Source organism: Streptomyces fulvoviolaceus (assembly GCF_000718165.1).
GTDB lineage: Bacteria > Actinomycetota > Actinomycetes > Streptomycetales > Streptomycetaceae > Streptomyces > Streptomyces fulvoviolaceus.
This window is the reverse complement of sequence record NZ_JOEY01000018.1, coordinates 1-55,539: the sequence shown is the minus strand read 5'-3', so window position 1 is coordinate 55,539 and position 55,539 is coordinate 1. Positions and strand designations below refer to the sequence as shown.

The window sequence follows — 55,539 nt, the reverse complement described above, 5'->3', positions numbered from 1 at the left end:
GACACGTCAACGACGCCTCGTTCTGGATGTTCAAGGAGTACTTCGGCCTCACAGTCGGCGGAACACTCCGCACCTGGACGGCATCCCACACACTGTTGTCCCTCACATCACTCGGCGCCATACTCGCGCTCAGCGCATTGGCCGGCTGACGCGCGACACGGTCGTCATGACTGATGAACCGGTGGTGGAACGCCGTACGGCTGCTGTGGGCCTCGAGCGGCGAATCAGGAGCCCACGAGGAGGGACAAGCGCACCTTTCGCTCGAAATTATCCCTGTTCGTATCCACCAGACACACCGACTGCCAAGTCCCCAGCTCCAGCCTCCCGCCCAGCACCGGAACCGTCGCATGCGGCGGGACGATCGCCGGGAGGACGTGGTCGCGGCCGTGGCCGGGGCTGCCGTGGCGGTGCTGCCAGCGGTCGTCGGCGGGGAGGAGGGTGTGCAGGGCGGTGAGGAGGTCGTCGTCGCTGCCGGCACCCGTTTCGATGATCGCGATGCCGGCGGTGGCGTGCGGGACGAAGATGTTGAGGAGGCCGTCGCGGCCGGCGGCGACCTCCCGCAGGAAGGCCTCGCAGTCGCCGGTGAGGTCGACGATCCGCTCCGTCGAGCCGGAGGCGACGTTCAGAACTCGGGTGGTGAACGCATCTGACATGCCCCCATCCTCACCCATACGCCGGGATTCACACGCGCCCCATCGCTCGCCCCCTGATACAGCGGGTCCACTCCGCGAGACGCCATTGACCGTGCCCACGTCATCTGGCTACTTTCGGCGGCATGTTGCGTTCAGTTCTGCTCACCACGCGCGGTCACATCGACCTGCTGCGGGTGGCCTCCGCCGCGTGTCGTCGCGGCCACTGACGCCTTCCTCCTCCCCTCGCGCCTGCGCTCCGCCTCACCCGCACGTCTGATCCGCGCGGATCTCCGATCCCTGCCGCGCGGCTGACGCGGCGGCGCCTGGCCGTATCCCCTCACCGGCCGCTCTCCCCTCCGTGGAGCATCCATGAGCATCAGCCATGCCCCGCCCGGCTCTCCCGAACCCGATATTTCGGATATCTCCAAGGCGGATGCCTCCCGTCACGCCTCACCCGACTCCGCATCCTCCGCATCCCCCGACCTCGTACCCATCGTCCCCACCTCCTCCCGGCGCACCCGCGTCCCCCGCTGGCTGCGCCGCACCACCGGCCCGGTCCTGCTCCTGGTGCTGTGGCAACTCCTCAGCGCCACCGGAGTGTTGACCGCCGACGTGCTCGCCTCGCCCGGCCGTATCGCGCAGGTCGCGGGTGATCTGATCGCCGACGGTTCACTGGCCGACGCCATGACCACCTCGCTGCAACGCGTGGCTTTCGGGCTGCTGTTCGGCACCCTCATCGGCACCGGACTCGCCCTCGTCTCGGGGCTGTTCCGGATCGGCGAGGACGTCGTGGACGCTCCCGTCCAGATGCTGCGGACCGTGCCGTTCGTGGGTCTGATCCCGCTGTTCATCATCTGGTTCGGCATCGGCGAGACCCCGAAGATCGCCATCATCACGCTCGGCGTGACCTTCCCGCTCTACCTCAACGTGTACGCCGGTATCCGCGGCGTGGACTCCCAGCTGATCGAGGCCGGGGAGTCCCTCGGGCTCTCACGGTGGGGACTCGTGCGGCACGTCATCCTGCCGGGTGCGCTGCCCGGCGCGATGACCGGTCTGCGCTACTCCCTCGGCATCTCCTGGCTCGCGCTGGTCTTCGCCGAGCAGGTCAACGCGGACTCCGGCATCGGCTTCCTCATGGTGCAGGCGCGGGACTTCCTGCGAACCGACGTGATCGTGGTCTGCCTGATCGTCTACGCCTTCCTCGGCCTGCTGGCCGACTTCATCGTCCGCTCCCTCGAAAGGCTGCTGCTGCAATGGCGACCGACGTTCACCGGCCGGTGACCACGCAGGCGGTGCGTGTCGAGGGGCTGACCCGCTCCTTCGACGACCGCGCCGTCATCGACAACCTCCAACTGGACGTCCAGCCGGGCGAGTTCGTCGCTCTGCTCGGCCGCAGCGGCTGCGGCAAGTCCACCCTGCTGCGCATCCTCGCCGGCCTCGACCGCGACATCGAGGGCACGGTCCTGGTGCCGCGCCGCAAGGCCGTCGCCTTCCAGGCACCCCGGCTGATGCCGTGGAAGAAGGTGTGGCGCAACGTCCTGCTCGGTCTGCCGGGCAAGCCCGAGCGCACCGTCGCCGACCAGGCCCTGGAGGAGGTCGGCCTGACCCACCGCTCGGACGCCTGGCCCAAGACCCTCTCCGGCGGTGAGGCCCAACGCGCCTCGCTGGCCCGGGCGTTGGTCCGCGAACCCGATCTCCTGCTGCTCGACGAGCCGTTCGGCGCGCTCGACGCGCTCACCCGCATCAAGGCCCAGCGTCTGGTGGGCGAGTTGTGGCAGCGCCGTGGCTGCGCCGTCCTGCTCGTCACGCACGACGTCGAGGAGGCCGTCCTGCTCGCCGACCGCGTCCTCGTGATGGACGACGGGATCATCGCGCACGAGGAGCACATCGACCTCGACCGCCCGCGCGACATCACCGACCCCCGGTTCGCCGAACTGCGTGCCGGTCTCCTGGAACGCCTGGGCGTCGACACCGCCGCCGAAGCCGCCTGAACCTCCCCGACAGCAACAGCAACAGCACAGAACGGAAACGGACCCACCATGCGACGACGCCTCGTCCCCGCCGCACTGCTCCTCCCCTTCGCCCTCCTGCTCACCGCCTGCGGCGGGAACTCGTCCGCGAGCACGGGGACCGACACCGATGGCAAGGGCTCTCTCACCCTCAACGTCGGTGACCAGAAGGGTGGTTCGGAGGCGGTCCTGCGTGCCGCCGGCGAACTCGACAACCTCGACTACAAGATCAAGTGGTCGACGTTCACCTCCGGCCCACCGCTCCTCGAGGCCGTCAACGCCAAGGCCGTCGACATCGGCGGCGTCGGCAACACCCCGCCGGTGTTCGCGGCGGGCGCGGGCTCGAAGATCACAGTCGTGGCCGCCTTCCACGGCACGTCCAAGGGCGACGCCATCCTCGTGCCGAACGACTCGAAGCTGACCGATCCCGAGCAGCTCAAGGGCAAGTCGGTCGCCGTGGCGCAGGGTTCCTCCGCGAACTACCAGCTCGTCGCCTCCCTCAAGGCGGCCGGGCTGAGCCTGAGCGACGTGAAGGTCAAGTACCTCCAGCCGGCCGACGCGCTGGCCGCCTTCACCTCCGGCAAGGTCGACGCGTGGGCGGTGTGGGACCCGTACACCTCGCAGATCCTCCAGGGCAAGCAGGGCCGCGTCCTCACCACCGGCGACGGCGTGACCAACGGCCTCACCTTCCAGGTGGCGGCGCCGAGCGCACTGCAGGACAAGAAGAAGGCCGCCGCGATCAAGGACTATCTGGAGCGGCTGCGGCGGGCCACCGCATGGGTCTACAAGCACCAGGACGAGTGGGCCAAGGTCTGGGCGAAGGACACGGGACTGCCGTACGAGGTGGCGCTGGCCTCGGTGAAGCGCACCAACGCCACCCGGATCTCGGTCGCCGTGGACAAGCCCCTCATCGCCTCCGAGCAGGAGATCGCCGACACCTTCACCGAGTTGAAGCTCATCCCGGAGAAGGTGGACTTCGCCGACTTCGTGGACACGCGCTACAACGGCGACCTGCCCGCCTCGACCACACCGGCCCGCACCTCCGAGGGCTGAGGACATGACCGTACGTCTCCACTGGTTCCTGCCCACGGGCGGCGACGGCCGCACCCTCGTGGACCGGCACGCCTACGCGCCGGGCCAGGACCGGCAGCTGCGCGGGGTCCGGGCGCCCGACATCGAGTACCTCGCCCAAATAGCCAAGGCCGCCGAGCAGTTGGGCTTCGAGGCGGTGCTCACCCCGACCGGCACCTGGTGCGAGGACGCCTGGCTGACGACCGTGGCGCTCGCCCAGCACACGGAGCGGCTGAAGTTCCTGGTGGCGTTCCGGCCGGGACTGATCTCACCGACGCTCGCGGCGCAGATGGCGGCGACCTATCAGCGCGTCACGCGCGGGCGGCTGCTCCTCAACGTCGTCACCGGCGGCGACTCGGCCGAGCAGCGGCGCTTCGGGGACCGTCTCGACCACGATCAGCGCTATGCCCGTACGGACGAGTTCCTGTCGGTCGTACGCGGGGTGTGGCGCGGTGAGCCGTACGACTTCCACGGCAGCCACTACCAGGTCGACGGCGGGCTGACCGCGCTGCCGCCGGATCCATTGCCGCAGCTGTTCTTCGGCGGCTCGTCCCCGGCGGCCGGTCCTGTCGCGGCGCGGCACGCGGATGTGTATCTGACCTGGGGCGAGCCGCCCGCGCAGGTCAAGGAGAAGATCGACTGGATCCGGTCGCTGGCCGAGCGGGAGGGCCGCGAGGTCCGCTTCGGGGTCCGGCTGCACACGATCTCGCGCGACTCGTCGGCCGAGGCCTGGGCAACCGCGAACCGGCTGCTCGACGACCTCGACGCGGACACGGTCGCGGCCGCGCAGACGGCCCTCGGGCGCAGTGAGTCGGTGGGCCAGCAGCGGATGCTGGCCCTGCACGGCGGCTCCCGCGCCGAGCTGGAGATCCATCCGGGCCTCTGGGCGGGCGTCGGTCTGGTCCGCGGCGGCGCGGGCACCGCGATGGTCGGCAGCCATTCCGAGGTAGCCGATCTGATCGAGGAGTACCACGCGCTGGGTGTCGAGCACTTCGTGCTCTCCGGGTATCCGCACCTGGAGGAGGCGTACTGGTTCGGGGAGGGCGTGATTCCGGAGCTGGCCGCTCGTGGGCTGGTCGAGGGCCGGACGACCGGCGCGCCGATCCTCGTGGGGAGCGGTCGCTGACCGCTCGGGAAGATCCACGGCCTCGGTGTGGTTAGTAGAAACGTGAACAACACAGCCGAAGTCGAGGTTGTCGTCATAGGCGCTGGGCAGGCAGGTCTGTCCAGCGCCTATCACCTGCGCCGCACCGGTTTCGAGCCGGAGCGCGACTTCGTGGTGCTGGACCACTCCCCCGGGCCGGGCGGCGCCTGGCAGTTCCGGTGGCCGTCGCTGACGTACGGCAAGGTCCACGGCATGCACGCGTTGCCCGGCATGGAGCTCACGGACGCCGATCCGGCGCGACCGTCGTCGTCGGTGATCGCCGAGTACTTCGCGACGTACGAGCGCACCTTCGACCTGCGGGTACGGCGACCTGTCGACGTCCGCGCGGTACGCGAGGGTGACGGCGGCCGGCTGCTCGTCGAGACCTCGGACGGCACTTGGTCGACGCGGGCGCTGATCAACGCGACCGGCACCTGGGACCGGCCGTTCTGGCCGCGCTATCCCGGCCAGGAGACCTTCCGGGGGCGGCAGTTGCACACCGCGCAGTACCCCGGGCCCGAGGCGTTCGCCGGGCAGCGGGTGATCGTGGTGGGCGGGGGTGCGTCCGGCACCCAGCACCTCATGGAGATCGCCCCGTACGCGGCCGCCACCACGTGGGTGACCAGGCGGCCGCCGGTGTTCCGCGAGGGGCCCTTCACCGAGGACGTGGGCCGGGAGGCCGTGGCGCTCGTCGAGGAGCGGGTGCGGCAGGGGCTGCCGCCGCGGAGCGTCGTCTCGGTGACCGGGCTGCCGCTCAACGACGCGATCCGGCAGGGGCTCGACGACGGGGTCCTGGACCGGCTGCCGATGTTCGACCGGATCACGCCCGAGGGTGTGGAGTGGAACGACGGACGGCGTGTCGAAGCCGACGTCATCCTGTGGGCCACCGGATTCCGCCCCGTCATCGACCACCTGACACCGCTGAGGCTGCGCGAACCGGGCGGCGGGATCCGCGTCGACGGCACGCGCGCGGTCACCGATCCGCGGATCCATCTCGTGGGCTACGGCCCGTCGGCGAGCACCATCGGCGCCAACCGCGCGGGCCGTGCGGCCGTGCGGGACATCAGGCGACTGCTGCGGCAGGAGCCGGTCGCCGCCTGAGGCCCCGTCGGGTCATCCGGACTTCTTCGCGCTCTGCTGATTGCGGTTGAACTCGGCCACGTTGCGCTGGTGTTCCTCGTAGTTGGCCGTGAAGCGGGTGTCGCCGGGCTTCACGGTCACGAAGTACAGCCAGTCGCCCGGAGTCGGGGAGATCGCCGCGCGCACGGCCTCCACGCCCGGGTTGTCGATCGGGGTGGGCGGCAGGCCCATGCGCTGGTACGAGTTGTAGGGGCTGTCGATCCGGGTGTCCGCGCTGGTCGTCTTCAGCGTGGAGCGGTTCAGGGCGTAGTTGAGGGTGGAGTCCATCTGCAGCGGCATGCCGCGCTCCAGACGGTTGAAGACGACCCGGGCCACCTTCCCCATGTCGGCCTTGGTGGCCGCCTCGGCCTGGATGATGCTCGCGATGGTGACCGCCTGGTAGACGTTCATCGCGTTGCGCTGCGCACCGGCCGCGATCGGGGCGCCGTTGAACTTCTGGTTCGCGGTGTTGACCATGAACGACAGCAGCGACTCGGGCGTCGCCTTCTTCCCGTTCCGCTCCAGCGGATACGTCGCCGGGAAGAGGTAGCCCTCCGGGTTGCCCTCCGCGTCGTTCGGCAGCTTCAGATTGGCTTTGGGCAGCGACTTCTTGGCAGTGCCGACGGGCAGGGCGAGGGCCTTGTCGACGGCGTCGTAGACCTGCCCGGCGCGCCAGCCCTCCGGGATCACCAGGGTGGTGGGCTTCTTCTCGGCGTCACTGTCGAGGCTCAGCAGCGGCACCGCCACGGCGGTGGCGGCCACGACGGCCCCGGTCGCGATGAGGACGAGACGGCCCCGGCGCGTCAGTCGAATCGTGCTCCGTGGCGGAGTGTTCATTGGCATGCGGGCACGTTAACCCGCATATCGTCACAAACCCGGCATATCTTCAGTTTGTCGGTTTCGGTTCAGCTGGTCGGTTCCCGTTGGATCAGCTGCTCGGTTCCAGCTGGGCGTCCCGGCGCAGGAGGGCCGCGTACCGCCCCTCCTGTTCCAGCAGTTCCTCGTGGGTGCCGCGTTCAGCCACGCGCCCGGAGTCGAGGACCACGATCTGGTCGGCGCTCCGAATGGTGGACAGGCGGTGCGCGATGGTGAGCGTGGTGCGGTTGGCCGAGAGCGCGTCGATGGCTTCCTGGACGGCGTGTTCGGTGCGGGTGTCCAGGGCACTGGTCGCCTCGTCCAGGATGAGGACGGGCGGGTCCCGCAGGATGGTCCGGGCGATGGCCAGGCGCTGCTTCTCGCCGCCGGAGAAGCGGTGGCCGCGCTCCCCCACCACCGTCTCGTAGCCGTCGGGCAGCGACGCGATGTGGTCGTGGATCTGAGCCGCCTTCGCCGCCTGCTCGATCTCCTCGTCGGTCGCGTCCGGCTTGGCGAAACGGAGGTTCTCGGCGACCGAGGCGTGGAAGAGGTACGTCTCCTGGGAGACGACGCCGATGCCCCGCGCGAGGGTGTCGAAGTCGAGGTCGCGGACGTCGACCCCGTCGAGGGTGACGCGGCCGCCGGTCACGTCGTAGAGCCGGGGCACCAGATAGCCGAGCGTGGACTTGCCTGCGCCGGTCGGGCCGACGACCGCGAGACTCCCGCCCGCGGGGACGGTGACGTCGATGCCGTCGATGATCGGGCCGCTCTTGTCGTCGTAGCGGAACTCGACCCGTTCGAAGCGGACCTCGCCCTTGATGCGGTCCAGGTGGACCGGTTGATCCCGTTCGGTGATGTCGATCGGCAGGTCGAGGTACTCGAAGATGCGCTGGAAGAGCGCGAGCGAGGTCTGGATCTGGACGCCGGTCGACAGCAGGCTCACGGCCGGGCGGAACAGGCCCTGCTGGAGCGAGACGAAGGCGACGATGGTGCCGATCGAGATGTCGGGGCCGCCCGTCTGAAGGGCGAGACCGGCGGTCCAGTAGATGAACGCGGGCATCGCGGACATGACGATCCCGATGACGGCCATGCGCCAGCGGCCGGCCATGTTCGAGCGCACTTCGAGGTCGACCAGACTCTCGGACTCGTCGGCGAAGGACCGGGTGAGCGAGTCGGAGCGGCCCATCGTGCGGCCGAGCAGGATGCCGCTGACGGAGAGCGACTCGGTGACGGTCGCGGCCATCGCGGCCATCTGCTTCTGGCGCTGGGTGGTGATCTTCTTGCGTTCGTTGCCGACGCGGCGGCTGATCCACACGAACACCGGCAGCAGGAGCAGCGAGACGACGGTCAGACGCCAGTCGAGGGCGACCATCGCGATGATCGTGGCGACGACGCTGGTCAGGTTGGAGACCAGGGAGGTGGCCGTCGAGGTGACGGTGACCTGCATGCCGCCGATGTCGTTGGCGATGCGGGACTGCACCTCGCCGGTGCGGGTGCGGGTGAAGAAGGCGAGCGACATGCGCTGCAGACGGCCGTAGACCGCGGTGCGCAGGTCGTGCATGACGCGCTGGCCGACCGTTGTGGAGATCAGGGTCTGCAGAACGCCGAAGATGCCGGTGAGGACGGCGCTGACGATCATGCCGAGCGCGAGCAGGCTCAGCAGGCCGGTGCGGCCCTCGGGGATGGCGACGTCCAGCGTTTCCTTGAGCAGGAACGGGGTGGCCACGGTGACCAGGGACGAGGCGCCGACCAGCAGGCCGACGACCGCGAGCCGGGCCCGGTAGGGCTTGAAGAGTCGGAGGATACGGCGCACCTGCCGGGGTTCGTCGGTCGAGGTGCCGGGGGTGGGGGTCCACTTGATGTCGTCGCGGGGCATGGTCTCCTACGGAGGGTGAGACGGCGGATGGTCGGGGTGCCGGGCCTGACAGTGGCCCGGCGGCGGACTGACGGAGCTTAGCTCATTGTTACCTATGCTCACAATGAACTGCATCCTGATATTGTTCCCGCATGACCACCCCCGATTCCGGCGGTCAGCTCGCCGAGCAGCTGCTGCGGCTGACCCGCCGTGTGCACCGCATCCAGAAACACCAGCTGCACCAGCGCGGCCTCGGCGTCACCCCGGCCCAGTCCCGGCTGCTGCGCACCCTCGCGCACTACGACTCGCCGCCCCGCATGGCCGACCTCGCGGAGCGCCTGGAGGTGGTGCCGCGGGCGGTGACGACGCTCGTCGACGGGCTGGAGGCGAGCAGCATGGTGCGCCGGGTGCCGGACCCGACCAATCGCCGGGTGATCCGCATCGAGCTGACCGACGACGGGCACAAGGCCCTGCGGGAGCTGCACGGCGTCCGCAGGTCCGCGGCCGAGGAGATCCTGGCTCCGCTGACGGACGAGCAGCGTGCGGTGCTAGGCGGACTGCTGGACACGCTGGTGGACGGGATGCCTCCGCGCGGGCGGAGCTGCTGAGCACGTGAAACGGGCCGCGGTCACCGCTCCGTACTGCTGGAGCGGTGACCGCGGCCCGTCGTGCTGTGGTCGTCGACCGGCCTCGTGGCCTGATCGTCAACTGGCCTCGGGGGCCGGTTCCTTGGCCGACTGAGCCGGTACGGTGGCGGGCTCGCCGTCAGGGTCGGACGCGACCGGCTCGGACTTATCGGGGGACTCCTCCTCCGTGGGCACGATCTCGCCGTCCAGCACCTTCTTCGCCTTCTCCGTGTCCAGCGCGCCCTCCCACCGGGAGACCGCGAAGACCGCGACACAGTTGCCGAGCAGGTTGGTCACGACGCGCATCGAGTCCATGATGCGGTCCACGCCGAGGAGCAGGGCGACGGCGCCGGCCGGGATGGCACCCAGCGAGGAGGCGGTCGCGGCCAGGGCGAGGAAGGCGGAGCCGGGGATGCCCGCCATGCCCTTGCTGGTCAGCATGAGCACCAGGACCACGGTGATCTGCTGGCTCAGGCTGAGGTCCACGCCGACGGCCTGGGCGATGAACAGCGTGCCGATGGACAGGTAGAGCGAGGCACCGTCGAGGTTGAACGAGTAGCCGGTCGGCAGCACCAGGCCCACGGCGTCGTCGCGGGCGCCGGCCTTGCGCAGCTTCTGCATGACGCGCGGCATGACGGACTCGGTGGAGGCGGTGCCGAGCGCGAGGAGCATCTCCTCACGGATGTAGCGCAGGAACTTCCAGAGGCTGAGCCCGGTGACGATCTTGAGGGCGACCGCGAGGAGCGCGATGAAGAGCGCGGCGGCCACGTAGCACAGGATGATCAGCTTGGCGTACGTCTCGATGACACCGAGGCCGTACTGGCCGATCAGGACGGCCATCGCGCCGAACACCGCGATCGGGGCGAGTCGCATCACGAAGCCGACGATCGCGAAGATGATCTCCTGGGCCTGCTCGATGGCGGGCAGGACCTGCGGGACCTTGGTGTGGCCGAGGTGCAGCAGGGCGGCGCCCACCAGGCAGGCCAGGATGAGCACCTGGAGCAGGGAGTTCTCGGCGAAGGCGCCGATGAAGCTGGTGGGCAGCGCGTTCACGATGAACTCGGTCGTCGAGGGCAGCGAGCCGCCGCCCGTCTTCGCGTCGACCGCCGAGGTGTTGAGCGTGGACGGGTCGACGTTCATGCCCGAACCGGGCTGGACGACGTTGGCGGCGATGAGACCGATGATCAGCGCCAGCGTGCTCGCGACCTCGAACCAGATGAGGGCCTTGAGCCCGATCCGGCCGAACGCCTTCAGGTCACCGGCCTTGGCGATACCGACGACGACCACACAGAACACGAGCGGCGAGATGATCGTCTTGATGAGCCGGGTGAAACCGTCGCCGAGCGGCTGGAGATCCGCGGCGAAGTCGGGCCACAGCTTCCCGACGACGATTCCGATCACGAGCGCGCAGGCGACCTGCGCGAAGAGAGAGGTACGCAGTATGCGTGCGACGCGTCGCGGCAGGGACGGGACGACGGACGGCGGCACGGGCACTCCTAGCGGGGGACGTTGGCACGCAGAAGCCTGAACGGGGACTTCTGCGATACGGAAAGCGGATTCCGTGTCGATCACTTTGAATGCGCCGTCGATCTCAGACAAGACCGCCGTGTTTCAGCCGCGTAAATCACGCCGCGTGTGACACATCGCACACAACTGGCCTCAGCAGTCGCTGCGTTCCTCGGTGAGCACTCCCTGGACGGTGGTGAGGGAGCGGTCGTAGCAGCCGTCCGAGCCGTACAGCCGGTAGCGCTCGCTCGTCGTCCCGACCGCGTGCCGCTGGTCGCGCGGGACGTTGATCGTGTACGTGGCGTCGCCCGTGTAGGTGTCGTCGAGCCGGGACCAGGCGGTCCGGCGGCCTTGGCTCGACTCGGTCACCGCGGCACGGTCACCGAGGGTCAGTACGGTGCGCAGCCGGTCGCCGGCGCCGATGGTGGTCGTGCCGTCCATCGTGTACGTCCGGTGGGTGCGCGTGGTGTGTGCCGGTCCGCGGCCGTCGACGGTGACCGACTCGTCGTCCGTCCAGGTGGCGTCGAGCGCGTCGGGGTTCTCGCCGTCGGCCCAGCGGTGCACGGAGGTGTGGGCGAGCGAGCGGGTGACCGTGGTCGTGACCCGGCCCCGCGAGGTGTCGACGTATCCGGCGACGGTCAGCCGGTGGTCACCCTCGGTGTCCACGTGGTGTTCCGAACCGGGCGTGTACGTCGAGGAGTTGGAGAGCTCGCCGACCTTGTGCGTGGTGAGCTTCCCGGTGACCTGTGTGCTCTTCGCGTCCTGCCAGACGAGGACGTTGACGGGCGTGCTCCAGCCGCTCTGCCCCTCGGGCACCCCGACGACAGAGACCTCGACTTGGTGCGGGCGCCCGTCGTTGAGGATGCCGGCGAAGGGTGTCAGGTCGTATTCGATCGGCTTGATGTCGAAGGCACGCGGTCCTGGAATGACGTACCAGAGGAACGGATTGGACCAGCCACCGGTCCACACGGTCGGGAACGGGGCGGCGATGCCCGCGAGTTGACCGTCGACCTTGATCTGCACCTCGCGGTAGGGGCCGCCGTCGGCCTGGCAGGAGTACGGGGCCTCGCTGGGCACCGTCAGGTACCAGTACTCCTCGCAGCCGCCTCCGGAGCCGGTGGCGTACACCTCGGCGACGATGCGTTCGCTGTTGCGCGGGGTGGTGATGCCTCCGTCGTCCGCGAGGGTCAACACCCGGTCCGGGGCGGCGGCTTGCCGTCCCGCGTAGAACGTCAGCGTGACCTTGACGTCGAGGATGCCGGTGTACGTGTCGTCGACGACGTTCCCGATCAGCATCTCGACGTCCTGGCTCTCGCGGAGCGTGTCGCTGTAGCGCGTGACGTCCTTCTCGACGGACCACTCGATGCCGTCGGGCGAGGGCTGGGGCGTCGACGTACGGAAGACCTCGACCCCGCCGATGTGCAGGTACCCGAGCCGGTCGAACTGCCGCCCCTTGACCTTGCCGTCCAGGCGCAGCACGACCTTGCTCCAGCTGTCGCCGCAGCCCTGGGGTGGCGTGTAGGTGCCCCGGTACGGGGTGAAGTCGCGGAACTGCGCTTCGGCGACGGTGACTTGGCAGGACCTGCCCGAGGGCTTCGTGACGGGCGGGGCCGCGGTGGCGGGGTCGTGCCAGTCGGTGCCGAACTCCGTGGGGACGTCGGCGGATTGGGCCGCGGGTGCCCCCAGCAGAGTGCCGGCCAGCAGGGTCGCTCCGGCGAGCATGGACATGATGATCCGTCTCTTCATGGCCGGTGTTCTACGGCCAGTCGGGCATCCCCCGCAATGCCGCCTCCCCCATGAGCCTTAGGCCTTCAGGTCCGCCCTGTCCCCCATCACCACCACGGGATGCCGGTCCGGGGCGAGCGTGCGCAGCAGGTACGCCATCGCCTGTTCGGACAGGCTGATGCAGGCCGACGTGCCGCTGCCGTGGTCCATGTGCAGCCAGATTCCGCCGCCCTTTTCATAGCCTTCCGGGCGGGTCGGGTCGTTCGGCGGGGTGCCCTTGACTCGGTTGTAGTCGATGGCGATGACGTAGTCGAAGTCGTGCCAGTACGACTTGGACCACCAGCGCGGGGCAGCGAAACCGGCCGACCGCGTGTACGGGAGCCCGGCTCCGGGATCCGGGAGCACGCCGCCCGCGTCGCTGAGGGTGAACACACCGACGGGGCTGCGTTTGTCGCCCTCGTGGTGGTCGGTGGTCCAGCCCTTCTTGCCGTTGTGCGCGGGCCAGCTGCGGATGCGGTCCCAGGTGGAGCCTTGCTTCGTGTAGAGGACGGCCGTGGAGTCGGCGGAGTCCTTGCCGTCGCCGTAGACGGCCACGACCTGGCGGGAGGCGGCGGGGATCCGCTGCCGCAGCCGGTCTCCGAGTCCGGGGATGCGGGTCGGGTCGGCAGCGCTGCCGGTGGCTTCGGCCCGCGGTTCCGTGGCCTTGGGGCGCTCCGGGTCCTGGCCGCCGCAGCCCCCCAGAGCCGTCAGAAGGAATCCGAGCACCGCCGTCGCGACAACAGCACGTCGTGCACCACCACTTCGCATCGCTCCATGGTCGCACCGCGTCCGGAAGACAGCCCCTCGGGCAGAAAACCGTTTGCTTCCGACCACGCTCTGACGCGAACCTTTCACGGTTTGTTGCCGCCGTTCGCGGCTCCCTCCACCCCCTGACACGAGCCACTGGGACGTCACCCGTCATGCAGATTCAAGACCTTCCGTATCCCGACCCGGGTGTGCCGGACGCGCGCTCGGGTCCCCGATTCCTGTGGTGGCTCTTCCGGAATCAGCTGGGCGGGCAGTTCAAGTCGCTGGCCTGGGGGCTGCTGCACTTCGTCTCCGTCTCGGCCCTGCCCTTCTGCGTCGGCCTCGCCATCCAGGCGGTCGTCGACCGCTCCGGTCGCCGCCTCCTCCTCGCGGGCGGGCTGCTGGCGCTGGCCTGCGTCGGCCAGGCGGTCGGCGACACCTGGCTGCACCGGACCGCGGTCACCAACTGGATCACGGCCGCCGCGCGCGTCCAGCAGCTGCTGGCCCACAAGGCCGCCCAGCTGGGCTCGGCGCTGACCCGGCGGGTGGCGGCGGGCGAGGTCGTGGCCGTCTCCACGGGTGACGTCGAGAAGATCGGCTGGTTCGTGGAGGCCTGGTCGCGGTTCACCGCGGCGGCGCTCACCGTCGTGCTGGTCTGTGTCGGTCTGGTCTTCTACGAGCCGTCGCTCGGCGTCGTCGTCGCCGTCGGCCTGCCCGTCATGGCCCTCGCCGTGCTGCCGCTGCTGCCCCGGGCGACCCGGCGGGCCGACTTCCAGCGCGAGAAGGCGGGCCGGGCCACCGAACTGGCCTCGGACACCGTCGCCGGACTGCGTGTGCTGCGCGGCATCGGCGGCGAGGAGCTCTTCCTCGAGCGCTACCGCAGCGCCTCCCAGGAGGTCCGCCACGCGGCCGTGCGCACCGCCCGGATGTGGTCCCTGATCTCCGCGATCCAGGTGCTGCTGCCGGGACTGCTGCTGATCGCGGTCGTCTGGTACGGCGTCCAGCTGGCCCGCGACGGCCGGATCGGGGTCGGCGAACTGGTCGCCGTCTACAGCTCGGTCATGGTCCTGACCTATCCGCTGCGGCACTTCGAGGAGATCGCCATGGCGTACTCCTTCTCCCGGCCCTCGGCCATGCGGGCCGCCCGGGTGCTGTCGCTGGAGCGGGCCACCGACACCGAGGGGTCGCGCGCGGCCGACGTGCCGTCCGGGGACCTGTACGACCCGGCCACCGGTCTGCTCGCGCCGACCGGCCGGCTCACCGCCGTGGTGTGCGGCGACCCGAACGCGGCGGGACGGCTGGCCGAACGGCTGGGCGGGCACCCCGCGGAGGAGGGCACCTCGGTGCTGCTGGGCGGCGTACCGCTGGACGAGTTGCCGCTCGGCTCCGCCCGGACCGCCGTCCTGGTCCAGGACAAGGACCCGGTGCTGCTGTCGGGTTCGCTGCGTGAACTGCTCGACGTGCCCGCCTCGGGCGACGTCGGTGCCGAGGAGGCGCTGGCGGCCGCGCAGTGCGGGGACGTCCTGGCCGCGCTCGTGCAGGGGTCGCTCGACGCCGAGGACCCGATGGACGCGCGCATCACCGAACGCGGACGCTCCCTGTCGGGCGGCCAGCGCCAGCGCCTCGCACTGGCCCGGTCACTGCTGACCGACCCGGAGGTCCTCGTCCTGGACGAGCCGACCTCCGCGGTCGACTCGCACACGGAGGCGCGGATCGCGGAAGGGGTGCGGGAGCTGCGGGCGGGACGCACGACCGTGGTGTTCACCTCCTCGCCCCTGCTCCTGGACCACGCCGACCGCGTCGTGCTCGTGCACGAGGGCGAGGTCGCCGCGGTCGGTGTGCACCGCGAACTGGTGCACACCGAGCCCCGGTACCGAGCGGTCGTGACCCGCGAGACCGAAGACGAAGCCGCCCTGCGGGGCGTCCTGGAAGAGATCGAGGAGACAGCATGATCGGCGTGGCGCCACCGGCCTACGACCCGGCGGCACCGACGACGGCGAACACCCTGCCCGTCGGCGCCTCCGCGACCGTACGCGCCTACGTGGCCGAACTGTTCCACCGGCACCGCCGGGCCTTCCTGCTCCTCATCACCGTCAACACGGTCTCCGTGCTCGCGTCGATGGTCGGCCCGTGGCTCCTGGGCGGGCTCGTCGAGCGCGTCTCGGAGGACGCGCGGGAACTCCATCTGGAGCTCGTCGCCGGGCTGTTCGTGCTCGCGCTGATCGTCCAGGCCGTGTTCGTACGACAGGTGCGGCTGCGCGGTGCGATGCTCGGCGAGCGGATGCTGGCCGACCTGCGCGAGGACTTCCTCGTGCGCTCGGTCGGGCTGCCGCCGGGTGTCCTGGAGCGGGCCGGGACGGGCGATCTGCTGTCCCGGATCACGACGGACATCGACCGGCTCGGCAACGCCATGCGCGAGGCCGTGCCGCAGCTGGCCATCGGTGTGGTGTGGACGGCCCTGCTCCTGGGCGGGCTGGTGATCACGGCACCGCCGCTGGCGGCCGCCGTGCTGCTCGCCCTGCCGTTGCTGGTGGTCGGCTGCCGCTGGTACTTCCGGCGGGCGCCGTCCGCCTATCGCTCGGAGTCCGCCGGGTACGCCGCCGTGGCCGCCGCACTCGCCGAGACCGTGGACGCCGGGCGCACCGTCGAGGCCCACCGGCTCGACCGCCGCCGTATCGAACTGTCGGACCGCCGGATCAAGGAGTGGACGGCCTGGGAGCGCTACACGCTGTGGCTGCGGTCGGTGCTCTTCCCGGTCATCAACGTCACCCATGTGACCGTGCTCGGCTCGGTCCTGATGATCGGCGGCTGGTTCGTCCTGCGGGGCTGGATCGACGTCGGTCAGCTGACGACCGGTGCGCTGATCGCGCAGATGCTCGTCGACCCGGTGAACCTGATCCTGCGCTGGTTCGACGAGCTCCAGGTCGCCGAGGTGTCGCTGGCCCGGCTGGTCGGCGTACGGGACATCGAGACGGAGACCGGCGAGGCGGCGCTGGTCCCCGACGGGCGTGACGTGCACGCGGACCGGGTGCACTTCGGCTATGTAGAGGGCGTGGACGTCCTGCGCAAGGTCTCCCTGGAGGTCGCGCCCGGCACCAGGCTGGCACTGGTCGGCCCCTCCGGAGCGGGCAAGTCCACGCTGGGCAGGCTGCTGGCCGGCATCTACGCGCCCCGGGACGGCCGCATCACCCTGGGCGGCGCCGAACTGTCCCGGATGCCCGCCGAACGGGTCCGCGAGCACGTGGCCCTCGTCAACCAGGAGCACCACGTCTTCGTGGGCTCCCTGCGCGACAACCTCCTGCTCGCCCGCACGGGTGCCGAGGACGCCGAGCTGTGGGCGGCCCTCGGCGCGGTGGACGCGGACGGCTGGGCGCAGGCGCTCGACGAGGGTCTGGACACCGAGGTCGGCTCGGGCGGGCTGGCGCTCACTCCGGCCCAGGCCCAGCAGATCGCGCTGGCCCGGCTGGTGCTGGCCGACCCGCACACGCTGGTCCTGGACGAGGCGACCTCCCTGCTCGACCCACGGGCGGCCCGCCACCTGGAGCGGTCGCTGGCCCGCGTCCTCGACGGCCGCACGGTCGTCGCGATCGCGCACCGGCTGCACACCGCCCACGACGCGGACGTCATCGCCGTCGTGGAGAACGGCCGGATCAGCGAGCTGGGCAGCCACGACGAGCTGGTCGCGGCGGACGGTGCCTACGCGGCGCTGTGGCGGTCCTGGCACGGGTGAGTGTCAGTACGGGGCTGGGCGTCAGTAGCCGTAACCGCCGTTGTCGTTGTCCTCAGTCGAGGGGACGGATTTCTTGACCGCCGTCCCCTCGGCGTCGAGCACGTACCAGATCTTGTCGATGCCCTGTCCCTTCACGTCTCCGGCCGCTCGGTCGTCGGCGTAGTAGTAGAGCGGGTGTCCGGCGTAGGTCGCCTGGGGCTCGCTGCCCTTGGTGGTCCCGATGAGGCTCGCCTCGACGCCGGTGCCCGCTTCCGGCTCGCCCTCCATGGGCGGCCACAGCTTCAGGCATGCCGCGTCGCAGTCCATGGAGTTGGTGTTCTTCCCGTCCTCGGTGAACAGGTACAACGTGCGACCGCTGCCGTCGACGAGGATGTCGCCCAGCGGTGAGTCGTCGATCCTGACGGTCGAGGTGTCCATGGCCGCGGGTGCCCGGCCGCCCTGACTGCCGCTGTCGCCGTTGCCGCCGCCCCCGCAGCCGGCGAATCCCAGTGCCGCGACGAGGGCGAACCCGGCCACGGTGATCCTGCTTCGGCTCATCATGTCTCCGTCCCTTCCGACGGAGGTTGTACGGGCGAGGGGTACGGAGGGATTGCGCCGGACCGCGTTCCACCCCTCGGCCCGGGTTCACTCCCTTCGCCCGGCTTCAATCCCTTCACCCGGTTCGGACGTATACATGGGTGTGGAGCTGTTCTCGCGCGCTGACCGGGTCGACGACGCCTCGCTCGTCGCCGGCTTCGCGCTGGGCGACGAGCAGGCGTCGGTCGCGTTCGTACGCCGCTTTCAGGACGCGGTGTACGGCCTGGCCCTGTCGGTGACCCACGACCCGCCCCTCGCCGAGGACGTGAGCCAGGAGGTGTTCGTCCGGGCCTGGCGGGCGGCGGGGAACTACGACCCCCGCCGTGCCTCGGCGCTCACCTGGCTGCTGACCATCACCCGCAACGCGGCCATCGACGCGGTCCGGGCGCGGCGCTCCACTCCTGTCCTGGCCGAGACCCTGGAACGGCTCCTCGACGTGACACTCCGGGCCGACGCCGAGGCCCACTCCACGGAGCGGCTGGCTCTGGTCGCGCTGGAGAGCGAGCGCGCCCTCGCACGCCTGCGGTCCCTGCCGGCCGAGCAGGCCCGCGCGGTCGCGCTCGCCGTGTTCGGCGGCTGCACCGCCGCCGAGGTGGGCCGGCACGAGAACATCCCCCTCGGCACCGCCAAGACCCGGATCCGCACCGGCCTGAGAAGGCTGCGCGACGCGCTGAAGGAGGGAAGCCGCGATGGAACGCCACCCTGACCCGGAACGCCACCCCGACGAGGACGAACTGATCGCGCTGGCCCTCGGCACCCTCCCCGGCGAACCGGCCGGCCTCCTGCGCCACCTCGCCGGCTGCCCGGCCTGCCGCTCCACGTACGACGACATCTCCGCGTCCGTCGACGCCGTGCTGCCGGCGGCGCCCGCGGCGGCGGCTCCGCCCGGGTTCGACGCGCGGGTCCTCGACCGCCTGGAGCTGCGCGCGCCCTCCGCACAGGTCGCCGGCCCCCACTCCTCCGGCGCCCGCAGGTCGTACCGGCTCCGGCTGCTGGTCGCCGCCGCCGCGGCCGCCGGAATCTGCCTGGGCGTGGCCGGTGCCGTGCTGCTCGACCACGAATCGGCACCCGTCCAGGTGGCCACGAGCGACCACGGAGCCCTGCTGGTCACCCGCTCGGGTGCGACCGTCGGCACCGTGGAACCGAGCCGCTACGGCGACGACCGCGTCATGGTCATGCAGATCACGGACGGCCGCCCCGGCGCCCACTACACCTGCCGGCTGCTCCTGAAGGACGGCTCCTCGCGCACCGCCGGCCAGTGGTGGATGCCGTCCTCCGGACAGGCCACCTGGATCGCCTACGGGGCCGCCGACACGATCGACCGCGTCGAGCTGGTGACGGACGACGACCGTGTCTGGTCGTCGGCAGATCTGGACGGCTGACGCCGAACGGCCGGACATGTCCTCCTCCCGTGCCGTTGCGCGGTCCCGAAAAGGGGTGGAAGGCTGGATATCGGCACCGGCTCGGGGAGTGCCCGGGAACCGGTTCGGGTTCCCCGGGTGCAGTCTGTGCCCCGTGCACCGGCGGCCCTCCGCCGACCGCGGTGACACCGGGCCCGTCCCCACCACCTGGAGGTATCCGTGAACAGCGCCGACGGATGGGGAGACGACGTCTACCAGCCCGACGGATCCGAGGTCCAGGACGACGCCGGTCTGCTCGACGCGGAGGACACCCTGGACAACGACGGTGTCGGCGACCCCCTCGACCGGGGCTGGTCCCCACCGGACAGACCATGGGCGGTGGAGCACACCGGCGTCACGGCCGCCGAGCGCCGACAGGGCGAGACCCTGGACCAGCGACTCGCCGAGGAGGTTCCGGACCTCCCCGCACCCGACGGCGACGGCCTCGGCGACTGCGACGGCACCGACGGCGAACTCCTCGACAACGAGGTCGGCTCCGTCCGCTCCGGCCGTCTCGTGGCACCCGACGAAGGTGCGCACGAGGACGACGAGAGCGCGCTGATCGCGACGGACGTGGGCATCGACGGTGCGGCCGCCTCCGCCGAGGAGGCCGCGATGCACATCGTCGACGAGGACGCCCTGTCCGGCTGACCTGCCCGCCCCCACGCCGACGACCGCATGGCCGAGGCCCTGCAGTTCGCCGACGCCACACAAGGAGCACACATGCAGCAAGACAAGCAGCCGGACTACCGCCCCGTCGTCTTCCGCGACCGCGCCGCCGGATACGCCTTCCTGACCCGGTCCACCGCGACCAGCGACCAGACCATCGAGTGGGACGACGGCGAGACCTACCCGGTGGTGGACGTGGAGATCTCCTCGAAGAGCCACCCGTTCTACACCGGCAAGGCGCGGACGGTGGACTCGGAGGGGCGTATCGCTCAGTTCGAGCGGCGCTACGGCGGTGGGACGGGCCAGGGCGGCTGACCCCCGGGTTCGAACCCGTGGCGGCCGGTTCCTCAGATGAAGTTCAGCGCCGCCGCGCAGCCCACTCCCCCGAGCACCATGAACACCGGCATCAGCACCTTCAGCTCGACCCAGCTGCCCGCGCGGAACCGCATGACCTTCGGCGGCCCGATGGGGTACCAGCGCTTGCGGCCCACCGGGATGGGCCACAGGATCGGGCAGCCGGAGACCGTCAGTGCGTCCCCGATGTCGTGCACCAGCGCGCCCAGCACGATCGGCAGCCCCAGCCACAGGTACTCCTGGCCCGGCTGCGTGAACAGCCACTCCGAGCCGTTGCCCGGCTTGTCCAGGACTCCGGCGATGATCCAGGAGCTGGTCGCGGCCAGCAGCCAGACCAGGATGTCGGCGCTGGAGCCACGGGTCGCCCGCCACAGCAGGCCCTCGATGGCCAGCACCATGTGCACGAACAGGATCGCCAGCACGGCCCAGCGGCCACCGGTGATCGCCGCCACCGAGGCGCCCGCGCCGATCAGCGCGGCCCACAGCCAGGTGTGGGTGAGGGTGCGGTGCCCGCCGGAGCGGCGCGGGTCGCCCTGCTTCTTGGTGGCCTTGTAGACGGCGTACGAGAGCTTGTCGACGATCTCGCACAGGCCCCGGGAGATGGGCCCGAACGCCCGGGAGATGGTCGCCGCCTGGTGGTCCAGGTCCGGGGCGAGTGCGGCTCCGGCGCAGATCAGGGCGCCGGTCAGGAGTACCGGCCAGGGCATCGTGTGCCCGGTCGCGGCCGCCGCGGCACCGACGCCGAGCCAGGCCGCGGCCCCCGACAGTGAGTGTGCTGGTCCCATCATCGGCGTTGCCCGCCCCATTCCTCTTGAGCCACTGTCCAGTTGACCGACCGCGCTGACGCTCCGTCGGCGACACAGCGTAGCGTTCGCGATCTTCGTACCTGCATCCGATTCCCCTATAGGGCAGGAGGGCAGGCAAGATGGGTGGGTGACCCTCATCGATCAGCTCCCACCGACCGCCGACCCAGACGCCCTCTACGAAGCCTTCGAGTCGTGGACGCAGGAGCGGGGTCTCACGCTCTACTCCCACCAGGAGGAGGCGCTGATCGAGGTGGTCTCCGGTGCGAACGTGATCGTGTCGACGCCCACCGGCTCCGGTAAGAGCATGATCGCGGCGGCTGCGCACTTCGCCGCCCTGGCCCGTGACGAGGTCACCTTCTACACCGCCCCGATCAAGGCGCTCGTGTCGGAGAAGTTCTTCGAGCTCTGCAAGATCTTCGGTACCGAGAACGTCGGCATGCTGACCGGCGACGCGTCCGTCAACTCCGACGCGCCCGTCATCTGCTGCACCGCCGAGGTGCTCGCCTCGATCGCCCTGCGCGACGGCAAGCACGCCGATGTCGGCCAGGTCGTGATGGACGAGTTCCACTTCTACGCGGAGGGGGACCGCGGCTGGGCCTGGCAGATCCCGATCCTGGAGCTGCCCCAGGCGCAGTTCATCCTGATGTCGGCCACGCTCGGCGACGTCTCGATGTTCGAGAAGGACCTCACCCGGCGCACCGGCCGCCCGACCTCGGTGGTCCGCTCGGCGACCCGACCCGTACCCCTGTCCTACGAGTACAAGCTCACCCCGCTCACGGAGACGCTGACCGAGCTCCTCGAGACCAGGCAGGCGCCCGTCTACATCGTGCACTTCACGCAGGCGCAGGCCGTGGAGCGAGCGCAGGCGCTGATGAGCATCAACATGTGCACGCGCGAGGAGAAAGACCAGATCGCCGCGCTGATCGGCAACTTCCGCTTCACCACCAAGTTCGGCCGCAACCTCTCCCGCTACGTACGGCACGGCATCGGTGTCCATCACGCCGGCATGCTGCCCAAGTACCGGCGCCTGGTGGAGAAACTCGCCCAGGCCGGTCTGCTGAAGGTCATCTGCGGCACGGACACGCTCGGTGTGGGCGTCAACGTCCCCATTCGCACGGTGCTGTTCACGGCACTGGCCAAGTACGACGGCACTCGCGTGCGCACGCTGCGCGCCCGTGAGTTCCACCAGATCGCCGGCCGCGCCGGACGCGCGGGCTTCGACACGGCGGGCTTCGTCGTCGCGCAGGCTCCCGAGCACGTGGTGGAGAACGAGAAGGCGCTCGCCAAGGCGGGCGACGACCCGAAGAAGCGCCGGAAGGTCGTCCGCAAGAAGGCGCCCGAGGGCTTCGTCGGGTGGACCGACAGCACCTTCGAGAAGCTCATCACCTCCGACCCGGAGCCGCTGACGTCCCGCTTCCGGGTGACGCACACGATGCTGCTGTCGGTCATCGCCCGGCCGGGCAACGCCTTCGAGGCGATGCGCCACCTGCTGGAGGACAACCACGAGCCGCGCAAGCAGCAGTTGCGGCACATCCGGCGGGCGATCGCCATCTACCGTTCGCTGCTGGACGGCGGCATCGTCGAGAAGCTCGACAAGCCGGACGCCGAGGGCCGCATCGTCCGCCTCACCGTGGACCTGCAGCAGGACTTCGCGCTGAACCAGCCGCTGTCCACCTTCGCGCTCGCCGCGTTCGAGCTGCTCGACCCCGAATCGCCGTCCTACGCCCTGGACATGGTGTCGGTCGTCGAGTCGACGCTGGACGATCCGCGGCAGATCCTCGTCGCCCAGCTGAACAAGGCGAAGGGCGAGGCCGTGGCCGCGATGAAGGCGGACGGCGTCGAGTACGAGGAGCGCATGGAGCGTCTCCAGGACGTCAGTTACCCGAAGCCGCTGGAGGAGTTGCTCTTCCACGCGTACGACACCTACCGCAAGAGTCATCCCTGGGTCGGCGACCATCCTCTGTCCCCGAAGTCCGTGGTCCGCGACATGTACGAACGGGCGCTGTCCTTCACGGAGTTGGTCTCCGTCTACGAGCTGGCCCGCACCGAGGGCATTGTCCTGCGTTACCTCGCCGGTGCCTACAAGGCGCTGGACCACACCGTCCCGGACGACCTCAAGTCCGAGGACCTGCAGGACCTCATCGAGTGGCTCGGTGAGATGGTGCGCCAGGTCGACTCCAGCCTGCTGGACGAGTGGGAGCAGCTCGCCAACCCGGAGGTGATGACCGCCGAGGAGGCCCAGGAGAGGGCCGACGAGGTCAAGCCGGTCACCACCAACGCACGCGCCTTCCGTGTCCTGGTCCGCAACGCCATGTTCCGCCGCGTCGAGCTCGCCGCGCTCGACCACGTCGAGGAACTGGGCGAGCTGGACTCCGAGGTCGGCTGGGACGCCGATGCCTGGGGCGAGGCAATGGACAAGTACTGGGACGAGTACGACGACCTCGGTACCGGCCCCGACGCCCGCGGCCCCAAGCTGCTGCAGATCGAGGAGGTGCCGCAGAACGGTCTGTGGCGCGTCCGGCAGACCTTCGCCGACCCGAACGGCGATCATGACTGGGGCATCAGCGCGGAGATCGACCTCGCTGCCTCGGACGCGGAGGGCCGTGCGATCGTTCGTGTCACTGATGTCGGCCAGCTGTGAGCACAGGAGAATCCCACCCATGACGAACCCGGCCGAGAGGCTCGTCGACCTGCTCGACCTCGAGCAGATCGAGGTCAACATCTTCCGTGGCCTGAGCCCGAACGAGTCCCTGCAGCGGGTCTTCGGCGGCCAGGTGGCGGGCCAGGCGCTGGTCGCCGCCGCCCGCACCACGGACGGCGAGCGCCCGGTGCACTCGCTGCACGCGTACTTCCTGCGCCCGGGCCGGCCGGGCGTGCCGATCGTGTACCAGGTCGAGCGGGTACGGGACGGGCGGTCGTTCACCACCCGCCGGGTCACCGCCGTGCAGCAGGGCCGCACGATCTTCAATCTCACCGCCTCCTTTCACAAGCCCGAGGAAGGCTCCTTCGACCACCAGCTGCCGCCGGCCCGCAAGGTCCCGGATCCGGAGTCGCTGCCGACGGTCACGGACGAGATCCGGGAGCATCTGGGCGCGCTGCCGGAGCAGTTGGAGCGGATGGCACGCCGTCAGCCCTTCGACATCCGCTATGTGGACCGGCTGCGCTGGACGCCTGAAGAGGTCAAGAGCGGCGAGCCGCGCAGCGCGGTGTGGATGCGCGCGGTCGGACCGCTCGGCGACGACCCGGTGGTGCACACCTGCGCGCTGACCTACGCCAGTGACATGACCCTTCTTGACGCCGTCCGCATCCCGGTCGAACCCCTGTGGGGCCCGCGCAGCTTCGACATCGCGTCGCTGGACCACGCCATGTGGTTCCACCGGCCGTTCCGCGCGGACGAGTGGTTCCTGTACGACCAGGAGTCGCCGATCGCGACGGGTGGCCGTGGTCTGGCCCGCGGCCGGATCTACGACCTGGAAGGCCGCATGCTCGTGTCCGTCGTCCAGGAGGGGCTGTTCCGGGCGCTGTAGGTCACGCGCTTCTGCGCCAGAGCCGCCCCAGCAGGCCGCGGGACCGTTCCTCGGGCACAGGGGAACGGTGCTCCGTTTCGGGGAGTGCCTGCTTCGCCGCAGGTCGTGGCGCGGGCCGAAACCTGCGGGCGTCCTCCAGGGCTCGGGCCAGGTCGGCCCTCAGCCAGCTGATCTCGTCCGGGTCGTCAGCCGTCATGATCCGCTCGGTGATGTGCGAGGCGGGCGAACCCTGTGTCCCGTGGGTCGGCGGCCCCGGCCGGAAGCGGTTCAAGTGGGAGCGCTCATAGGGGTCCGGGACGATTTCCGAGATCTGGGCGGGGTCGAGGAAGGCGGCCAGGGCCCCGGCGCTCTCCCACGGATCGTCGGCCAGTCGCAGCAGGAACCCGCGGTGACGCCCCCGCCAGTTGCGCGGACGCAGATCCACCCCCGCGTCCAGCATGCCGCGCAGCCCTTCGGGCATACGACGGGCGTTCAGCAGCGAGGTGTTCGCCTCGTCGGCCGCGAACTGCCTCAGTTCCTCGGCCAGATACAACCAGACCACGGCTCGATAGCGGTTCAGATAGAAGCGCACCGGTGTCACCATGCCCAGACGCGCCAGCCGAGTGAACCGGCCGGCCGGCACGTCCATCACGGCCGCGCCCTCAGTGGTGCCCACGACCCGCACACGCTCCAGCAGCGCGTCGGGGAAGCCGTCCCCCGCACACAGGCGGGCGATCTCGGAGCGGGTGACACGACGGCCCCCGCCCCCTTCGTCGGGGACGCTCAGGATGTGGCCGAGGTGTACGGCCAGGTCGAACTCACTTCGTTTGAGCCCCAGTTCCCGTGCGGCGCGGCTCGGCGCGTAGGAGTACGGGTGGGGCTTGGTGATGGCGCTGCCTGACATGGTCGTTCTCCCCCGTGGAGTCATGGGCTCACGCTGTGTGCGCTCGCCGTGACAAAAACCGTAGCCGGTTCGACGAGATGCGTGGCGAGCCTGTGGATAACTCCACGAAGGTAGGAAAACATGCAGGTCAGAGGTCTATGACAGGGTTCTGCTCGGGCTGACGGGCGTCCACGGCGAGGTGCTCGCCGACCCGGTTGACGAGCAGGGTCATCTCATAGGCGATCTGGCCGATATCGGCCTCCGAGCCGCTGAGCACGCACAGACAGCTGCCGGTGCCCGCCGCGGTGACGAACAGCACGGCGTCGTCGAACTCGACCATCGTCTGCCGTACTCTGCCCGCCCCGAAGTGGCGTCCCGAACCCTTGGCGAGGCTGTGCAGTCCGGACGAGACGGCGGCGAGATGTTCCGCGTCCTCGCGGCGCAGTCCCGTACTCGCCCCGGTCACCAGCCCGTCGTTGGACAGCACCAGTGCGTGCCGCACGTGTTCGACACGCTCGGTCAAGTCGTCCAGCAGCCAGTCGAGTCCCTGCTTCTCCGCCATGTTCCCCGTCTCCCCGTGCGACGTCTCCCCCTGGCCGGAGGATCTCTCCCCAGCCTTCCCCACGACCGTCCGCGGGGGCAAGGAGGACGGGGCGTGGCACGGAAGTTGACCGAGTCCCGCGGTCAGCCCACCGAGTCGAGCAGCCGGGCGGTGTGCATCCGCCCGGCGTACTCCACCAGCCGGATCAGCACCTCCTTTCCCGAGTCGCGGTCACGTGCGTCGCAGAGCACCACGGGGGTGCCCTGGTCGAGATCGAGGGCGCGGGAGACGTCGTGGGCGCCGTACGTCCGGGCGCCCGTGAAGCAGTTGACGGCCACCACGAACGGGATGTGCCGGTGCTCGAAGTAGTCGACCGCCGGGAAGCAGTCCTCCAGACGGCGGGTGTCCGCGAGGACCACGGCACCCAGGGCTCCCTGCGACAACTCGTCCCACAGGAACCAGAAGCGGTCCTGGCCCGGAGTGCCGAAGAGGTAGAGGGAGAGCCCGGACCGGATGGTGATCCGCCCGAAGTCCATGGCGACCGTCGTGGTGACCTTCTGGTCCACGCCGCCGGTGTCGTCCACCAACTGGCCCGCCTCGCTGAGCAGTTCCTCGGTGCGCAGCGGCCTGATCTCACTGACCGCGCCCACCAGGGTGGTCTTGCCCACGCCGAACCCGCCGGCGACCAGTATCTTCAACGCCAGTGCGGTCGTCTCGCCGTCCTGGGCGTCGGAGTGCTCGGAGACCATCGATCACTTCTCTCGGGAGTACCGGCAACGGTCGACGTCGGAATGCGAAGGCAGCATCATGGCAACTGGGGATTCCCTTCGGGGCATTGGACCGCTTTTTGCCCGGTTCTGAACGTTCATCTACAGTGCACGCAGCCCTTCGATCACCTCGCGCAGAATCCGTTCGTCAGGCAGCTGAGCGGGCGGAACGGGACGGCTGACGGTGACGCAGCCGAGTTCCAGCAGATCGCCCAGGAGCACGCGCACCACACCCACGGGCAGGTCGGCGCCCGCCCCGAGTTCCGCGACCGACTGCGTCTCCGTGCGGCACAGTTCGATCAGGGCCCGGTGTTCCGGCCCGAGCGCGGTGTCGTCGTCGACGCCGGGCGCGCCCGCGTCGAGGGTGACGAGCGCGATCAGGTCGAAACGTACTCCGGTGGGGCCGGACCTGGTGCGGCCGCCCGTCATGGCGTAGGGGCGGACGAGGGGTCCGGCCTCGCCGTCGTACCACTGGCTGCCCTGTTCGTGCAGGGCGCCCATGTCCTCGGTCATGTCCACCTGACCGCCCTTCGGTCTCATCCGGCTGCGGGCGGCCGCGCGCCGACGCGCGGCGGCGTGTAGAGGTGCTCGCCGACACGTTTGACGAGCCGCGCCATCTCGTAGGCGACCAGGCCTATGTCGGCGGTCACGGCGGTGAGGACGGCGAGACAGGAGCCGTCGCCCGCGGCGGCCACGAACAGGAAGCCGTCGTCCATCTCGACCATGGTCTGGCGCACGCCTCCGGCGCCGAAGTGCCGGCCCGCGCCCTTGGCCAGGCTGTGGAAGCCGGAGGAGACCGCGGCGAGGTGTTCCGCGTCCTCGCGGCGGAGGTCGGTCGACGCGCCCACGGCGAGCCCGTCGTTGGACAGCACGACCGCGTGCCGCACCTCGCGCACCCGCAGCACCAAGTCGTCCAGCAGCCAGTCGAGTTCACCGGACCGCCCCGCGGTCCTCATGCTCGGGTCCTGGATCATGAAGGGTCTCCTTCGCTGCTGTCGCTGCCCGCTGGGGAATCTGGGGTGGCACCGCGGCCCGGCTCCCTGCCGCCCCCGCGCGCCCAGCCGGCGCGGTACGCCGCCATACGGTCGCGTACGACCTCGGGCGTGCGCCGCTCTTCGCCCGGAGCGGGGGGCTCCTGCGCCGGTTCCTCGGAGCGTCGCTCGCGCAGTTGGGGAGCGAGGTTCGCCTGCCGTACCCGGCGGGGAAGATCGTCGGAATCCTCGGGCTCGTCGGGCGGACGGTGCAGGCGCAAGGTCGTGACTCCGGGGGGTGGGGTGTCGTTCGTGCCCTTGGCCACGGCCGACACGGGAGCCACCAGTGCGGGTCGGTCGGCCGACGCCGGGACGGACTCCTGGTCCCGGTCGGCGTCGGGCACGCGCGCGTACTCGCGTTCCAGGGGCCGTTCCGCGTCCGCGGCCCTGGCGGGGGAACGTTCCACCGCACTGGTGTGCAGCAGGGCCGTGGGCAGGAGGACGACCGAGGTGGTGCCGCCGTAGGGCGAGGTGCGCAGATGCACCTTGATGCCGTGCCGGGCGGCGAGCCGGCTGACCACGAACAGGCCGAGCCGGTCGCTGTCGAACAGGTCGAGTGCCTCGGACTGCTCGATCCGGTGGTTGGCCTCCGCGAGGGTGTCCTTGCCCATGCCCAGGCCGCGGTCCTCGACCTCGACGACGTAGCCGTTGCCGACGGGCTCGCCGGTGACGCGCACGCGCGTGTGGGGAGGCGAGAACTGGGCGGCGTTCTCGATGATCTCGGCCAGCAGGTGGGTGAGGTCGGCGACGGCCCCGCCGACGACCGACGCGTCGGGCAGCTGCCGTACCTCCACGCGCGCGTAGTCCTCGACTTCGGACACGGCGGCGCGGACCACGTTCGTCAGCGAGACCGGCATGCGCCAGGCCCGGCCGGGTGCCGCTCCGGAGAGGATGATCAGGCTCTCCGCGTGGCGGCGCATACGGGTGGTGAGGTGGTCGAGCCGGAAGAGGTCGCTCAGCTCGTTCGGGTCGTCGGAGCGGCGTTCCATGCTGTCGAGCAGGCTCAGCTGACGGTGGACGAGGACCTGGCTGCGGCGGGCGAGGTTGACGAAGACCCCGGAGATCCCGCTGGCGAGTTCGGCGCGCTCCACGGCGGCCCGCAGCGCGGCCCGGTGCACGGTACTCAGGGCCTCGGCGACCTGTCCCGCCTCGTCCTCCGCGGGCGGGCCGGGCGGGGCCTCGGCCTGGATGTCGATCTCGTCGCCTGCCCGCAGCCTCCCCATGGCCTCGGGGAGTTTGCGACGGGCGATCTCCAGGGCGCTGTTGCGCAGGCTCACGAGTTCGACGACGAGGCCGCGGCCGATGCGTACCGAGATGACGAGCGAGGCGGCGACAGCGAGGAGGCCGAGGAGGACGGCCGCGCCGGCGGGGGTGAGCAGCCCGCGGGTGAACGGGTCGGCCCGGTCGGCGACGCTGCTCCCGGCGTCCTGCTCGATGGTCCGCATGCCGTCCTGCACGCGCGTGTGTGCCCCTTGCCAGGTGGCTTCCGGCGTCGTGTCGACCGCCCGGGTACCAGAGCCTGAGGCGAGGATCCTGTCCTCGGCGGCGGTCATGGCCGTATAGGCGCTGCTGTCGGCGAGCTTCCGCCAGTCGGCGCGTTCGGAGCCGCGCAGGTCGGACACGGCGGCCTCGGTGAGGGCGCGGCGGGTGTCGACGGCGCCGGTGAACAGCCGCAGCCGCTCTCCGGAGAGGCCGCCCGCGAGACGCGCGCTGGTGAGGACGACGTCCTCCTGGGCCAGGGACTCTCCCGCGCGGGAGAACTCGAGCAGTACGCGCGCGTCGGAGCCGAGATCGGCGTCCTGGATGCTGGTGAGGGCCCCGCCGACGCCGAAGGCGCTCGCGATGGTCTTCGTGTACCGGCCGTACGTCTCGTCCCAGCCGACGCTGCGGTCGAGCACGTCGGTGCGCAGCGAGGGCAGTTGTTCGGCGCCGGTGACGAACGCTTCGAGGCGCTGGGCGACTCCGGCGGGCAGCTCCTCGCTGTCGGCGATGGTGTTGCCGCCGCCGAGCCGGAGCTTCGCCACGGCCCGGTCCGTGCGTTCGGTGAGCTTGCGGAAGTCGCCGCTCTGCCCGGCGGACGGGTCGGTGGCGTAGCCGACCGCGGCCACGCGCTCTGTCTGGAGCGCGGCGACGGCTGCGGCGACGGGGGACCGGATCTCGTCGTCCACGCGCTGCAACTGCCGCAGCCGGGCCACGTCCTGGGCGGTGCTCACGGTGGCGTACGCCCACAGGGCGAGCAGCGAGACGACGGGCACCATCAGCAGACAGACGATCTTGGCTCGGACCGTGCGCGGGCGTATCCGCCACCGTCCCGCGGGCGCGGATATGTCGTCCGGTGCCGGGCCCAGGGATTCGTCCGGGATTTCCTCGGCCGGGGGTCCGGCGTGCGCACGGCGGCCGCGCACGGGCGTCTGGAGCGGCGTCTCGGCGCCGGCTGTGGGGGTCCTACGCGGTGTACGCATGGCCTCCTCGCTCGGGAGTGGTTCGGGGGCAGGTCGTCGGGGGGTCCGAGTCCCGGACCCGCCGCTAGCGGGCCGCACTCTCGACCGGCCGCTGGGCCGACTCGGTTGCCTCGCGCTCCCCGGTCGTCGGCGACAGCGCGACGAAGGCCGAGGTCAGGAACAGATAGGAGCCGAGGCCGACGGCGAGGGGGAAGATGAACTGCATCGCCGTGGCCCCGGGCAGCGCGGCGCCGGAGGGCGTGACGTGCACGCTCACCGCGAACATCCCGGTGTAGTGCATGCTGCTGACCGCGGCCCCCATGATGAGGGAGGCGATGGTGACGGCGACGGGTGACTTGATGTTGAGCGCCGCCCACAGCGCCGCAGTCGCCGCGACGACGGCGATCAGGACCGAGAGTCCGACGAGCCCCGGGTCGTAGTCGACGTCGCCGTGCAGTCGTACGGCCGCCATGCCCAGGTAGTGCATGCTCGCGACGCCGAGCCCGGTGGTGAGCCCGCCGAGGAAGAGCGCGCGGACGCGGTCACGGCTGTAGCCGACGGCGAAGACGCCGGCGCAGACGACGATCATGGCGACGAGAAGACTCGCGATGGTCAGCGGCACGTCGTAGCGGATGTCGGTGCCGCTGACGCTGAAACCGAGCATGGCCACGAAGTGCATGGTCCAGATGCCGGTGCCGATGGCCGAGGCCGCGGTGATGAGCCAGTTGCGGCGCGATCGTCCGGTGGCGCCGAGCGCGCGCATGGTGCAGCGCAGGCCGAGCGCGGCGCCGATGCAGGCCATCACGTACGACAGTGTGGGCGTCAGCCAGCCCAGGGCGGCGTGGTCCAGGTGTCCCATGGCTCCGGGACGCTAGTCGGGACAGGGGCGCACAAAGAGGGCGCATTTCGAAAGGTGTTGGAATATGACGCAGAGATGCACCTGAACGATCGCGTCCCGCTCGAACATGCGCACTGCGGCGTCATCCGTGTCGGTGAGGGATCATGCGGAACATGAGCGACGACCACACACACATCCAGGAGTTCTTCGGTGCCCGCGCCGCCGACTGGGACAGCCGGTTCCCGGACGACGGCCCCGCCTACGCCGCCGCGGTCGCCGAGCTCGGGCTGCGCGCGGGGGACCGCGTCCTGGACGCCGGCTGCGGCACCGGACGGGCCCTGACGCCCCTGCGTGGGGCCGTGGGGCCCTCGGGAGTGGTCCTGGGCGCCGACCTGACCCCGGCCATGCTCCAGGCCGCCGTACGGGCGGGACGGGACCGGGACGGGCAGTTGCTGCTCGCCGACGTGGCCGCACTGCCCTTGCGTTCCGAATCGCTGGACGCCGTGTTCGGAGCGGGCCTGATCTCCCACCTGCCTCATCCGGCCGAGAATCTCCGGGAGTTGGCGCGTGTCGTCCGCCCCGGCGGCAGCCTCGCGCTGTTTCATCCGATCGGCCGGGCGGCGCTCGCGGCGCGCCAGGGACGGCAGATCACTCCTGACGACCTGCGTGCGGAACCCAACCTCCGCCCCCTACTGGTCGGTTCGGGGTGGCGCATGACGTCGTACGTCGACGAGGACGCCCGGTTCCTGGCCCTGGCCGTCCGCGAGGGCTGACGCCCTCAGTCCCGCCCGGCGACCGCAGCCACGAAGGAGTCGGGGCGGTCCAGCATGACGTTGTGCCCGGCACCGGGCACGACCACCACCCGCACACCCGCCGCCTCCAGGGCTTCCCGTCCCTCGAGTTCACCGCTGAGCTCGCCCTGAAGGTACACGCGGTCGATCGGCAGCCCTTCGAGGATGTCGCGCATCACGGGGTCCGATCCGCGCCGCAGCCCGACGGCAGTGCGGTGCAGGGCGCGCGGGTCGGCCAGCCGCATGGTCGCCGCCCACAGGGGCCCGACCTTCTCGAGCACGCGCGCGTACCCGCCGTCGACGAAGGCGTCCTCCTCGTGGGCGGCGATGCCGCTGCTGCCCGCGGCAGGCGGTGGAAAGGCGTCGAGGTTGGCCTCGGTGAGGACCAGCCGTGCCACAAGGTCGGGCCGACGGTGGGCGAGCACAATGGCGACGGCTCCGCCCATGCTGTGCGCGATCAGTTCGGCACCGGTCAGGCCTGCCGTGTCGAGTGCGGCCGCCAGGGCGTCCGCGTGGTCCTCCAGCGTGTAGCCGAAGTGTTCGGGCCGGTCGCTGATGCCGTGCCCGGGCAGGTCCACGAACAGGCTGCGCCGACACGCGAGTTCGGGCCGGGCCGCGATGTGCGCGTGGTACACGGCCGAGACCGATCCCAGCCCGTGCACGTACACACGCGCGGGTTCCTCGCCGGGCGTCTCCGTCCAACGGATGCAGCTTCCCTTGTCGTCGAACTCGGCGTGCCTCATCGCGTCCCCTCAAGAGCCTCTTCGGTCATCTCCAGAACAGGAAGATACATCGTCACCGATGTATAGCGTCAATGGAGTATCACGGCACAGATGTACAGCGTGAGTGCGAGAGAATGCGCGCATGCTGGAGCTCGCCATCCTCGGATTCCTCTACGACGCCCCACTGCACGGCTATGAGCTGCGCAAACGCATCACCGCGCTGACGGGACACGTGCGTCCCGTCGCCGAGAGCACGCTGTATCCCGCGATCAAGCGGCTGGAGAAGGCGGGCCTGCTGGCACGCACCACGGAGCCCGGCTCCGTCGCCGCCCCTCGGCACGTCCTGACACTCACCGACGAGGGCCGGCGGGAGCTGCGCCGTCGGCTGGCCGAACCGGCCCGCGGCGACATCACCGATGAGAACCGGTGGTTCACGCTCCTCGCCTTCCTCCGGCATCTGGACGACGCCGGCGCGCAGACGGCCGTACTGCGGCGCAGGCTCGCCTTCCTGGAGGAACCCGCGAGTTTCTTCTACGAGGGTGACCGGCCGCTGCGCGCCGAGGAGTTGGACGATCCCTTCCGGCGCGGCATGCTGACCATCGCGCGTGCCACGTCCCGGGCCGAACTCGCCTGGCTGCGCGAGACGATCACCTCACTCGGTGGCTGACCGGTTCACGTGCGGCACCGGACAGCCCCGTACGCCGGGAACGGGGCGCGTACCCAGCTCGTCGAGCCGATAGCCGTCCTGGTAGCTCTTGATCTCCCAGTTCTGCCGCGCGTGGTGCGGTGCGCGCCGGGGCGGCAACAGGCGGACCGCACGCCCACGCGTGCGTACCGCGCGGCGTACGAGCGCGCGGGTGGCGGCGCCGGGAGGCGCGTAGCGGAAAGCCCGCAGAAGCGATTCGTCGAGCAGGGCGAGCGTCGAGGTGCGCAGGAGCGGCGCGAGCGGGCGCGGGTACCACGAGGCCATCAGGTCGAGCGTGGCGTCCGAGACCTGCCTGGCCTTCACGTCCCAGGCGAAATGAGCCTCTTCGTAGGCGTCCAGACAGGCCTCGAACTCCTCGTAGGACGCGGGTATGTCCTTGATACCCATGTGCCCTCCCAGCGTGCGGTAGTGGACGGCGGAGGCGACGATCTCGTGGCGTGACAGCCTGCGCCAGCCGTAGGCGTCGATCCAGCGCTTGGGCATCACCACGAACGTACAGAGCACGTACCGCATGTCGTCGTTGCTGATGTCGTAGCTGCGGTGCATCTGGTTGATGCGACGTATCGCCGTGCGGCTCTGATCGCTGTCGAATCCGTGCTCGACGACGGCGTCGAGGAGCAGCACCGTGTCGTCGTATCGTTTCTGTGTGCGCTCCGTGAGCTCCGCCGTCTCGGCGAGGAGTCGCCCGATGCCGGGCACGGCGTACGTGCGGTAGAGAGCCAACTCCAGAGCCCGGGTGAAGTCCCACGGGAACTCGTAGGCCGAGCTGAGCCGGTAGATCTCGGAAGCGTCCTTGTACGGGTCCATCCGCCGGATCTCCTGGAGCCGCTGGAAGCGCTTCACCGCGCCGTCCCCCTTCTGCCGCCGAGGCTCCAACTCTACGTTGAATAGCAGGAGATGAACGATCAGCCTTGGCAACCGCGCAGGGGGAAGGTGGTCATCATGTGGGGCAGGATGCGCAAGTCCGGTGCCAGATTCCTCAATGCCTGGCGAGTCGAGACACAGCCCGGCCGGGACACTCGCACGCACAACCTGTTCGAGGCCGCGGCGGCATACGTCTCGGCCTGTGCGGAGGACGACCAGGAGCGGATCGACGAGGCCGCGGCCTGGGTGTCACCCGAGGCACTGTCGTTCGGGGTCAACGAGCTCGCGTGCCGGGCCGTCATCGCCCTCGCGCGGGAGCGCGACGAGTCGCCGCGTACGGTGGCACGTGCGCTCCTCGGACTGCCGGCAGCCTGACCTGCCGGCAAGAGATGGTCGATTCGCCCCGTCCAGCCGGAAAACTGCAGCTCCGGGTGGGCTGGGCAGTCGTGACAAGCGCCTTCCGCTCGCACTAGGGTGCGCGCCGTTGGACGAACCGATGGGGAGGCTGGGATGGCCGGGACGGACGAGGACGCCGTCGCCGCCGAGGACGATGCGCTCTATGTGCTGACGGCGGTGCTGCTGACGCCGGCGAAGTTCCCGAGCGTGCTGGGCGACGACTATCCGGAGGCCAGCGCGGCGCTCGGTCTTCCACCGCTTGCCGACGGGTACGGCCTGGTGCTCGGCCAGGACGGCGAGGGAGCCCGGTGGACGGTCGTCATCGACGACGTCTCGCTGGTCGCCGTCGCCATCGCCTCCTGGGACTGCGGCATGGAGTACGACCTGTCACCCGACGAACGCACGGTCGTCGCCGCGCTGCCCGGCTGGCCCCTCGCGGTCGCCGTGGCGGCGCCCGGGGTGCCCGCGCCGCACGATCCCGACCCGGAGATCGCCGACGGCCCCCCGCTGGCGCCGCCGGACACCAGCACGTGGGGAGCCGCCCAGCGGCGTCTGGGCGCCGACGAGATCGCGCTGCAGTGGGCGACGTGGCGGGAGCAGATCGACGGCGCGGAATTCCCGACTCCGGGCAGCCCTCCGTCCGGGGCCACCGAAGCCGCGAACGGGGCGGGCAAGAACGGCACCAAGGGGCACAGCGGTATCCGGCGCGTCCTCGCGGAAGCTCGCGCGTACGTGGAGACTCCGCCGCCGCTCGGCCGAGTGCGGTCGTCCTTCGCCCCGGGGGACGCGCGGACACTGCGGGCCGACGGTCCCGGCTGGTCGCTCGTCGCCCGGACCGACGACATCGCGTTCGTGCTGCTCGACGACGAGCCGGGTGAGGTCCTTCCCGTGGGCCGGGGCCCGGAGCTCCCGGGCCTGCTCCATGCGCTCGACAAGATGGCCGTACGCCCCAGCTGAGCCCGCGCGCGGACCGGCTGCGGCCGGTCCTGCCGCGCTACCGGGCGGCGTTCGACGTGCTGGTCCGACAGGTGGAGCGGGGCGTCCGGCCGCCCGCGGACCGTGCCGTCGGCAGGCCCGCGAGCGGCGATGTGGTCGACTTCTGCGCCCCGGTCGACCGGGCGTCGCCCGCGCGGTGGTGCGTCAGCGGCCGATCTCCTTGCGCGTGACACGGCGCAGCTTGCGCCGCTGCGAGGGGTCCAGCGTGAGGTAGGCAGCGGCCGGGACTCCCAGGACGATCAGGAGCGCCGCCCACCAGGGCAGCCAGATCAACAGAAGGATCCCGACCGCCACACCTCCTGCGGCGATCTTCGCGTTCTTCGACATGTGTGTCGCCTCCTTCGCGGCCAATGCCGCTCTCTGTCCAGAAGAACGGGCCCGCGCTTCCAGCGGTTCCGGACCGCGACCCTGAGACGCCCCTGAGACATCCCGGAGGTGCGACCCCTAGTCCGCCCGCAGGGGCTCCCCCACCTCGTGCAGATGACTGAGCGCCTGCCGGTAGGAGTCGACGAGGCCGGTCTCCATATACGGGATACCCAACTCTCGGCAGTGGGCGCGCACCAGGGGCTGGGCGAGCCGCAGATGGGGCCTGGGCATGCTGGGGAAGAGGTGATGTTCGATCTGGTAGTTGAGGCCGCCGAGGAACCAGTCGGTGACGGGACCGCCGCGGACGTTGCGCGAAGTGAGCACCTGGCGGCGCAGGTGACCCCAGGGCTCGCCGTTCGGGTCCGGCATCTCCATGCCCTTGTGGTTGGGGGCGAACGAAAGCCCCAGGTGCAGGCCGAGCAGCGCCTGGTGGAGAGCGGCGAACGCCAGCGCCCGGCCGGGAGACATGGAGGTGAGCAGCAGCGTCGCGTAGCCCGCGACATGGCTCACCAGGAGTACGGCCTCCACGGCACGCTCCCGGGGCTGCTGCCGGCGCAGGTCCTGGAAGCCCTGGATCTTCAGGGCGATGCCTTCGAGGAGGGTGAGCGGGAAGAACAGCCAGGCCTGGTTGCGGGTCAGCCAGTGCCGGAAGCCCGTGCGGTCCTTCGCCTGTTCGCCGGTGAAGACGAGGATGTCCGCGGCGACGTCGGGGTCCTTGTCGATGTGATTGGGATGGGCGTGGTGGCGGTTGTGCTTGCGGTTCCACCAGGAGTAGCTCATCCCCAGCAGCAGGTTGGCGTGGATCAGGCCGATGGCTCGGCCCACTACCTTGTTGCCGGTGATCTGCGCGTGGCCCGCGTCGTGGCCTATGAAGGCGGTGCGCGCACAGAACACCGCGAGCAGTGGCGCCAGGAGCAGCGTCCACCAGGAGTCGCCGATCAGGACGACGGCCGTGACGACGCCGGCGAGAGCGAGGGCGTTGACGGCGATACCGCGCGCATACCAGTCGAACCTGCGGTCCAGTAGGCCCTGGCCTTTGACCGTGCGCAGGAGAGGCGCGAACTCGCTCCCGCCGGACGGTGGACCGGACGTCCCGGGCGGGTGGACTGCGAGGGTCGCGGTGGGCTGGGACATGTCCGGACTCCGACTCTCTCAGGAAACGGGCTGACCTGAGGAAACGTACGGACTGGTGACCTGTCGCGACCATGACGCCACCCCCCGTGCGCATCCGGGGGCCAGCACCGTGCATGGAGGGGGGTTGACGACACCCCGCCCACAGGGCGACCCAGGTCGCATCTTGGCCATGCCGGACAGTCCGCCCGGATGCTGTACCCTCGGCGGCTCCAGCTCGGTAGTCAAATTTGAGGAGTACGGTATTCCTGTGCAGAGGATTCCCGTGGCCGCACCCTCCGAGATCTCCGCACTGTCCGGCTGTTGTGCCGTGTTCGTGCCCGGCGACCCGGCCCGCACCGGCAACGTCGCCTTCTGGCGGCCCGACGGTGATCCGCCTCCCGCCGTCGAGGCCGGGTCGGTCGAGGAGCTGACCGTCGTGGTGCCCGGCGGCGACGGTGTGGAGCTGTGGGACGTGCCCGCCGTACTGCTGCCGGTCCGCGCTGCCCTGCCGGTCCTCACGCGTGCGCGTGCCGCCGCGCACGCGCACCGGGCGGCCGAGTTCTGGGGTGCCGCAGCCGTGCTGGCCCTGCAACTCGCGGCCCGCGGACTGCTGTTGCCCGGCCTGTCCCCGCACGACCACGACGCCTGGCGCACCGGCCCCCTGGCCGCCACGGACATCGAGCACGTGCGCCGGCTCGCCGCCGCGATGCCGCCCGAGGCGCACGCCGTGCCGGTGGACGGCGTCGAGCCGCTGCGGCTGCCCGACCCGGAGCGGCTGGTGCGCGCCTTCCTGGACGCGGTCGCCGACACGCTCCCCCGCTCCCCCGCGGCACCGCTCGTGACAGGCGGACCCGCCTACGCGGCCACGGAGCCACAGCACATGCCGGAGCAGCGCGCATGGGCCGCCGATGTCGCCGCGGGCCACGACGCGGGCGTACGGGTCTCGCTCCGGGTCGAGGTGACCGGTCTGACCACCGGGGCGCCGGAGGACACGGCGCCGTCGTTCCGGGTCGTGCCGCAGGTACAGAGCGTGAGTGATCCGGCGATCGTCGCGGACGTCGCCGAGGTGTGGGCCGAATCCGGTCCCACGGCCGGGGCCTTCGGCCCGCGCGCGCGGATGGACGCACTCCTCGCGCTGCGCCGGGCCGCCCGGGCGTGGCCGCCGCTCACACCCCTGCTCTCGGCGGCCGTGCCCGATGCCTTCGAACTCGCCGACGAAGAGGTCACCGACCTCCTCTCGGAGGGCGCCCGGAACCTCGCCGCCATGGGTGTCGAGGTGCATTGGCCGAAGGAGCTGGCCCGCAAGCTCACCACCCGCGCCGTGGTCGGCCCGCCGGACGACTCGTCCGGGCCCGAAAGACTCGCCTCGGACACCCCCTCGTTCCTGTCCGCCGACGCCCTCCTCGCCTTCGACTGGCGGTTCGCACTGGGCGACCAGCGGCTCACCCGCGCGGAACTGGACCGCCTCGCCGAGGCCAACCGTCCCGTCGTGCGGCTTCGCGACCACTGGGTCCTGGTCGACCCGCACGAGGTCCGCCGAGCCCTGGCCCAGCAGGACCGCAAGGTCACGCCCATCGACGCGCTGAGCGCCGCTCTGACGGGCTCGACGGAGATCGACGGCCGCCGGGTCCACGTGGAGCCCACGGGGTGGCTGGCGGCTCTGCGGGAGCGGCTCACGGACCCCGAGGCACAGGAGCCGGTCGAACAGCCCGCCGCCCTCGCCGCCACGCTGCGGGACTATCAGCGACGGGGCCTGAGTTGGCTGGCCCGGATGACGTCCCTGGGCCTGGGCTGCTGCCTGGCCGACGACATGGGGCTCGGCAAGACGATCACCCTGATCGCGCTCCACCTGCACCGGCAGACCGACCAGGCGTCCGCCGGTCCCACGCTCGTGGTGTGCCCGACGTCCCTGATGGGCAACTGGCAGCGCGAGATCGAGAGGTTCGCGCCCGGCACGCCCGTGCGCCGCTTCCACGGGTCGCGGCGCGACCTCGACGGCCTGGCCGACGGGGAGTTCGTGCTCACCACGTACGGCACGATGCGCCTGGACGCACCCCGACTGGCCGCCGTGCCGTGGGGCCTGGTCGTGGCGGACGAGGCGCAGCACGTGAAGAACCCGTACTCGGCGACCGCCCGGGAGCTGCGCTCGATCGGCGCACGCGCACGTGTGGCGCTCACCGGCACCCCGGTGGAGAACAACCTGTCGGAGCTGTGGGCGATCCTCGACTGGACCACCCCGGGTCTGCTGGGCCGGCTCGGCACCTTCCGCACCCGGTACGCGCAGGCCGTCGAGAGCGGTCAGGACCCGGCCGCCGCGGAGCGACTGGCCCGGCTCGTGCGCCCCTTCCTGCTGCGCCGCCGCAAGTCGGATCCGGGGATCGCGCCCGAACTGCCGCCGAAGACCGAGACCGACCGAGCGGTGTCGCTCACCAAGGAACAGGCCGGGCTGTACGAGGCCGTGGTGCGCGAGACGCTCGCGGAGATCTCCGGCGCGGACAGCATGGCGCGGCGCGGGCTGATCGTGAAACTGCTGACGGGCCTGAAGCAGATCTGCAATCACCCTGCCCAGTTCCTCAAGGAGGAACGGCCGCGGATCGCCGGTCGCTCCGGGAAGCTGGAGCTCCTGGACGAACTCCTCGACACGATCCTCTCCGAGGAGGCGGCCGTCCTGGTCTTCACGCAATACGTGCGGATGGCCCGCCTCATCGAACGCCACCTGGCGGCCCGTGGCACGCCCACGCAGTTCCTGCACGGAGGAACCCCCGTGCCCGAGCGCGAGGCGATGGTACGGCGCTTCCAGGAGGGCGAAGTCCCGGTCTTCCTGCTGTCGTTGAAGGCCGCGGGCACGGGACTGAACCTCACGCGGGCCGAACACGTCGTGCACTACGACCGCTGGTGGAACCCCGCCGTCGAGGCGCAGGCCACCGACCGCGCGTACCGCATCGGCCAGACCCGTCCCGTGCAGGTGCACCGGCTGATCGCCGAGGGAACCATCGAGGACCGCATCGCCGAGATGCTGAACCGTAAGAGAGAGCTTGCCGACGCGGTGCTCGGGGCAGGCGAGGCGGCGCTGACCGAACTGACGGACGCGGAACTGGCCGATCTGGTGGAACTGCGAGGGGGTGCACGATGACCGGGTACGACGGTGACACGGAGCGTACGTTCGCCGCGTTGGCGCCCGCGCACGGGCGGGGTTTCGCGCAGACGTGGTGGGGCCGGGCCTGGCTGCAGACGCTGGAGGACACGGCGCTGGACTCAGTACAGGTGAAGACGGGCCGCAGGCTCGCACGCGCGGGTGCGGTGGGCGCGGTGTCCGTGCGGCCGGGGCGCATCACAGCCGTCGTCCAGGACCGTGACCGCACGGCGCACCGGGCCGACGTCCTGCTGGCCGAGCTGTCCGCCGAGCAGTGGGACCGATTTGTCGACATGGCCGTCGAGCGGGCCGGACATGTGGCGGCGTTGCTCGACCGCGAGATGCCGCCGCACCTGGTCGAGGACGCGGCGGCCGCGGGGATCGAGCTGCTGCCGGGCCTGGGCGATCTGGAACCGGAGTGCGACTGCGGAGCCTGGGACCACTGCGGGCACACGGCAGCCCTCTGCTACCAAGTGGCACGGCTGCTCGACCAGGACCCCTTCGTGCTGCTGCTGATGCGCGGCCGCGGCGAACGCGCCCTGCTGGAGGACCTCCAGGACCGCAGCGCCACTCCCGCCGAGGTGACCCCCGAGCCTGCGGGAGTGGATGCCGCGGAGGCGTACGCGGACGGCGGCATCCTGCCGCCGCTGCCCGCCGCGCCCGAACTCCTCATGGAGCCCGGCATACCCCCGTCCCTGGACACCGAGGCCTCGCCCGGGCCCGGCGTCGACGCGGCCGCCCTGGAGTTCCTGGCCGCCCGGACAGCCGTAGAAGCGCATCGCCTGCTGGGCGAGGCTCTCCGGGCCGGCACAGAACAGCGCGAGTTGACGGTCGCCCAGGACGCCGTCCGACTTGCCGCGGGCGAACCGGGGACGGCGGTGACGGACCGGCTCGCCGCCGGCTCGGGACGCGGCCGGGAGCAACTGGCCCTGGCAGTACGGGCGTGGCGACTCGGAGGTGTGGCCGCGCTGTCCGTGCTGGAGGAGGAGTGGACCGTCGAGGGCGAACCCCTCGCACGCGCGCGTGCCGCCCTGGACTCGGCCTGGGACGAGGACGAAAGGCCGGTCCTGCGGGCGAGGGGCAACCGGTGGTCGGTCGTGGGTACACCGAGTCAGCTGCGGCTCGGACGCGACGGCCGCTGGTGGCCGTACCGGAAGGAGCGCGACCGTTGGGTGCCCGCGGGCGGCGCGACTCAGGACCCCGCGACGGCGCTGGCCTCGGCGGAGCCCGCTCCCTAGCAAGAGGCCTTCTGAGGAACGCTCCCCGAAGGGACATGCGGCGTCGGCTCGACGAGCGGCCGACGCCCGGCGTTCACCCGACCGTGGTGCGGCGTTCCGCGCGGGGCCCAAATCTGGCCACTGTCACCGAACTTGGTCCTCAGGAGGCCCGATGTCCCTGCATGCCACCGGCCGGCGCCACGTCCGACGTACCGCGGCGGCGGGTGTGCCCCTCGCCGTGATCGCCGCCCTCGTAGCGGCGGGCCCGGCCGCGGGCACCACGTCCGGTCAGGCGCACGTCGTCCGCACGGCGACGCTCGGCGACATTCCGCTCGGCGCGTTCAGCAACACGCTGCTGCCCGGCACCGTGGACAACGACCGCGGCGTGGACCTCGGTGGCATCGGCAGTGACATCTACCCGGCGGGCCGCAAGGGCGAGTTCTGGACGGTCACCGACCGCGGTCCCAACGGCCAGATCAAGGTGGACGGCACGAAGCGCCGCACGTTCCCGGTGCCCGGCTTCGATCCGGCGATCGTGAAGATCCGCGTGTCCGGCGACAGCGTGCGGGTGCTGGACGCGATTCCGATCACCACCGCCTCCGGAAGGGCCGTCACCGGGCTGTCGAACCAGGCGTCGCGTGACGAGGCGCCGTACTCCTACAACGCGCGGACTCCTCTCTCGTACAACCCGAACGGCCTGGACACCGAGGGCATCGTGCGGGCCGCGGACGGGAGTTTCTGGCTCGTCGACGAGTACGGACCCTCGCTCGTCCACGTATCCGCGCGCGGGAAGGTACTCACGCGCTACGTACCCGAGGGACTGAGCCTCACCGGCGCCGACTACCCGGTGGTGGAGGCGCTGCCCTCCGTCCTGCTGCACCGGAAGGTCAACCGCGGTTTCGAGGGGCTCGCCCAACTGCCCGGCGGAGACCTGGTGCTGGCTGTGCAGAGCCCGCTGTCACTGCCGGACACGGACTCCGGAGAGGCCTCCCGCACCACCCGCCTGCTGCGATTCTCGACCAAGAAGAAGGCGGTCACCGCCGAGTACGCGTACCGCTTCGACCCCGTGAACGTGGTGGATCCGAGCGAGGACGACACCTCCGAGCTCAAGATCTCCTCGGTGGTCGCCGTGGGCGGTGACCGGCTGCTGGTCGAGGAGCGGACCGACAAGGCCGCACGACTGCAGCTCGTCCGTCTGGACCGCGACGCGAACATCCTCGGCGGCCCCTGGGACGACGACACGACGTCTCCGTCGCTGGAGCAGCTCGACGACCCGGCGGCCTCGGGCGTGCCCGTGCTAGCCAAGCGACTGGTCGTCGATCTGGGGACCGTCGCCGGCGTGCCCGGGAAGATCGAGGGCGTCGCGCGCGTGGACCACGACACGCTCGCGCTGATCAACGACAACGACTTCGGGATGACGGACGGCGCGGCAGCGTTCGACGCCGAGGGCCGACTGGTCGACAGCGGCGTGGAGACGACGGTGACCTACGTTCGGCTGCCGCGCGGCCTCTGACCTCAGGAGCCGGCCGTCCGGTCTCAGGAGCCGGTCATCCGAGCAGGGACGGGATCAGCGATTCGAGATCACTGGGAACCTCGCTCGGGAACTGCGACGGCAGCTCGCTCGGCAGCTGACTCGGCAGCTCCGTCGGGAGGCTGAAGGACGGCGAGGGAGAGCCGCTCGTGCTGCTCTCGGAGGCGGGGCTCTTGTCCGGCGACTCGTCGCTCCCCGACGCCATGAGCACTACAGCGGCGACCGCCACGGCGGCCACGATCACGGCGAGCAGGGCGAAGAGCGGGCTCCGGCGCCTGCGCGGGCCGCCGGGCCCACGCCCGCCCGGATCACCGACCGGGGCCATCCTCTGGGTCGGCGGCAGACCGTCGTACGCGTTCGGCCCGTTGTGGCCGAAGTCGTCGGGAGGCGGTCCGAAACCGCCGCCCGGAGGCGGCGGGCCACCAGGCGGACCGGGCGGACGAGGCGGTACGGGCGGCATGGCCATACCATCCAGAGTCGCCTCGAACCGGTCATCGGGCGAGCCCCGCGCGGAAGTTGATACGGCCTCATGCCATGGATCGCATGATTCCGGAACATTCCGCGCGGGGCCGCTCCGACCGACACGCGCGCGCGTTCGGCGGAGGCCACTCACAACCGGCCGCACGCCCGCGTGGGTTCAATCAGCCACGCGCACCCAGCAGGTGGTCCATCGCCAGCTGGTCGAGCTGCTCGAAGGCCATCCCGCGCGCGGCGGCCGACTCGGCGTCGAAGTCCTCGAAGGCGCTGCGGTCCGCGAGCAGCGACTTCAGGCCGTCGGCCGCGGTGGGCTGGGCCAGCTCGTCCAGACGCGAGGCCCGCAGGGCCGCCTGGACCTCCGGGTCGGAGCGGAACGCTGCCGCACGCTCCTTCAGCATCAGGTAGTTGCGCATGCAGCCCGCGGCCGACGCCCACACGCCGTCGAGGTCCTCGGTCCGCGGCGGCTTGAAGTCGAAGTGCTTGGGGCCCGCGTAGCCGGCGCTCTCCAGGAGGTCGACCAGCCAGAAGGCGGCGCGCAGGTCGCCGGCGCCGAAGCGCAGGTCCTGGTCGTACTTGATGCCGGACTGGCCGTTGAGGTCGATGTGGAAGAGCTTGCCCGCCCACAGGGCCTGCGCGATGCCGTGCGGGAAGTTGAGCCCGGCCATCTGCTCGTGGCCGACCTCGGGGTTGACGCCGTAGAGCTCGGGGCGCTCCAGGCGCTCGATGAACGCCAGCGCGTGGCCGACCGTGGGCAGCAGGATGTCGCCGCGCGGCTCGTTCGGCTTGGGCTCGATCGCGAACTTCAGGTCGTAGCCCTGCTCGATCACGTACTCGCCGAGGAGGTCGAAGGCCTCCTTCATGCGGTCGAGGGCGACGCGCACGTCCTTCGCGGCACCGGACTCGGCGCCCTCACGACCACCCCAGGCGACGTAGGTCTCGGCACCGAGCGAGACCGCCAGGTCGATGTTGCGGATCGTCTTGCGCAGGGCGTAACGGCGCACGTCGCGGTCGTTGGCGGTGAACGCGCCGTCCTTGAAGACGGGGTGCGTGAAGAGGTTGGTGGTGGCCATCGGCACCTTCATGCCGGTCGCGTCGAGGGCCTCCCGGAAGCGCTTGATGTGCCCCTCACGCTCACTGTCCGAGGACCCGAAGGGGATCAGGTCGTCGTCGTGGAAGGTCACGCCGTGGGCGCCGAGCTCGGCCAGGCGCTGCACCGACTCGACCGGGTCGAGGGCACGGCGGGTGGCGTCGCCGAACGGGTCCCGTCCCTGCCAGCCGACGGTCCACAGGCCGAAGGTGAACCTGTCCTCGGGGGTGGGCTGGTAGTTCATGCCGCGGCTCCTTGCTTGCTCCGACTATTTCGTCATGGCAGTTTACAAATTAGTATGCCGACGCATCTCTGGGAAGGGGACAAGATGTTCCCGAAGGAGGAGTTCCGGATCTCCATGATCCAGAAACCTCGAGGAACCCCAGGTCAGCCCCATAGAGCCGCGCAAAAAGGGAGAACGCGATGTCAGCAGCCGAGGGTCCGCTCGTCGTCGGCGTGGACACGTCCACCCAATCGACCAAGGCGCTCGTCGTCGACGCGTCCACCGGACAGATCGTCGCGAGCGGCCAGGCCCCGCACACCGTGTCCTCCGGCGCCGGCCGTGAGAGCGACCCTCGCCAGTGGTGGGACGCCCTGCTCGAGGCCCTGCACCAGTGCGGTGACGCGGCCCGCGAGGCCGCCGCCGTGTCGATCGGCGGGCAGCAGCACGGCCTGGTCACACTGGACGCCCAGGGGGAGCCGGTGCGTCCGGCCCTGCTGTGGAACGACGTGCGCTCGGCGCCGCAGGCCCGCCGTCTCGTCGAGGAGCTGGGCGGTCCGAAGGCCTGGGCGGAGCGTGTGGGCAGCGTGCCCGGCGCCTCCTTCACCGTGACGAAGTGGGCCTGGCTGGCCGAGCACGAGCCGGAGGCCCTCCGGGCGACCAAGGCCGTGCGCCTCCCCCACGACTACCTCACCGAGCGCCTCACCGGGCAGGGCACGACCGACCGCGGCGACGTCTCCGGCACCGGCTGGTGGGCCTCGGGCACGGAGTCGTACGACGCCGAGATCCTCGCGCACGTGGGGCTCGACCCCGCCCTGCTGCCCCGCGTGGTCCGGCCCGGCGAAGTGGCCGGCACCGTGCGCGACGGCCACGACCTGCCGTTCTCCAAGGGCACCCTGGTCGCCCCCGGCACCGGCGACAACGCGGCCGCCGCGCTGGGCCTCGGGCTGCGCCCCGGCACGGCGGTGATGAGCCTGGGTACCTCGGGCACGGTGTACGCCGTGTCGAAGCGGCGCCCCGTCGACCCCACCGGCACGGTGGCGGGCTTCGCCGACGCCCACGGCGACTGGCTGCCGCTGGCCTGCACCCTGAACTGCACCCTCGCCGTCGACCGTGTCGCGGCCCTGCTGGGCTTGGACCGCGAGGCCGTGGAGCCCACCTCGGGGGTCACCCTCCTGCCCTACCTGGACGGCGAACGCACCCCGAACCTGCCGAACGCCTCCGGGCTGCTCCACGGCCTGCGCCACGACACGACCGGCGGCCAGCTGCTCCAGGCCGCCTACGACGGTGCCGTCCACTCGCTGCTCGGCGCACTCGACCTCGTCCTCGACGAGGACGCGGACCGCTCGACGCCGCTGCTGCTGATCGGCGGCGGGGCCCGGGGAACGGCCTGGCAGCAGACCGTACGCCGGCTGTCGGGGCGCCCCGTCCAGGTGCCCGAGGCCAAGGAACTGGTCGCGCTCGGCGCGGCGGCGCAGGCGGCCGGCCTGCTGACCGGCGAGGATCCGGCCGCGGTCGCCCGGCGCTGGGACACGGCCGCCGGGCCGGTGCTCGACGCTGTGGAACGGGACGACGCGACGCTGGCCAGGATCGCCGGGGTAGTCTCCGACGCGGCGCCGCTGCTGGAACGCCAGGCGGAAAACCGCTGACAGACGCCCGTAGACGACACCGACCAGGACGGACGGAGGCATGACCGCACCGCTGCACGACGCGCACCCGGCCGGCCCCGGTCGTGCGCTGCCCGACACTCAGCAGGGCATGCGCCGCCGCAACCTCGCCCGGGTGATGCACACCGTCAGCGCCGAGGGACCGCTGTCACGTGCCGCCGTCGCCTCACGCATCGGTCTGACCCGGGCCGCGGTGTCGACCCTCGTCGACGAGCTCATCCGCTCGGGGCTCCTTGAGGAACTGGGCCCCGAGCGCCCCGGCCGGGTCGGCAGGCCGGGCTCCGCGCTCGCCGTCAGCGGGCACGGTCCCGCCGGGATCGGCGCCGAGGTCGGCGTCGACCACCTCGCGGTCTGCGCGGTCGATCTGCGTGGTCAGGTGCGGTCCAGGGCGGTGCGGTACGGCGCGAACCGGGGCCGCTCCCCCGAGCCGGTGATCGCGGAGCTCACCGCTCTGGTGCGCCGGGTCGTCGCGGAGGCGGAGGGCGAGGGCCTGTGGCCCGCGGGGCTCGCCGTGGCCGTGCCCGGCCTGGTGACACGTGACGCCCACACCGTCGTACGCGCCCCGAACCTCGACTGGCACGACACGGACCTCGGCGACCTGCTGCCCGCCGACCTCCCGCTCACCGTGGGCAACGAGGCCAACTTCGGTGCGCTGGCCGAACTCTGGCTCGGCGACGGAACCCCGGACGACTTCCTGCACGTCTCGGCGGAGATCGGAATCGGCGCGGCGGTCGTGGTGAACGGGCAGCTGCTGCGCGGAACGCGCGGTTTCGCGGGCGAGTTGGGACATGTCCCGGTCCGCCCGGACGGGCCTGCATGTCCGTGCGGCGGGCGCGGGTGTCTGGAGCAGTACGCCGGAGAGGAGGCGGTGCTGCGCAGGGCCGGTCTCGAGCCGGGCGAGGACCGCGTCGGGCTGCTCGCACAGCGTGCGGCGGACGGCGACGAGGACGTACGACGTGCGCTGCGCGACGCGGGCGAGGCGCTCGGCATCGCGCTGACCGGGGCGGTCAATCTGCTGGACCCCGAAGGTGTCGTGCTCGGCGGTGCGCTGGCCGGGCTCGCGCCCTGGCTGCTGCCGTCCCTGCAGGACGAGTTGGCCCGGCGCACGGCGGGGCCGGCCTGTCCTGTGTCCGTGTCGCGGCTGGGCTCGGAGGGGCCGTTGCTGGGGGCCGCGCACTCGGTGATCCGGGCCGTCCTGGACGACCCGGCCGCTGTGGCCGAACGGGTCTGATCCGGTCTGATCCTGGGCCGACTTCACTCGTCAGGGTGGGCGGGTTATCCACAATTCCGCGGTCCTCCACCGAAACACCTGGCGCTCTTCTGTCCAACCGGCAGGCGCCGTACCGTGATTCACGCGAGGCACAGCCGTCGTGAGCGGCGGGCATGACCGGCGGAATCGGGGGGTGCACATGTCGGAGGAATCGGCTGAGGGACTGCGGCGCGACGCCATCGGTCTGCGCGAGGTCCTGTTCCAGAGCATCACGGCCATGGCGCCGGCCGCGGCGGTCGCGGCATCCATCCCGTCGGGCGCGGCCTTCGCGGGCGGCAGTCTGCCGCTGTCGGTGCTGATCGCGCTGGTGGCCTGTCTGTTCACGGCGTCCTCGGTGGCGGAACTCGCGCAGCACCTGCCTGCCGCGGGCTCGGTGGCCACGTATACGGCGCAGGGCCTGCATCCCGCCGTCGGTTTCCTCGTCGGCTGGGGCTATGTGTTCGTGGAGGCGCTCGTCCCGCCTCTGCTGCTTCTGCAACTCGGCTTCACGACCGCGGGCACACTGCACCAGGAGTGGTCCTCCTATCCGGAGGACCTGTGGTGGCCGTGGTCTCTGGCGGGCGCCGCGATCATCGCGGCGGCCGGGTATCTGGGGGTGCGCGCATCGGCCCGCTTCGGCACGGTCCTGGGCGTCTTCGAAGTGCTCGTCTTCCTGGTGTTCGCCGTCTGGCTGATCGGCAAGGCGGGCGGGGACAACACCCTGTCGGTGTTCGGGACTTCGCACACAGCCGAGGGGTACGAGGGCCTCAGCGGTGTCTTCGCCGGCTCGGTCTACACAGTGCTGGCCTTCGCCGGGTTCGAGGCCGCGGCACCGCTCGCCGAGGAGACCAAGGACCCACGCCGGACGATGCACCGCGCCGTGCTCGGCGCGGCCCTCGCGATCGGCCTCTTCTACGTGCTCACGACCTACGCCATGACGGTCTACTTCGGGCCGGACCGCTTCGGCGAGTTCGGCGCCTCGGGTGCCGCGTCGTGGGAGGGCGTGGCGCGGGCGTCCTTCGGGATCTTCTGGGTGCTGGTGTTCCTGGCCGTGGTCAACTCGACGATCGCCAACGCCAACGCGTGCGCCAATGTATCGACACGGACGGCCTTCGCCCTGGCCCGCATCCGCGTCCTGCCCCGCTTCCTCGCGGTGCTGCACCCCAAGTACCGCTCCCCCGTCGCCGGTATCGCCGTGCAGACCGTCGTGGCGGTCGGCGCCGTGCTGGGGCTGGGGTTCGGCTACGACCCCGTGACGGCCTTCCTCCTGCTGGCCACCGTGATCGTCACGGTGGTGATCGGCGTCTACATCATGGTGAACCTCGCCTGCGCCGGCTATTTCCTGCGCCGCAGGCGCGAGTCGCTGAAACCGGTACGGCATCTGCTCCTGCCACTCCTCGGCATCCTCGCGTTCGTGCCCGCGCTGCTGACCGCGGCCGGCCTGCCCGTCTTCGACTTCGTCTCCGAACTGACCGCGCCGGTGTCGTACGCGGGCTCGGTCGTCGGGGTCTGGATGGCGGCGGGAGTCGTGGTCCTGGTGGTGCTGATACGACGGCATCCGGGACGCATAGCCGAGACCGCCCGCGTCCACCTGGACGAAACGCCCTCCCCAGACCTGCCCCGGAACGGAGCCACACCGCGATGAACGACCCCCGGATCCTGACCGTACGACCCGAACCGGGCGAGTACGCCTGGACGTTCGGCGGCGCGCCGCCCGTGGCGCGCATCGCGCCCGGCACGGTGCTCGACCTGTACACGGAGGACTGCTTCGCCGGACGGGTGCGATCCGAGAAGGACCTGGTGTCCGAGGTCTGCGAGTTTCCCTTTCTGAACCCCCAGACCGGTCCCTTCCACATCGAGGGCGCCGAGCCGGGTGACACCGTCGCCGTGCACTTCGTGTCGATCGAACCGGCCCGGGACTGGGCCGCTTCGACGACGGTCCCCCTCTTCGGTGCGCTCACCTCGACGCACACCACCGCCACGTTGCAGCCTCCGCTGCCGGAGACCGTCTGGATCTGGCAGCTGGACCGGACCCGCCGCACGGCACTGTTCCGGGCGCGCGACAGTGAGATCGAGATCGAACTCCCGATGGATCCGATGCACGGCACGGTGGGTGTCGCCCCCGCCAATCTGGAGGTGCGCTCGGCGCTGGTGCCCGACGCGCACGGCGGGAACATGGACACGCCCGAGATGCGGGCCGGTGTGACCTGCTACCTCGGGGTGAATGTCGAGGGCGCGCTGCTCAGCCTCGGCGACGGGCACGCCCGGCAGGGTGAGGGCGAGACCTGCGGAGTCGCCGTCGAGTGTGCGATGAACACCGTGGTGATCGTCGAGTTGCTCAAGGGCCTCGCCACGCCCTGGCCGCGCATCGAGTCGGACACGCACATCATCTCGACCGGTTCCGCACGTCCGTTGGAGGACGCCTTCCGGATATCGCAGCTCGATCTCGTGCAGTGGCTGGCGCGGGACTACGGGTTCAGTGAGCTGGACGCGTACCAGTTCGCGACCCAGGCCGTGGAGTCGCCGTTGGCCAACGTGTGCGACACCAACTACACGTGCGTGGCCAAGCTCCGCAAGGAATGGCTGCCCGCACACGAGACGCACCGGGGAGTGCACGCCCGACTGCGGGAGACCGCCGCGGCCCTGCGGGGCTGAACACCGCTGATGCGAAAGGCACTTGTCCATGGAACGCGCAAGACCGCTCCCCAGCAGGCGGCGGCTGTTGAAGGGGGCCGCCCTGGCCGCCGTTCCGTACGCGCTGCTTCCCGACGCGCGGGCGGGGGCGGACCCCCGGGCCGTCGACTACGCGCTCGCCCAGTGGCAGCCGGCGACCGCCGCCAACTACACGACAGCTGACCGCCCTCGCAGCCATACCGTCGACCGCGTGATCATCCACGTCACGCAGACGGCCTTCACCAAGACCCTGTCCATCTTCCGGAACCCGCAGAAGAAAGTGTCCGCACACTACGTCGTGCGGTCGGCAGACGGATACCTCGCGCAGTGCGTCCCAGAGGCCGACATCGCCTGGCACGCCGGGAACTGGGACTACAACACACGCAGCATCGGCATCGAGCACGAGGGATGGGTGGACCGACCCGCCTACTTCACCGACGCCCTGTACGAACAGTCCGCGCGGCTCACGGCGGCGATCTGCGCGAGATACGGCATCCCCAGGGATCGCGCGCACATCATCGGGCACTACCAAGTGCCGGGAACGGACCACACCGACCCCGGCCCGAACTGGGACTGGACGCGTTACATAAGACTGGTCGATTCCGCCTGACCCGGTCGAAACGGTTGTCCGCGCGCGTACCCGGAGTGACGATGTCCCCAGCCGTATCGCCGTCCGGGAGGCCGAGTTGACCGATCCATGGGTGGCCCTGGAGCCGGGGGCCGACCCTGCCGAGCGTGTCCGGATGCTGCGTCGCGCGCACGAGACGTTCACCGAGGCGGGCACGGTGCCACGGCCGGTCCGTTCGGTGGTGGCGGACTCGTGGCGGCGTTCCGCGCGGGCCGGTGTGGGGCCCGACGGGACGGCGAGCGTGGATCTCATGGACGGTGACCTCGGTGTCTATCGCGCCGAGCATCCGCTGGCGCGGGTGATGCCGTTGTTCCGCGAACTGATGGGCACGTTCGCCGCCGACGGCGAGCACCTGCTCGCGGTGTGCGACGCGCACGGCAGGCTGCTGTGGGTCGAGGGGCATGCGACGGCCCGGCGGCAGGCGGGGCGGATGAACTTCGTGCCGGGTGCGCGGTGGGCGGAGACCGCGGTCGGGACGAACGCGCCGGGCACGGCGGTCGCGGTCGACCGGCCGGTGCAGGTGTTCGCGGCCGAGCACTTCAGCCGGCGGGTGCAGCCGTGGACGTGTGCGGCGGCTCCGGTACACGATCCGCGCTCGGGGCGGGTGCTCGGGGCCGTGGACATCACCGGCGGGGACGGGCTGGCGCATCCGCACAGCCTGGCCTTCGTCCAGGCGGTCGCCCGGGCCGCCGAGTCCCAACTGGCTCTGCTCGCCCCGGAGATGCCGGCCGCGGACATGCCCGAGCTGACCGCGCTCGGCCGCGACGAGGCACAGCTGCTCAGCGGCGGGCGCAGGATCAGGCTCAGTCGCAGGCACAGCGAGATCCTGGTGCTGCTGGCCCGTCACCCGGAGGGGCTGACCGGGGACGAGCTGCTGTGCGCGCTGTACGAGGACGAGTCGGTGACTCCGGTGACGCTGCGCGCCGAACTGGCCCGGTTGCGCAGGCTTCTCGGCCCGGGCCTGCTGGCGTCACGGCCGTACCGCCTGACCGTCCCGGTCGAGTCCGATGCGGACGTGGTCGAGCGGCGGTTGGAGAGCGGTGCGGTCACGGCGGCAGCGACGGCGTACGCCGGTCCGTTGCTGCCCTCCTCCCAGGCCCCTGCGGTGGCGAGGCTCAGAAGCCGGCTCGCCGACGGGCTTCGTACGGCGCTGATCGCCCGCCGCGATCCCGACCTGTTGGCCGACTGGGCGCACGCGGCGTGGGGCGAGGACGACCTCGACGTATGGCGGGCGCTCGCTGCGGTGCGGCCGACGGCGGCGGTGCACTCCCGTCTCGCGGCTCTGGAGTCGGAGCTGGCGGTGCCGGCGGACCGGCGCCGAGGAGTCGCGGCAACGTAGTTGCAACGTCCGCTTTCCTAGCCTCGCGCCCAGAGCTGCCCAACGGCGGGCAGCGCTGCTCAAGGAGGCAGGCCGGCATGACCCGTTACGCCGCACCCGGAACCGACGGCGCGATCGTCTCCTACCAGGCGCGCTACGACCACTTCATCGGCGGCGAGTACGTGCCGCCGGCCCGCGGGCAGTACTTCGAGAACCCGTCCCCCGTCAACGGGCAGCCGTTCACGGAGGTCGCGCGCGGTACGGCGGAGGACGTGGAGCGGGCGCTCGACGCGGCGCACGCCGCCGCACCGGCCTGGGGCCGCACCTCGGTGACCGAACGGTCCGACATCCTGCTGAAGATCGCCGATCGCATGGCGGCGAACCTCGAACAGCTCGCGGTCGCCGAGAGCTGGGAGAACGGCAAGCCGGTACGGGAGACGCTCGCGGCCGACATCCCGCTGGCCATCGACCACTTCCGCTACTTCGCGGGCGCGATCCGCGCGCAGGAGGGTTCGCTCGGCGAGGTCGACGACGACACGGTGGCGTACCACTTCCACGAGCCGCTCGGCGTCGTGGCGCAGATCATCCCGTGGAACTTCCCGATCCTGATGGCGGTGTGGAAGCTCGCGCCGGCTCTCGCCGCGGGCAACGCGGTCGTCATCAAGCCCGCCGAGCAGACCCCGGCCTCCCTCCACTACTGGATGAGCCTGATCGCGGACCTGCTGCCGCCGGGTGTGGTGAACATCGTCAACGGCTTCGGTGTGGAGGCCGGCAAGCCGCTCGCGTCCAGCCCGCGGGTGGCGAAGGTCGCGTTCACGGGCGAGACCACGACGGGGCGGCTGATCATGCAGTACGCCTCGGAGAACATCAAGCCGGTCACGCTGGAGCTCGGCGGCAAGTCGCCGAACATCTTCTTCGACGACGTTTGGGCGCAGAACGACGACTTCCGCGACAAGGCGCTCGAGGGTTTCACCATGTTCGCCCTCAACCAGGGCGAGGTGTGCACCTGTCCGTCGCGGGCCCTCGTCCAGCGCGGCCACTACGGCGAGTTCCTGGAGGCCGCGGTCGCCCGCACCGAGCTCATCAAGCCGGGCCACCCGCTCGACACCGACACGATGATCGGCGCCCAGGCCTCCAACGACCAGCTCGAGAAGATCCTTTCCTATCTGGACGTCGGCCGCCAGGAGGGCGCCCGGGTCCTCACCGGCGGCGAACGCATCGATTACGACGGTGAGTTGAAGGGCGGCTACTACGTCCAGCCGACGATCTTCGAGGGCGACAACCGTATGCGGATCTTCCAGGAGGAGATCTTCGGACCGGTCGTCTCGGTGACCTCCTTCGACGACTTCGACGACGCCATCAAGATCGCCAACGACACGCTGTACGGCCTCGGCGCGGGCGTGTGGACGCGGGACATCAACACGGCGTACCGCGCGGGCCGCGCGATTCAGGCGGGCCGCGTCTGGACGAACTGCTACCACGCGTACCCGGCACATGCCGCCTTCGGCGGCTACAAGCAGTCGGGGATCGGGCGTGAGAACCACAAGATGATGCTGGAGCACTACCAGCAGACCAAGAACCTGCTGGTGTCGTATTCGCCGAAGAAGCTGGGTTTCTTCTAGACGCACGAAAAAAGGCGCCTGACCTGGGTTTCACCCGTCAGGCGCCTTTCGCTCAGCCCGCTCTCGGCCGAGACCGCCTTGCGCGCTGACCCCCGGTTCAACCCTCGGGTGCGTCACCTTGGCTGACGCGCTGCCACTCGTTCATGGACTGCTCGATGAGGCGGTTCGCCTGCTCTCGAAGGCCGTCGACGAACTTGGCGTAGTGGCGGAAGAGAACCTCGATGCTCTGGCCGGCGCGGCGGGCGGCGCATTCGGCCGGGTCCACTCCGGAGTAGAGCCAGAACGAGATCCCGGCGTGCCGGAGATCGTAAGGTCGCTTGGCCAGGCGAGAAGGGGCGTGACCACCGCTGACGCAACTCCAACGCCCCCACCGTGACGTCCTGGCCGCTGAACACAAAGAACGCGCCCGCATCCGCTGGGGCGGACGCCCTCTCAGAACCGCAGCCTGAACAACCGACGAACCCACGCGGTCACAGCACCTGGCGCAGTCAGGCGGTGATGGTGACTCGGAATGTTGCTGCCAGTGCCTCCGCCCAAATTCCTCTCGGCTCTCCTGCACCGGCTGCTGGGATCCGGTCGAAGCCACGGCGCCTGGTGCCGTCGCAGATTTGACGCGATGGGCTGGGTCGATGCGTCGTTCACTCGGCTCCCAGCCCGTCACGCACCCATCTCGGACCCTCTCGGAGCCGGCCTACCATCTCAGTCGGCAAGAGCGGTCGCCTTGGGCGGCCGCGCATGCCGTACGGCATTCAGGAGGCTGTCCCAGGACTGCTGGAACTTCTGGAGTCCTTGCGCCTCCAGGACTTGGGCGACATTGAGGTAGGAGATGCCCAGCCCGGCGAGGGCATCGAGGTCGGCACGCGCCTGCTCGTACGTCCCGGCGATGGTGTTGCCGGTGATCTCGCCATGGTCTGCAGTGGCATCGAGGGTGGCCTCCGGCATGGTGTTGACCGTGCCCGGTGCGACCAGTTCGGTGATGTAGAGAGTGTCGGGATAAGAGGGGTTCTTCACCCCCGTCGAGGCCCACAGGGGGCGCTGCTTGTTTGCCCGGCCCCGGTCGAGGTCGGCCCAGGCGCCAGAAGGCTGTGTCGATCCGTCGGCAGAACCGAACACCTCCTCGTAAGCCTGGTAGGCGAGGCGGGCGTTGGCCAGTGCGGACTTGCCGCGGGCCTCCTTGGCCTCCGGGGTGCCGATCGCGTTCAGTCGCTTGTCGATCTCGGTGTCGACGCGGGACACGAAGAAGATCAGCGTGACGTTGACGCTGATGCCGTTGCCGATGACCTCGGTGATCGCCGGCAGGCCCGCCTTGGTGGCCGGGATCTTGATGAGGGTGTTGGGCCGGTCCACCAGCCAGGCGAGCTGCTTGGCCTCGGCCACGGTCGCGGCCGTACCATGCGCGAGACGCGGGTCGACCTCGATGGAGACCCAGCCGTCACGGCCGCCGGTGGCGTCGAAGACCGGGCGCAGGATGTCGGCGGCGTCGCGGACGTCCGCCGTCGTGATCATGCGGACGGCCTCGGAGACCGTCACCCCACGCAGCGCCAGTTCACGGATCTGGTCCGCGTAGTCGTCCCCCCTGCCGACCGCCTGCTCGAAGATGGTGGGGTTGGTGGTCACGCCGACCACATGCTTGCGCTTGATCAGTTCGGCGAGGTCGCCGGAGGTGATCCGTCTGCGGGAGAGGTCGTCCAGCCAGATCGCGACGCCTTCCTCGGAGAGGTACTTGAGTGCGTCGCTGGTCATGGAAGTCGCTTCTCCTGCCTGGTGGTGCTTGCAGTTGCGGTCGCTGCCCAGGGCGGCGAGGGATTCCCGGGCCTTGGCGGCCACGTTCTCCGCAGTGAAGCCGAACTCCTGGAAAAGGACCTTGCCGTCGGCGGAAGCACCGAAGTGCTC

General features: G+C 70.7%; 53 protein-coding genes and 1 pseudogene (1 of these 54 only partly in view). 31 read left to right on the top strand and 23 right to left on the bottom strand.

The features are described from left to right. Window positions 1–149: the 3' portion of a GntT/GntP/DsdX family permease gene (locus IG08_RS0120515; protein ID WP_052424798.1), read on the top strand. The gene continues 1,393 nt to the left of window position 1, outside the view; the window shows 149 of its 1,542 coding nt (coding positions 1,394–1,542); the start codon falls outside the window, past its left edge; it ends in the stop codon at window positions 147–149. 75 nt (window positions 150–224) lie between these two features. On the opposite strand, the gene IG08_RS0120510 is transcribed toward IG08_RS0120515, so the two are convergent. Continuing rightward, window positions 225–653: a YjbQ family protein gene (locus IG08_RS0120510; protein ID WP_030604316.1), complete on the bottom strand. Its 429-nt coding sequence runs from the start codon at window positions 651–653 to the stop codon at window positions 225–227. 122 nt (window positions 654–775) lie between these two features. Here IG08_RS0120510 and IG08_RS63040 point away from each other — a divergent pair, with 122 nt between their 5' ends. The 6 genes from IG08_RS63040 (at window position 776) to IG08_RS0120485 (ending at window position 5,957) form a co-directional block, all read left to right on the top strand. Further along, entirely contained in the window at window positions 776–859 is an 84-nt protein-coding gene (locus IG08_RS63040; RefSeq protein ID WP_351373514.1) for a putative leader peptide, read from the top strand. 142 nt (window positions 860–1,001) lie between these two features. Next, entirely contained in the window at window positions 1,002–1,913 is a 912-nt protein-coding gene (locus IG08_RS0120505) for an ABC transporter permease (RefSeq protein ID WP_030604313.1), read from the top strand. Beyond that, window positions 1,886–2,623, top strand: a complete 738-nt coding sequence (locus tag IG08_RS0120500) for an ABC transporter ATP-binding protein (RefSeq protein WP_030604311.1) — start codon at window positions 1,886–1,888, stop codon at window positions 2,621–2,623. Before IG08_RS0120505 ends, IG08_RS0120500 begins: the two co-directional genes overlap by 28 nt. 48 nt (window positions 2,624–2,671) lie before the next feature. After that, window positions 2,672–3,694 (top strand): ABC transporter substrate-binding protein, encoded by a 1,023-nt coding sequence (locus IG08_RS0120495; protein WP_030604308.1) that lies wholly within the window; start codon window positions 2,672–2,674, stop codon window positions 3,692–3,694. Window positions 3,695–3,698: 4 nt separating this feature from the next. Beyond that, window positions 3,699–4,838, top strand: coding sequence for an LLM class flavin-dependent oxidoreductase (locus tag IG08_RS0120490; RefSeq protein WP_030604305.1), 1,140 nt, complete (start codon window positions 3,699–3,701; stop codon window positions 4,836–4,838). A gap of 42 nt (window positions 4,839–4,880) precedes the next feature. Further along, window positions 4,881–5,957, top strand: a complete 1,077-nt coding sequence (locus IG08_RS0120485; RefSeq protein ID WP_030604302.1) for an NAD(P)-binding domain-containing protein — start codon at window positions 4,881–4,883, stop codon at window positions 5,955–5,957. Window positions 5,958–5,969: 12 nt separating this feature from the next. Here the strand turns inward: IG08_RS0120485 and mltG are convergent, their stop codons facing one another. Both mltG and IG08_RS0120475 read right to left on the bottom strand, forming a co-directional pair. Beyond that, window positions 5,970–6,818: an endolytic transglycosylase MltG gene (gene mltG / locus IG08_RS0120480; RefSeq protein WP_030604297.1), complete on the bottom strand. Its 849-nt coding sequence runs from the start codon at window positions 6,816–6,818 to the stop codon at window positions 5,970–5,972. 85 nt (window positions 6,819–6,903) lie between these two features. Beyond that, window positions 6,904–8,706 (bottom strand): ABC transporter ATP-binding protein, encoded by a 1,803-nt coding sequence (locus IG08_RS0120475; RefSeq protein WP_030604295.1) that lies wholly within the window; start codon window positions 8,704–8,706, stop codon window positions 6,904–6,906. 131 nt (window positions 8,707–8,837) lie between these two features. Between IG08_RS0120475 and IG08_RS0120470 the strand changes: the two genes are divergently transcribed. Next, window positions 8,838–9,293: a MarR family winged helix-turn-helix transcriptional regulator gene (locus IG08_RS0120470; protein ID WP_030604293.1), complete on the top strand. Its 456-nt coding sequence runs from the start codon at window positions 8,838–8,840 to the stop codon at window positions 9,291–9,293. A 96-nt stretch (window positions 9,294–9,389) separates the two neighbouring features. On the opposite strand, the gene IG08_RS0120465 is transcribed toward IG08_RS0120470, so the two are convergent. The 3 genes from IG08_RS0120465 to IG08_RS0120455 form a co-directional block, all read right to left on the bottom strand. Further along, window positions 9,390–10,799 (bottom strand): cation:dicarboxylate symporter family transporter, encoded by a 1,410-nt coding sequence (locus IG08_RS0120465; protein ID WP_043454778.1) that lies wholly within the window; start codon window positions 10,797–10,799, stop codon window positions 9,390–9,392. Window positions 10,800–10,970: 171 nt separating this feature from the next. Further along, window positions 10,971–12,563, bottom strand: a complete 1,593-nt coding sequence (locus IG08_RS0120460) for a peptide-N4-asparagine amidase (RefSeq protein ID WP_030604288.1) — start codon at window positions 12,561–12,563, stop codon at window positions 10,971–10,973. 57 nt (window positions 12,564–12,620) lie between these two features. Then, window positions 12,621–13,349, bottom strand: coding sequence for a L,D-transpeptidase family protein (locus IG08_RS0120455; protein ID WP_030604285.1), 729 nt, complete (start codon window positions 13,347–13,349; stop codon window positions 12,621–12,623). 152 nt (window positions 13,350–13,501) lie between these two features. Between IG08_RS0120455 and IG08_RS0120450 the strand changes: the two genes are divergently transcribed. Further along, window positions 13,502–15,280, top strand: a complete 1,779-nt coding sequence (locus tag IG08_RS0120450) for an ABC transporter ATP-binding protein (RefSeq protein ID WP_030604283.1) — start codon at window positions 13,502–13,504, stop codon at window positions 15,278–15,280. Then, on the top strand, window positions 15,277–17,058 hold the full coding sequence (locus IG08_RS0120445; RefSeq protein WP_030604281.1) for an ABC transporter ATP-binding protein: 1,782 nt from the start codon (window positions 15,277–15,279) through the stop codon (window positions 17,056–17,058). The genes IG08_RS0120450 and IG08_RS0120445 overlap by 4 nt, the downstream gene beginning before the upstream one ends. Window positions 17,059–17,079: 21 nt before the next feature. Here IG08_RS0120445 and IG08_RS0120440 read toward each other — a convergent pair whose 3' ends face one another. Further along, complete coding sequence (locus IG08_RS0120440; protein WP_030604277.1) at window positions 17,080–17,595, bottom strand: COG4315 family predicted lipoprotein; 516 nt, start codon at window positions 17,593–17,595, stop codon at window positions 17,080–17,082. A gap of 136 nt (window positions 17,596–17,731) precedes the next feature. On the opposite strand from IG08_RS0120440, the gene IG08_RS0120435 reads away from it, so the two are divergent. From IG08_RS0120435 to IG08_RS0120420, 4 genes are all read left to right on the top strand, one after another. Beyond that, window positions 17,732–18,340: an RNA polymerase sigma factor gene (locus IG08_RS0120435; RefSeq protein WP_030604273.1), complete on the top strand. Its 609-nt coding sequence runs from the start codon at window positions 17,732–17,734 to the stop codon at window positions 18,338–18,340. Next, on the top strand, window positions 18,324–19,016 hold the full coding sequence (locus IG08_RS0120430) for a cupin domain-containing protein (RefSeq protein WP_030604270.1): 693 nt from the start codon (window positions 18,324–18,326) through the stop codon (window positions 19,014–19,016). Before IG08_RS0120435 ends, IG08_RS0120430 begins: the two co-directional genes overlap by 17 nt. 198 nt (window positions 19,017–19,214) lie before the next feature. Further along, window positions 19,215–19,685, top strand: a complete 471-nt coding sequence (locus IG08_RS0120425) for a DUF5709 domain-containing protein (protein WP_030604266.1) — start codon at window positions 19,215–19,217, stop codon at window positions 19,683–19,685. A 72-nt stretch (window positions 19,686–19,757) separates the two neighbouring features. Next, window positions 19,758–20,018 (top strand): type B 50S ribosomal protein L31, encoded by a 261-nt coding sequence (locus IG08_RS0120420; RefSeq protein ID WP_030604263.1) that lies wholly within the window; start codon window positions 19,758–19,760, stop codon window positions 20,016–20,018. A gap of 32 nt (window positions 20,019–20,050) precedes the next feature. Here IG08_RS0120420 and IG08_RS0120415 read toward each other — a convergent pair whose 3' ends face one another. Further along, window positions 20,051–20,845: a metal-dependent hydrolase gene (locus tag IG08_RS0120415; protein WP_030604260.1), complete on the bottom strand. Its 795-nt coding sequence runs from the start codon at window positions 20,843–20,845 to the stop codon at window positions 20,051–20,053. A 145-nt stretch (window positions 20,846–20,990) separates the two neighbouring features. Between IG08_RS0120415 and IG08_RS0120410 the strand changes: the two genes are divergently transcribed. Together IG08_RS0120410 and IG08_RS0120405 are read left to right on the top strand one after the other, a co-directional pair. Beyond that, the gene (locus tag IG08_RS0120410; RefSeq protein WP_030604257.1) at window positions 20,991–23,504 is read left to right on the top strand and encodes a DEAD/DEAH box helicase; all 2,514 of its coding nucleotides are present in this window, start codon (window positions 20,991–20,993) and stop codon (window positions 23,502–23,504) included. Between the two features lie 19 nt (window positions 23,505–23,523). After that, window positions 23,524–24,390, top strand: coding sequence for an acyl-CoA thioesterase (locus tag IG08_RS0120405; RefSeq protein ID WP_030604254.1), 867 nt, complete (start codon window positions 23,524–23,526; stop codon window positions 24,388–24,390). Between the two features lies 1 nt (window position 24,391). Here IG08_RS0120405 and IG08_RS0120400 read toward each other — a convergent pair whose 3' ends face one another. The 7 genes from IG08_RS0120400 to IG08_RS0120370 all read right to left on the bottom strand — a co-directional run bounded on the left by IG08_RS0120400 (window position 24,392) and on the right by IG08_RS0120370 (window position 30,891). Continuing rightward, window positions 24,392–25,273 carry a DUF6397 family protein gene (locus IG08_RS0120400; protein WP_030604251.1) on the bottom strand — a complete coding sequence of 294 codons (882 nt, stop codon included), beginning with the start codon at window positions 25,271–25,273 and terminating at the stop codon, window positions 24,392–24,394. Window positions 25,274–25,400: 127 nt separating this feature from the next. Further along, window positions 25,401–25,814: a roadblock/LC7 domain-containing protein gene (locus tag IG08_RS0120395; protein WP_030604248.1), complete on the bottom strand. Its 414-nt coding sequence runs from the start codon at window positions 25,812–25,814 to the stop codon at window positions 25,401–25,403. 122 nt (window positions 25,815–25,936) lie between these two features. Beyond that, a complete protein-coding gene (locus tag IG08_RS0120390; RefSeq protein ID WP_030604246.1) occupies window positions 25,937–26,542 on the bottom strand; it encodes a GTP-binding protein in 606 nt (201 codons plus the stop codon). Window positions 26,543–26,662: 120 nt separating this feature from the next. Next, window positions 26,663–27,073, bottom strand: a complete 411-nt coding sequence (locus IG08_RS0120385; protein WP_030604245.1) for a DUF742 domain-containing protein — start codon at window positions 27,071–27,073, stop codon at window positions 26,663–26,665. A gap of 23 nt (window positions 27,074–27,096) precedes the next feature. Further along, complete coding sequence (locus IG08_RS0120380) at window positions 27,097–27,534, bottom strand: roadblock/LC7 domain-containing protein (protein ID WP_030604242.1); 438 nt, start codon at window positions 27,532–27,534, stop codon at window positions 27,097–27,099. Next, window positions 27,531–30,053 (bottom strand): sensor histidine kinase, encoded by a 2,523-nt coding sequence (locus IG08_RS0120375; RefSeq protein ID WP_030604239.1) that lies wholly within the window; start codon window positions 30,051–30,053, stop codon window positions 27,531–27,533. Before IG08_RS0120375 ends, IG08_RS0120380 begins: the two co-directional genes overlap by 4 nt. 64 nt (window positions 30,054–30,117) lie before the next feature. Then, entirely contained in the window at window positions 30,118–30,891 is a 774-nt protein-coding gene (locus IG08_RS0120370) for an MHYT domain-containing protein (protein WP_030604237.1), read from the bottom strand. A gap of 152 nt (window positions 30,892–31,043) precedes the next feature. Between IG08_RS0120370 and IG08_RS0120365 the strand changes: the two genes are divergently transcribed. Next, a complete protein-coding gene (locus tag IG08_RS0120365) occupies window positions 31,044–31,643 on the top strand; it encodes a class I SAM-dependent methyltransferase (protein ID WP_043454792.1) in 600 nt (199 codons plus the stop codon). 5 nt (window positions 31,644–31,648) lie between these two features. Here the strand turns inward: IG08_RS0120365 and IG08_RS0120360 are convergent, their stop codons facing one another. After that, entirely contained in the window at window positions 31,649–32,404 is a 756-nt protein-coding gene (locus IG08_RS0120360; protein ID WP_030604231.1) for an alpha/beta fold hydrolase, read from the bottom strand. A gap of 121 nt (window positions 32,405–32,525) precedes the next feature. On the opposite strand from IG08_RS0120360, the gene IG08_RS0120355 reads away from it, so the two are divergent. Continuing rightward, window positions 32,526–33,050 carry a PadR family transcriptional regulator gene (locus tag IG08_RS0120355; RefSeq protein WP_030604228.1) on the top strand — a complete coding sequence of 175 codons (525 nt, stop codon included), beginning with the start codon at window positions 32,526–32,528 and terminating at the stop codon, window positions 33,048–33,050. Here the strand turns inward: IG08_RS0120355 and IG08_RS0120350 are convergent. Continuing rightward, window positions 33,036–33,932, bottom strand: coding sequence for an oxygenase MpaB family protein (locus IG08_RS0120350; RefSeq protein ID WP_030604225.1), 897 nt, complete (start codon window positions 33,930–33,932; stop codon window positions 33,036–33,038). The genes IG08_RS0120355 and IG08_RS0120350 overlap by 15 nt on opposite strands. A 99-nt stretch (window positions 33,933–34,031) precedes the next feature. Here IG08_RS0120350 and IG08_RS0120345 point away from each other — a divergent pair, with 99 nt between their 5' ends. The 3 genes and pseudogenes from IG08_RS0120345 to IG08_RS61425 all read left to right on the top strand — a co-directional run. Beyond that, window positions 34,032–34,328 carry a hypothetical protein gene (locus tag IG08_RS0120345; protein ID WP_030604222.1) on the top strand — a complete coding sequence of 99 codons (297 nt, stop codon included), beginning with the start codon at window positions 34,032–34,034 and terminating at the stop codon, window positions 34,326–34,328. Between the two features lie 135 nt (window positions 34,329–34,463). Then, window positions 34,464–35,306, top strand: a complete 843-nt coding sequence (locus IG08_RS0120340; RefSeq protein WP_030604220.1) for a hypothetical protein — start codon at window positions 34,464–34,466, stop codon at window positions 35,304–35,306. A gap of 11 nt (window positions 35,307–35,317) precedes the next feature. Then, window positions 35,318–35,515 (top strand): annotated as a pseudogene (locus IG08_RS61425) (hypothetical protein); the annotation flags it as partial. Here the strand turns inward: IG08_RS61425 and IG08_RS0120335 are convergent. After that, window positions 35,490–35,672, bottom strand: a complete 183-nt coding sequence (locus tag IG08_RS0120335) for a hypothetical protein (RefSeq protein ID WP_030604217.1) — start codon at window positions 35,670–35,672, stop codon at window positions 35,490–35,492. The pseudogene IG08_RS61425 and the gene IG08_RS0120335 sit on opposite strands and share 26 nt — an antisense overlap. A gap of 117 nt (window positions 35,673–35,789) precedes the next feature. Then, the gene (locus tag IG08_RS0120330; protein WP_030604214.1) at window positions 35,790–36,845 is read right to left on the bottom strand and encodes a fatty acid desaturase family protein; all 1,056 of its coding nucleotides are present in this window, start codon (window positions 36,843–36,845) and stop codon (window positions 35,790–35,792) included. 247 nt (window positions 36,846–37,092) lie between these two features. Between IG08_RS0120330 and IG08_RS0120325 the strand changes: the two genes are divergently transcribed. The 3 genes from IG08_RS0120325 to IG08_RS0120315 all read left to right on the top strand — a co-directional run bounded on the left by IG08_RS0120325 (window position 37,093) and on the right by IG08_RS0120315 (window position 42,687). Further along, window positions 37,093–39,957: a DEAD/DEAH box helicase gene (locus tag IG08_RS0120325; protein WP_030604211.1), complete on the top strand. Its 2,865-nt coding sequence runs from the start codon at window positions 37,093–37,095 to the stop codon at window positions 39,955–39,957. Next, window positions 39,954–41,195, top strand: coding sequence for an SWIM zinc finger family protein (locus tag IG08_RS0120320; RefSeq protein ID WP_030604209.1), 1,242 nt, complete (start codon window positions 39,954–39,956; stop codon window positions 41,193–41,195). Before IG08_RS0120325 ends, IG08_RS0120320 begins: the two co-directional genes overlap by 4 nt. Window positions 41,196–41,346: 151 nt before the next feature. Further along, complete coding sequence (locus tag IG08_RS0120315) at window positions 41,347–42,687, top strand: esterase-like activity of phytase family protein (protein WP_030604207.1); 1,341 nt, start codon at window positions 41,347–41,349, stop codon at window positions 42,685–42,687. A gap of 34 nt (window positions 42,688–42,721) precedes the next feature. On the opposite strand, the gene IG08_RS61420 is transcribed toward IG08_RS0120315, so the two are convergent. Both IG08_RS61420 and xylA read right to left on the bottom strand, forming a co-directional pair. Further along, complete coding sequence (locus IG08_RS61420; RefSeq protein ID WP_234342928.1) at window positions 42,722–43,171, bottom strand: hypothetical protein; 450 nt, start codon at window positions 43,169–43,171, stop codon at window positions 42,722–42,724. A 175-nt stretch (window positions 43,172–43,346) separates the two neighbouring features. Continuing rightward, window positions 43,347–44,513 carry a xylose isomerase gene (gene xylA / locus IG08_RS0120305; protein ID WP_030604201.1) on the bottom strand — a complete coding sequence of 389 codons (1,167 nt, stop codon included), beginning with the start codon at window positions 44,511–44,513 and terminating at the stop codon, window positions 43,347–43,349. Between the two features lie 179 nt (window positions 44,514–44,692). Between xylA and xylB the strand changes: the two genes are divergently transcribed. From xylB to exaC, 7 genes are all read left to right on the top strand, one after another. Further along, window positions 44,693–46,138 carry a xylulokinase gene (gene xylB, locus IG08_RS0120300; protein ID WP_030604198.1) on the top strand — a complete coding sequence of 482 codons (1,446 nt, stop codon included), beginning with the start codon at window positions 44,693–44,695 and terminating at the stop codon, window positions 46,136–46,138. Between the two features lie 40 nt (window positions 46,139–46,178). Beyond that, entirely contained in the window at window positions 46,179–47,387 is a 1,209-nt protein-coding gene (locus IG08_RS0120295) for an ROK family transcriptional regulator (RefSeq protein WP_030604195.1), read from the top strand. A 178-nt stretch (window positions 47,388–47,565) separates the two neighbouring features. After that, window positions 47,566–49,050, top strand: a complete 1,485-nt coding sequence (locus tag IG08_RS0120290) for an APC family permease (RefSeq protein WP_030604192.1) — start codon at window positions 47,566–47,568, stop codon at window positions 49,048–49,050. Then, window positions 49,047–50,060: an acetamidase/formamidase family protein gene (locus tag IG08_RS0120285; RefSeq protein ID WP_030604189.1), complete on the top strand. Its 1,014-nt coding sequence runs from the start codon at window positions 49,047–49,049 to the stop codon at window positions 50,058–50,060. The genes IG08_RS0120290 and IG08_RS0120285 overlap by 4 nt, the downstream gene beginning before the upstream one ends. A gap of 28 nt (window positions 50,061–50,088) precedes the next feature. Beyond that, window positions 50,089–50,688: an N-acetylmuramoyl-L-alanine amidase gene (locus tag IG08_RS0120280; RefSeq protein ID WP_030604186.1), complete on the top strand. Its 600-nt coding sequence runs from the start codon at window positions 50,089–50,091 to the stop codon at window positions 50,686–50,688. A 76-nt stretch (window positions 50,689–50,764) separates the two neighbouring features. Further along, window positions 50,765–52,045 carry a helix-turn-helix domain-containing protein gene (locus tag IG08_RS62510; protein ID WP_030604184.1) on the top strand — a complete coding sequence of 427 codons (1,281 nt, stop codon included), beginning with the start codon at window positions 50,765–50,767 and terminating at the stop codon, window positions 52,043–52,045. A 77-nt stretch (window positions 52,046–52,122) separates the two neighbouring features. Further along, a complete protein-coding gene (exaC, locus tag IG08_RS0120270; protein ID WP_030604181.1) occupies window positions 52,123–53,646 on the top strand; it encodes an acetaldehyde dehydrogenase ExaC in 1,524 nt (507 codons plus the stop codon). Between the two features lie 97 nt (window positions 53,647–53,743). Here exaC and IG08_RS0120265 read toward each other — a convergent pair whose 3' ends face one another. Together IG08_RS0120265 and IG08_RS0120260 are read right to left on the bottom strand one after the other, a co-directional pair. Further along, a complete protein-coding gene (locus IG08_RS0120265; protein ID WP_043454771.1) occupies window positions 53,744–53,911 on the bottom strand; it encodes a hypothetical protein in 168 nt (55 codons plus the stop codon). Window positions 53,912–54,345: 434 nt separating this feature from the next. Then, a complete protein-coding gene (locus tag IG08_RS0120260; protein ID WP_043454789.1) occupies window positions 54,346–55,389 on the bottom strand; it encodes a transaldolase in 1,044 nt (347 codons plus the stop codon). Between the last annotated feature and the right edge of the window lie 150 nt (window positions 55,390–55,539).

What these genes read in the sequence shown, in the direction of transcription:
- IG08_RS0120405 (WP_030604254.1), top strand. Translation starts at nt 23,524, where the DNA reads ATGACGAACCCGGCCGAGAGGCTCGTCGACCTGCTCGACCTCGAGCAG.
- IG08_RS0120435 (WP_030604273.1), top strand. Translation starts at nt 17,732, where the DNA reads ATGGGTGTGGAGCTGTTCTCGCGCGCTGACCGGGTCGACGACGCCTCG.
- IG08_RS0120335 (WP_030604217.1), bottom strand. Translation starts at nt 35,672, where the DNA reads ATGTCGAAGAACGCGAAGATCGCCGCAGGAGGTGTGGCGGTCGGGATC.
- IG08_RS0120450 (WP_030604283.1), top strand. Translation starts at nt 13,502, where the DNA reads ATGCAGATTCAAGACCTTCCGTATCCCGACCCGGGTGTGCCGGACGCG.
- IG08_RS0120295 (WP_030604195.1), top strand. Translation starts at nt 46,179, where the DNA reads ATGACCGCACCGCTGCACGACGCGCACCCGGCCGGCCCCGGTCGTGCG.
- IG08_RS0120285 (WP_030604189.1), top strand. Translation starts at nt 49,047, where the DNA reads ATGAACGACCCCCGGATCCTGACCGTACGACCCGAACCGGGCGAGTAC.
- IG08_RS0120260 (WP_043454789.1), bottom strand. Translation starts at nt 55,389, where the DNA reads ATGACCAGCGACGCACTCAAGTACCTCTCCGAGGAAGGCGTCGCGATC.
- IG08_RS0120290 (WP_030604192.1), top strand. Translation starts at nt 47,566, where the DNA reads ATGTCGGAGGAATCGGCTGAGGGACTGCGGCGCGACGCCATCGGTCTG.
- IG08_RS0120505 (WP_030604313.1), top strand. Translation starts at nt 1,002, where the DNA reads ATGAGCATCAGCCATGCCCCGCCCGGCTCTCCCGAACCCGATATTTCG.
- IG08_RS0120490 (WP_030604305.1), top strand. Translation starts at nt 3,699, where the DNA reads ATGACCGTACGTCTCCACTGGTTCCTGCCCACGGGCGGCGACGGCCGC.
- IG08_RS0120345 (WP_030604222.1), top strand. Translation starts at nt 34,032, where the DNA reads ATGTGGGGCAGGATGCGCAAGTCCGGTGCCAGATTCCTCAATGCCTGG.
- IG08_RS0120510 (WP_030604316.1), bottom strand. Translation starts at nt 653, where the DNA reads ATGTCAGATGCGTTCACCACCCGAGTTCTGAACGTCGCCTCCGGCTCG.
- IG08_RS0120445 (WP_030604281.1), top strand. Translation starts at nt 15,277, where the DNA reads ATGATCGGCGTGGCGCCACCGGCCTACGACCCGGCGGCACCGACGACG.
- IG08_RS0120365 (WP_043454792.1), top strand. Translation starts at nt 31,044, where the DNA reads ATGAGCGACGACCACACACACATCCAGGAGTTCTTCGGTGCCCGCGCC.
- exaC (WP_030604181.1), top strand. Translation starts at nt 52,123, where the DNA reads ATGACCCGTTACGCCGCACCCGGAACCGACGGCGCGATCGTCTCCTAC.
- IG08_RS0120340 (WP_030604220.1), top strand. Translation starts at nt 34,464, where the DNA reads ATGGCCGGGACGGACGAGGACGCCGTCGCCGCCGAGGACGATGCGCTC.
- IG08_RS0120375 (WP_030604239.1), bottom strand. Translation starts at nt 30,053, where the DNA reads ATGCGTACACCGCGTAGGACCCCCACAGCCGGCGCCGAGACGCCGCTC.
- IG08_RS0120460 (WP_030604288.1), bottom strand. Translation starts at nt 12,563, where the DNA reads ATGAAGAGACGGATCATCATGTCCATGCTCGCCGGAGCGACCCTGCTG.
- IG08_RS0120355 (WP_030604228.1), top strand. Translation starts at nt 32,526, where the DNA reads ATGCTGGAGCTCGCCATCCTCGGATTCCTCTACGACGCCCCACTGCAC.
- xylA (WP_030604201.1), bottom strand. Translation starts at nt 44,513, where the DNA reads ATGAACTACCAGCCCACCCCCGAGGACAGGTTCACCTTCGGCCTGTGG.
- IG08_RS0120420 (WP_030604263.1), top strand. Translation starts at nt 19,758, where the DNA reads ATGCAGCAAGACAAGCAGCCGGACTACCGCCCCGTCGTCTTCCGCGAC.
- IG08_RS0120280 (WP_030604186.1), top strand. Translation starts at nt 50,089, where the DNA reads ATGGAACGCGCAAGACCGCTCCCCAGCAGGCGGCGGCTGTTGAAGGGG.
- mltG (WP_030604297.1), bottom strand. Translation starts at nt 6,818, where the DNA reads ATGCCAATGAACACTCCGCCACGGAGCACGATTCGACTGACGCGCCGG.
- IG08_RS0120500 (WP_030604311.1), top strand. Translation starts at nt 1,886, where the DNA reads ATGGCGACCGACGTTCACCGGCCGGTGACCACGCAGGCGGTGCGTGTC.
- IG08_RS63040 (WP_351373514.1), top strand. Translation starts at nt 776, where the DNA reads ATGTTGCGTTCAGTTCTGCTCACCACGCGCGGTCACATCGACCTGCTG.
- IG08_RS0120395 (WP_030604248.1), bottom strand. Translation starts at nt 25,814, where the DNA reads ATGGCGGAGAAGCAGGGACTCGACTGGCTGCTGGACGACTTGACCGAG.
- IG08_RS0120400 (WP_030604251.1), bottom strand. Translation starts at nt 25,273, where the DNA reads ATGTCAGGCAGCGCCATCACCAAGCCCCACCCGTACTCCTACGCGCCG.
- IG08_RS0120315 (WP_030604207.1), top strand. Translation starts at nt 41,347, where the DNA reads ATGTCCCTGCATGCCACCGGCCGGCGCCACGTCCGACGTACCGCGGCG.
- IG08_RS61420 (WP_234342928.1), bottom strand. Translation starts at nt 43,171, where the DNA reads ATGGCCATGCCGCCCGTACCGCCTCGTCCGCCCGGTCCGCCTGGTGGC.
- IG08_RS0120470 (WP_030604293.1), top strand. Translation starts at nt 8,838, where the DNA reads ATGACCACCCCCGATTCCGGCGGTCAGCTCGCCGAGCAGCTGCTGCGG.
- IG08_RS0120430 (WP_030604270.1), top strand. Translation starts at nt 18,324, where the DNA reads ATGGAACGCCACCCTGACCCGGAACGCCACCCCGACGAGGACGAACTG.
- xylB (WP_030604198.1), top strand. Translation starts at nt 44,693, where the DNA reads ATGTCAGCAGCCGAGGGTCCGCTCGTCGTCGGCGTGGACACGTCCACC.
- IG08_RS0120475 (WP_030604295.1), bottom strand. Translation starts at nt 8,706, where the DNA reads ATGCCCCGCGACGACATCAAGTGGACCCCCACCCCCGGCACCTCGACC.
- IG08_RS0120440 (WP_030604277.1), bottom strand. Translation starts at nt 17,595, where the DNA reads ATGAGCCGAAGCAGGATCACCGTGGCCGGGTTCGCCCTCGTCGCGGCA.
- IG08_RS0120360 (WP_030604231.1), bottom strand. Translation starts at nt 32,404, where the DNA reads ATGAGGCACGCCGAGTTCGACGACAAGGGAAGCTGCATCCGTTGGACG.
- IG08_RS0120390 (WP_030604246.1), bottom strand. Translation starts at nt 26,542, where the DNA reads ATGGTCTCCGAGCACTCCGACGCCCAGGACGGCGAGACGACCGCACTG.
- IG08_RS0120495 (WP_030604308.1), top strand. Translation starts at nt 2,672, where the DNA reads ATGCGACGACGCCTCGTCCCCGCCGCACTGCTCCTCCCCTTCGCCCTC.
- IG08_RS0120415 (WP_030604260.1), bottom strand. Translation starts at nt 20,845, where the DNA reads ATGATGGGACCAGCACACTCACTGTCGGGGGCCGCGGCCTGGCTCGGC.
- IG08_RS0120330 (WP_030604214.1), bottom strand. Translation starts at nt 36,845, where the DNA reads ATGTCCCAGCCCACCGCGACCCTCGCAGTCCACCCGCCCGGGACGTCC.
- IG08_RS0120385 (WP_030604245.1), bottom strand. Translation starts at nt 27,073, where the DNA reads ATGACCGAGGACATGGGCGCCCTGCACGAACAGGGCAGCCAGTGGTAC.
- IG08_RS0120455 (WP_030604285.1), bottom strand. Translation starts at nt 13,349, where the DNA reads ATGCGAAGTGGTGGTGCACGACGTGCTGTTGTCGCGACGGCGGTGCTC.
- IG08_RS0120370 (WP_030604237.1), bottom strand. Translation starts at nt 30,891, where the DNA reads ATGGGACACCTGGACCACGCCGCCCTGGGCTGGCTGACGCCCACACTG.
- IG08_RS0120320 (WP_030604209.1), top strand. Translation starts at nt 39,954, where the DNA reads ATGACCGGGTACGACGGTGACACGGAGCGTACGTTCGCCGCGTTGGCG.
- IG08_RS0120380 (WP_030604242.1), bottom strand. Translation starts at nt 27,534, where the DNA reads ATGATCCAGGACCCGAGCATGAGGACCGCGGGGCGGTCCGGTGAACTC.